Source organism: Methylobacterium sp. Leaf361 (genome assembly GCF_001424445.1).
GTDB lineage: Bacteria > Pseudomonadota > Alphaproteobacteria > Rhizobiales > Beijerinckiaceae > Methylobacterium.
On the sequence record NZ_LMPY01000019.1, the window covers coordinates 1 to 56509 of the forward strand.

The window sequence follows — 56509 nt, forward strand, 5'->3', positions numbered from 1 at the left end:
CCACCCCGCGAGAGATCCCGCCTGCTACAGCGCTGTGAAGGGCGCGCAGGCGGGCTCTCCCGCTACCGGCGAGCTACACCACCTCCAGGGACACGACCCCGAGCACCGTTGCAGCACTCGCGCATCCGCGTGGCACGGCGGCGAGCCGAGTTGGCAGGGCACAGCCGAGGAGGCTGCTTGATGCGCCGAAGGCCGTCACGCCGAGTAGCGACCGGCGAGATAGCAGTGTTGCATGTAGCGCCAAGCCGGAAGCGGACATTGCGCACCTCACGAAATCGCAATGTATTATCTTCGCCCAACGTGTTCTCGTAAAGCACCCGCATTCTGGTGCTCGCCGTGGCGTTTACAATTATCCCGCAGGTTTATTGAGGCCACCGCAGGCTAAGCAAGCGCACAAGCACACATGGGAATTTTGGGCAGAGGCGATGCCAAGGCATGACCGCTTCTCGGAAGGGCCGAAGACTGCTCGCTCGGAGGGTCTGGGTCGGTAGGAGTGCGTCTGCTTTCCCGGCAGGCATTCTCCGAAACAGCCATTCCGCTTTCGGCCAGACGACGTCATGCCGAGTAGATAATGCGTGCAAAACCGGCCGTTCGGCTTCGCGCCCCTTGCAGCCATTCAGCCAGATCGATCAGCCTCTCCATAGCGGACATGGCGGCGGCGATCGATGCAGACACAGATCACATCATCAGCCAGCATCCAGTTGAACTGCATCCCCGACAACCCGAAATCCACATCGGACGGATCAATCCTTACGATTGAACTCTGCCTGGAACTCCGATCAGCATGCCGATCGATCGGGGCGCGTCGCGGCGCGACGGACCGTCGAGCGCGCGGCCTCGATCGCCACCGTGGCGGCGCCGAGCAGCCGCGGCTCCGTCGGTCTGTTGAGGGCGTGGCGGGCGATGCTCGCCGCTAGGTCGTCGACCTCAGCCGCGATGGCGTCCAGACGATCCCGGTCGGTCTCCCGCCGGGCGGTCGAGCGGAGTGCGAGCAGGCGCGTCGTCGCGACCTCGATCCGCTGTCGCCGGATGCGCCCGAGGCGCTGCCGCAGCCAAGCGATGGTCGAGCAGACGCCGCCGCCCAGGATGGCCACGAGATAGATCCAGCTCTCATAGCGCTCGATGAAGGTCTCCTGCTCACGCTCGTAATAGTCGATGGCGCCCGGGTGAATGGGCAGGCGGGCGGTGGTGGCGTCCGCCGTGTCCTCATAGGCCGGATAGGTGAGCGCCTCGGCGGCCGGTACGGTCTCGGCCAAAGCCGCGCGCATCTCGAACAGATGCTGCGTGACCTCGGCTGCGAGGCTGCGCGACAGGCTGGCGCGCGCCATCAACCGGTAGGAGGAGCCGACCGTCGCGACATCCTCGGCCGGCAGGCGTGGGTTGCCACTGAACAGCCCGGCCGGCACCGTGACCGACTGGAGGCGCGGCCAGCGCGCCAGCACCGCGGCGGTGTCTGGCACGCCGACCAGCGCGACCGTGCCGTCCTCGCTCGCCGCGCGGACGAAGCCGACCAAGCGCCGTGCCGCCGGAAGCGTGGGCGTCGTCACAAGCGCCATCGCGTCGATGCGCCCGTCGCCGAATGCGGCCGTCACGTCGGCTTCCTCGAGCGGCACGAGGAGAACGGCCTGCGGCGGAACGGTCCCGTTCGGGGCGTCGGTGAGCGGTTCCAGCCCGTCGCGGGTCAGCAGGTCGCGCAGAAGCGTCCTGTCCGCGTCCCGGCTCGCCAGCATGCCCAGCCGCTTACCCGCCAGATCCGGGATGCTCCCGATGCCGGATCCCGCCGGCGCCGCCGCGAAGGCCGCGAGTTCCCGCAGGATCGCGAGGGTCAACCCGTTCCCGGGCATCGCGACGTCCGGTCGGACCACCGCCAGATCCGCCTTGCCGGTTCTGAGCGCCTCCGCGCTCTCGCGGACCCCCGGGAAGTCCAGGATCCTGAGTTGGACGCCGGTTTTCCTGCGGGCGAGTTCGCCCGCGTAGGCCCGCAGCAAGTCCGGCTCGGTGCCGCCGTTCGGGGCGACCGCAAGGGTCAGGGTCCTGGCGCGGGTGAAATGGACCCCCGCCGCCGCGGTGGCGACGAGCACGAGCACCAATCCGAGGGTGAGCCATGCCTCACGACCGACAGGAAACGCCGCTTTGCGCATGCCTACTCCCGGCCCTCAGCCGCTCGACGTGTCCGTTGCGCTCTGCCGGGCGAGCGGCCCCGGACCGCGATGACGTTCCGTCATGATCGACTGTTGTCCTGGCGCGTGCTGAAGTATCATCGATTCCGGGGGAACGACATGCTGGCGCAACTCGCGATCGGCGCGCTCGGGAGCGTGTGCAGCATCACGATCCACGCCTTCATGATGACCATCATCCTGAAGCTGGTTCGTGTGCACGGCGCCATCCGCGGCTACAGCAGCGTGACCCTCTGGCGCATCATGTCGTCAGCCGTGTGCGTCATTATGGTGGCGCATACTGTTGAAGTTGCGATCTGGGCCGCGATCTACAAAGTGATCCGGATAGCGCCAGCAGGATCCGACTTTCTGTACTTCGCGTTCGTCAATTATACAACGCTCGGCTACGGAGACATCGTTCCAGCCGAACGCTGGCGCCTCCTCGGCCCGGTTGCCGCAATGAACGGGATCCTGCTGTTCGGCTGGTCGACGGCTGTGATCTTCGAGATCCTGCGACGGACCCTCGCCCTCATGGAGAGAGACGCGTTCTGAGGTCAGGTCCCGCTGGTCCAGCATCCGGGCGCCGTCCGGCGTCGATCTTTCAGAGCCGATCCGAAAAACGGATCCGACGCCGTTGCGTCTTCACCCCGCAACACTCTCGCGGACGGTGCTACAGTCAGTTTCGTGCCCTGGCTGGATACGGGGATTCCGATGAGAGATCCCGGCAAGGCGCTTCGAACTGACTGGAACCGTGTGTCACCGGATCTCGGCCACGATGTCGTGGCGGGGCTCACGGCCGCAACCGTCGTCCTGCCGAAGGCGATGGCCTATGCTACGGTGGCCGGGCTGCCGGTGTCGGTCGGGCTCTACACCGCGTTCGTGCCGCCGGTCGTCTACGGATTGCTGGGCTCGTCGCGCGTCCTCAGCGTGAGCTCGACGACGACGCTGGCTATCCTGACCGGGGCCGAGCTCGGCACTGTGGTTCCGGACGGCGATCCGGCGAGACTTGCGGTCGCCGCGGCGACATTGACGGCCCTTGTGGGCGCGCTGCTTCTGGCGGCGCGGCTCCTGAAGCTGGGCTTCATCGCAAGCTTCATCTCCGTGCCGGTGCTCACGGGTTTCAAGACCGGCATCGGTCTCGTGATCCTGCTGGACCAAGCGCCCAAGCTCCTCGGGTTGCATATCGCGAAGCAGTCGTTCTTCGCCGATCTGGCGAGCGTCGTCCGCCACCTCCCCGAGATCTCTCTTCCAACCTTGGCCGTCGGTGGCACGACGCTGGCCATCCTCATCGGCATGGAACGGTTGAAGCCGCACTCGCCGGCGCCCCTGGTCGTGGCCGCCGCCGCGATCGCCGCCTCGTGGGTGCTGGACCTCGGCGCGCGGGGCGTCTCCACAGTCGGGCCGATCCCGCAGGGCCTGCCGTCCCTGACCGTGCCCGATCCCGGCCTCGTCCTCGCGCTCCTGCCGGGCGCGGTCGGGATCGCCCTGATGAGCTTCACGGAGAGCATCGCGGCGGCACGGGCCTTCGTCGGCCCCGGCGATCCGCCCGTCGATGCCAACCGCGAACTGGTCGCGACCGGATCGGCAAACCTGGGCGGAGCCCTGCTCGGCGCCATGCCGGCGGGTGGTGGAACCTCGCAGACGAGTGTCGTTCGCGCCGCCGGCGGCCGGACGCAGGCGACCTCGCTCGCGACCGCCGTCGCCGCGCTCGCCACGATGCTGTTCCTCGCCGGGATCCTCGGCCTCCTGCCGCAGGCGGCCCTCGCGGCGATCGTCGTCGTGTACTCGGCCAGTCTGATCCAGCCGGCGGAGTTCCGCGCCATCTATACGGTCCGATGCATGGAGTTTCGCTGGGCCGTCGCGGCGGCAATCGGCGTCCTCGCCTTCGGGACGCTCCAGGGCATCGTCGTAGCCGTCGTCCTCTCGTTCCTGGGCCTTGCCCTCCAGACGGCTCAGCCCCGTATCTCGATCATCGTCCGTAAGCCCGGGGCCGACGTCCTGCGTCCACAGTCACGCGACCATCCCGAGGATGAGACCTTCGACGGGCTTCTGATCCTCCGTCCGGAGGGCCGTCTGTATTTCGCGAATGCCCAGACCGTAGGGGAGCGGATGCGGGCGCTGATGGAGGAGCACAAGCCGCGCGTCGTCGCTCTCGACCTCAGCCGCGTGTCCGACATCGAGTATTCTGCGCTTCAGATGCTGCAGGAGGGCATACGGTCCGCTGCCGTCAGCGTCTGGCTCGTGGGCTGCAACCCGGACGTGCTCCGGATGGTGCGGCGCGCGGGCCTGGACCGGGAACTCGGCCCGGACCGCCTGTTGTTCAACGCCCGTACGGCCATTGCACGCTACGGGGCGCTCCGGGCTGCCACGGCAACGTCTACGGAACCCTGAGCGGCAGCGCGGCCGGCGCCGGCCGCCCGCTCCTGCGTGACCGCTCCTGCGTGACCGCTCCTGCGTGACCGCTCCGGTGCCTAATAATCGTACCCGACGCGCGTGCGCTGGCGGACATATGGGCCTGGGATACCGAGCGTCGCGACCATCACCGCCCGGGGTGCCGGATCGAACGGCATTGCGGCGGCGCTGAAGGCGATGAACCCGGCCGCAGCCCGAACGTCGTCGGGCCGACGGGGATCCCGAGAGATCAGCTCTGCCTCCCGAGACAAGCGGAGATTGCAGAGCCGGGACGGCAATTCGCCCTCGGGCGTGCACGCATCATGGCGCGCACAGGCGCGATCCAGCGCGTCTACGGGCCGAAGCGGCGCGCGGTTGTCGAGGCCGCAATAGTTGCCGTGCACGAGGAGCCGCGGCGCACTCGTGAAGTCCTGCGCCTGCGCCTGTGCGGACGACAGTCCGGCAGCCGCGAGACATAAGACAGCGATCCTGATGCGCATGACCAACGCCCCATTAAATCACGTGACGGGATGGTGCGGAACGCCGGAAATTGGCGTCCTTGGCTCGCGAACGACGCTCTGCGGCCGCCCTCAATTCGGGCGGCAGACACCGGCATCGGCGTCTCAGTAATGGCGAGGACCGCATCCGCCGGACGTCGTTCCGTGGTAGCCTGCTGCCGCTACGGCACCGACGCCCGCGCGGTGGCCAGCCCGTAGCCATACGGACGATAGCGATAGCCGTAGGCGCCGTATCCGGGACGACCGTAACGGCCATAGGCTCCGCGATAGGCCTAGCCACCGCCGTAACGGCCGACACCACCTCGGTAGGCGTGACAGCCATGGTAACCACCGCGGAAGCCCGCGACCCCACCGCCATGAAAGCCGCCGGCCCGGAAGCCACCTCCGTGAAAGCCGCCGCCGCGAAAGCCGCGCGCCTCAGCAGGGGCGCTGGTGAGGATCAGCGTGGCGGCGGCGGAGGCAGGGATGGTGAAGCGCTTCATGGGATAGCCTCCTCCAAGTTTACGGAACGTCCAGCACAGCTTGGTCGCCAGCCAGAGCGAGAATTATTCGTCAGCCGTTCAACCAGTTCGATTCGAATTGTAGTTTCGGTTCGCCCCATGGGCTTGATTAAAAGGGACAGTCGCGGTTACTCCAGTACATAATCGCTCATTGCGTCAAATTAAATAGTGATCTAAACTCCATTTTGCCCGAACCCAAATCCTGAAACTTTTTTGCCATAAAATAAATATTAGATAAACAATTAACATTGACGGCGCAATATAATAAAATAATATCATGGGAACATATTAATTACTTTCACGTATTGCCGGCATGATGGACTGAGTTGACATCCTGTTGCGCGATCGAGCGGGACAAGTGGCTCTGAATTGCAATGCGTCGCCGCATCGGTGGTTCTTGAGATCGGGCAACCTTTCCAGGTCAGGCAGGAGGGCAGGACGATGCGCACGCCTACTGATTCGACGGTCGGCCGCAGCGCCGCGTCGGCGGCCACCTGGCGACACCTTGGTCGCCGACTGTACGGAGAAGCGAAACGCATCGCCGCGATCTTCGCCTATCTCTGGGTCGTGTTCGGAGTGTTGGTGCTGCACGAGTCGGTGGTGCTATCGCGGCACGGCCTGAGCTCCCACTTCTACGGCCTCGCCTTCGTCAATGCCTGGATCCTGGCCAAGGTGATGCTTGTGGCGGAGGGGCTCGACGCCCGTCCGCACTTCCAGGGCCGACCGTTGGCCCTGCCCATCGCGCTACGGTCTGCCGGTTTTGCCGTGCTTCTCGTCTGCGCCTACGCCCTGGAAGAGACCTTGATCAACCTTTGGAAGGGGCACAGGCTGGTCGAGGCCCTGCCAGCGGTCGGCGGCGGCGTGCGCGGCCTCTCGGTCATGACGGTGATCATGGCCATCGCGCTCGTACCCTACTTTGCGTGGCGGGAGCTTGGCCGCGTGCTCGGCCGCGAAAAGCTGAAGGCGCTGATGCTCTCGAGTCACAAGGTATCACCCGGGACCTGATCGTTACGAGTGGGACGGCCAATTGTCCCGTCCGATCAAGCCGGGCGGGCGTAATCTGCAAGGATGCGCGGGGATTCTCCGGGCGAGGGACGGTCATGTTCCGCTGGTCTCGTTGTCTCTTCATCCTCGCTCTTCTGACCGCAGGATCGCATTCCGCCGCCGCGGAGACCGCGCCCGCTTCAGCGCTGCCCGTCGGCACCGTCGCCGCGCAGAAGAAGGCCATCGACACGGCGCTCGACTTCGTCGGCCGGGTGGAGGCCGTGAGCCGTGTCGAGGTGCGGGCGCGGGTCACGGGTTACCTCGACGCGGTCCTGTTCAAGGAGGGCGAACTCGTTCCGGAGGGAGCGCCGCTTTACCGGATCGAGCCCGACCTCTTCGAGGCCGCCGTCCGTCAAGCGGAGGGGGCGCTGGAGCGCACCCGCGCAGCCAAGACGCTCGCGGCGATCCAACTCCAGCGCGCGCAGGATCTCCTCGACCGCAATTCCGGCACCGTGGTCGCGCGCGACCAGGCGCGCGCCGCCCTCGAACAAGCGCAAGGCGCCGTGCTGGGCGACGAGGCGAGCCTGAAAACGGCGCAGATCAACCTCGGCTACACCAAGATCCTCTCCCCGATCGCCGGCCGGATCGGACGCACCAGCGTCACGAAGGGCAACGTGGTTGGACCGGACAGCGGGGTGCTCACCTCCATCGTGAGCCAGGATCCCATGTACGTCGCCTTCCCGGTCAGCCAGCGCGAGTTCCTCCGGGTGCAGCAGGGTGGTGCCCCGCTGGACCGGAGCAAGATCGCCGTGCGGATCCAGTTCTCCGATGGCACGACGTACGACCAGACCGGCCGGGTCAACTTCGTGAACATCAGCGTCGACCGCACCACCGATACGGTATTGGTACGCGCCAGCATGCCGAACCCCACCGGCGCCCTGCGGGACGGCCAGCTCGTCAAGGTCGCGCTGCAGACCGGAGCGCCGGTGGAGAAGGTGATGGTGCCCCAGGCTGCCCTCATCGCCGACCAGGGCGGCGTCTACGTCTTCGTCGTCGAGGACGGGCGGGCCGTGATCCGGCGGGTCAAGCTGGGCTCCGGCGGCACCGGACCGGATGCCATCGTCGACGAGGGCCTGTCCGGCGGCGAACTGGTCATCGTCGACGGCCTGCAGCGGGTCCGGCCCGGGATCGCCGTTCGGGCGAACCCGATCGGCCAGTCGGCAAGCGGGATCTGAGGCCATGCTGTCCGCGATTTTCGTCGACCGACCGCGCCTGGCGATCGTGATCGCGATCGTCACGTCGATCGCCGGTGCCCTGGCGCTGTTCACCATTCCGGTCGCGCAATACCCCGACATCGTGCCGCCGCAGGTCTCGGTGACGACGACCTATCCCGGCGCCGCCGCCGCGGTGGTGGAATCCACGGTCGCCCAGCCCATCGAGTCGCAGGTCGTGGGCGTCGACAAGATGATCTACATGAAGAGCGTCAGCGGCAACGACGGCAGCTACACGCTCACCGGGTCGTTCGAGCTCGGGACCGATCCCGACATCAACGCCGTCAACGTCAACAACCGGGTCCAGATCGCCCTGGCCAAGCTGCCCGAGGACGTTCGCAAGCAAGGTATCACGGTCAAGAAGAAGTCGTCCGCCCTGCTCGGCGTGCTCGCGGTCTACTCGCCCAAGGGCGCCCAGGACCCGCTCTTCATCTCGAACTACGTCACCATCAATCTGCTCGACCGCATCAAGAGCACGCCCGGCGTCGGCGACGCGACCCTGTGGGGACCGCAGGATTACGCGATGCGGGCCTGGGTCCGGACCGACCAGCTGACCGGGCTCAACCTCACCACGAGCGACGTGATCGACGCGATCAAGGCGCAGAACGTCCAGGCGCCCGTGGGCCGGATCGGTGCCCGGCCAATCTCCAACGCGCAGCAGCTTCAGCTCAGCATCCAGACCCAGGGACGGCTCACCTCGCCCGAGCAGTTCCAGAACATCGTCCTGCGCACGAACCCGGACGGCTCCCTGCTCCGCCTCGGCGACGTCGCCCGGATCGAACTGGGTGCGGCGAGCCTCGATCGTGAGACCCGACTCAACGGCAGCCCCGCGACCGTGGTGGCGATCTACCAATCGCCGGGCGCCAACGCGATCGCCACGCTCAAGGAGGTCAAGGCCCGCGTCGCGGCACTCGCCGCCTCCTTCCCGGAGGGACTGGAATGGAAGGTCACCTACGACCCGACGGCCTTCATCACCGAGACCGTCCACGAGGTGCAGAAGACCCTGATCGAGGCGTTCGTGCTCGTCGTGGTGGTGGTGTTCCTGTTCCTCGGCAGCCTCCGCGCGACGCTCATCCCGACGCTGGCCGTGCCCGTCAGCCTGATCGGCACATTCATCGCCCTGAAGGCGGTGGGGTACTCGGCGAACTCCGTCTCGCTGCTCGCCATGGTGCTCGCCATCGGCATCGTGGTCGACGACGCCATCGTGGTCGTCGAGAACGTCGAGCGGGTCATGGAGGAGCATCCCGACCTCTCCCCGCGCGAGGCCACCAAACAGGCGATGGCCGAGATCACGGCCCCGATCATCGCGATCACCCTGGTCCTGCTGTCGGTCTTCGTGCCGGTCGCGTTCGTGCCCGGCATCTCGGGGGAGCTGTTCCGCCAGTTCGCCGTGGCGGTCGCGGTCTCGATGTTCCTCTCGGCGATCAACGCGCTGACGCTCTCGCCCGCGCTCTGCGGGGTGCTGCTGCGGCCGCACCACGGTCCACGCCGCGGGATCATGGGCTTCATCATGCGCGCGATCGACGGGGTGCGCGACGGCTATGGTGCGGCGGTCGCCCGCATCGTCCGCCTGTCGATCATCGGCGTCGTGCTGTCGCTCGCGGCGGCCTGGGGCACGGTCGAGCTGGCCAAGATCACGCCCACCGGCTTCCTGCCGGAGGACGATCAGGGCGCGTTCTTCGTGGTCGTGCAACTGCCCGAGGGTGCGTCCGTCGACCGGACCTCGGCGGTCGCGGCGCAAGCCGAGGCGATCCTGCGCGAGGAGCACGCGGTCGCGGACACGACCACGGTCGTCGGCCTCAACTTCATCGACAATTACTCGCAGGGCAGCGCCGCCTTCCAGGTGGTGACGCTCAAGCCCTTCGAGGAGCGAAAGGGCGTGGGCGACGGCGCGGCGGCGTTGATCGCGCGGCTCGGCCAGCGCTTCCGCGAGATCCCCGGCGGCACGGTCGTGCCGATCGCGCCGCCGCCGATCATCGGCCTCGGCACGGGCGGCGGCTTCGCCTACGTGCTGGAGGACCTGCGCGGCGGCGACCCGAAGGAGCTCGCGCAAGTCTTGCGCGGGCTCCTCGTCGCGGCGAACCAGGAGCCGAAGCTCGATCGCGTCTTCAGCACCTTCTCGGCGACTAACCCCTCAGTCTACCTCGATATCGACCGCAACAAGGTCCAGATCCTCGGGGTGTCGCTCGACGCCGTGTTCCAGGCACTGCAGGCCTCGCTCGGCGGCTACTACGTCAACGACATCAACCTGTTCGGCCGTGCGTGGCAGGTCCAGGTCCAGGCCGAGGCGACGGACCGCCAGAAGATCGACGACATCTACCGCATCAACGTGCGCAACAAGGACGGCGGGATGGTGCCTTTGCGCAGCCTCGCGGAGGCCCGCATCATCGTCGGACCGCCCGCGCTGATCCGGTACAACAACCTCCGCGCCGTGACGGTGCAGGGCGGCCCCGCGCCGGGCGTCTCTTCGGGCCAAGCGCTCGCCGCCCTGGAGGCCGTCGCCGCGCGCACGCTGCCGGCGGGCTTCGGCGGGGAATGGACCGACACCGCCTTCCAGGAGAAGCGGGCGGAGGGCAAGACCGCGATCATCCTCGCCTTCGCCGTCCTGTTCGCCTTCCTGTTCCTGGTCGGCCTGTACGAGAGTTGGACCATCCCGGTGCCCGTGCTGCTTTCCGTGACGGTCGGCATCGTCGGGGCCTACGCGGCGATGGTCTGGGGCGATCTCACCCTCGATCTCTACGCGCAGATCGGCATGGTCGTGCTGATCGGCCTGGCCGCCAAGAACGGTATCCTCATCGTCGAGTTCGCCAAGGAGCAGCGCGAGAAGGGCGTGCCGCTGCGCGAGGCCGCGACCGAGGGGGCGCGCCTCCGCTTCCGCCCGGTGATGATGACCTCCTTCGCCTTCATCCTCGGGCTTCTCCCGCTCGTGATCGCCACGGGCGCCTCGCAACTCGCCCGGCGCGATGTCGGGACGCCCGTGTTCGGCGGCATGATCGCCGCGTCGTTCCTCGGCATCTTCGTGATCCCGCCGCTCTACGTCGTGTTCCAGGGCCTGCGCGAGCGGGCGTGGCGCCTCCTGAGCGGTGGGACCGGCAAGACGACCGACACGGCCGCGCAACCCAACGCGCCCGCCGGCACGCCGGGGCATCTCCCGGCGGAATAGCGGAGGATTGGCCCCATGGAGGGTACGAATCAGGCACTCGCCGCTGAGGGGCGCGTCGATGACGAGCCACCCGGCGAGCGCAGCCGGCTCAAGCGCAAGGTCTACGAGCGCGAGTTGCGGAAGCTACAGGTGCAGCTCTGCCACCTTCAGGCCTGGGTGAAGGCGACCGGCGCACGGATCATCGTGGTGTTCGAGGGGCGCGACGCGGCTGGCAAGGGCGGAACCATCAAGGCGATCACCGAGCGGGTCAGCCCGCGCGTGTTCCGCGTCGTCGCCCTGCCGGCGCCGTCCGATCGCGAGAAGAGCCAGCTTTTCCTCCAGCGCTACATCGCGCACTTCCCGGCTGCGGGCGAGATCGTGATCTTCGACCGCAGCTGGTACAATCGTGCGGGCGTCGAGGCCGTCATGGGGTTCGCCGGCGAGGCCGAGCAGCGCCGCTTCCTGACCCTCTGTCCGCAAATCGAGCAGTTCATCGCCGGGAGCGGGATCCAGCTCATCAAATTTTGGCTGGAGGTCGGCCGCCAGGAACAGAGGATCCGCTTCGAGGCCCGCATCAGCGATCCGCTGCGGCAGTGGAAGCTGAGCCCGATGGACCTGGAATCTTATCGGCGCTGGTATGATTATTCCCGCGCTCGTGACTCGATGCTTGCGGCAACCGATTCCGACGATCTCCCGTGGTATGTGGTGCGCTCCGACGACAAGCGCAGGGCGCGGCTGAACTGCATCGCGCACCTGCTGCATCTGATCCCCTACCGGGAGCTCAAGCCGGAGCCGGTGGCGCTGCCCAAGCGCTGCAAGAAGAACGCTTACGACGACACGCTGCGCGACCAGCGGTTCGTGCCGGAGCAGTACTGATCCGGCGGCGGGAGCCACCGTTCGCGGACTGCACGGTGTTGCGGCGATAAAGGATCTCGATCGCGGACGCGACGCACTCAGGCCGGCTGGCGGCGGGACGCGGCCTGCAAAGGTGTGTTCACTCCCGTGAAGGCGCAGTCCCGGCTGCGTGCCGCAGCCGGACTTTGCCGTGAATCCTTTTTCGTCCCAGTATCGGAGTTCTCTGTATCGGGACCGAGCCAACTCTGATGGATCGGCCGGCAAGGTTCCTCGGAGAAGTCCTCGCTCGGCCCCGAAAAAGATCAGGGAGCCTCTTACTAGGTTCGGAGCTGTTCCGGTGTCCCGTCCGATCAAGCAGTAATTAGCGGCTCAGATTAACTGGCGTCGGAGGATGCGACTATGTCCCTGTCCGCCAAGTTGCGCAGCGGCTTCTGCTTGACGGAGGCAGCCTTGGCCGAGCGCGTCCACGCGACCGAGAAAGCGCCCTCGACGAGGTTTGTCCCAGTCGACGACGTCAGGGCGATCCAAGTCGATCTCGCCGAACTCAGCGCCGGCTTCGGCAGCCTCGTCGCCGAAGCCGGCCTCGATCCGCAGATAATCGATAGCCGCACGAAGCTTGTCCCGTTCACCGCGGTCGGCCGCCTCATCGCTCTAGCAGCCGATTGCCAGCAGCTCGGGCTCCTCATCGGGGAGCGCGTCACGCTGGCCTCACAGTGGCTCCGCGCTTCGATGCTGTGCAACTGCGACACGGTCGGGGACGCTCTGCAGGCCCTCAAGGCACATCTGTGCGTACAGGACCGGGGCGGCGTGGTCAGGCTGGGCGTCTTCGGCGAGATCGCCGTACCCAGCTACACCCCGTATGAGCTCGAGGTTGTCGGAGCCGCCCTGCATTCCGAGCAGGCCCTGGCCAAGGTGACCAACGTTCTACGGGCGCTCTGCGGGGCCCGATGGGAGCCGCTGGAGGTGCTACTGCCGCGCTCCGCGCCGGATGACAGCACGCCATACGGTGCGTTCTTCCGCGCGCCCGTCCGGTTCGATCAGGAAATGACCGCCCTGATTTTTCTGGCGCCCCTCGTGCAGCAGACGATCGCCGGCGCGGACCCGGCCGTTCGCCGACGGGTGGAGGAGCGGATCCGCCGGATCGAGGTCGCTCAGCCCGCCAAGCTCACCGACGAGCTCCGCCACTATCTCCGTGCTACGGTGATCAAGCAGCGCTGCAAGGCGGAGCGGATAGCGCGCCTGCGGCTGGTGAACCGCCGCACCCTGAGCCGCCGCCTGAGGGCCGAGGGCACGAGCTTCAGGCAGCTCACCGACGAGGCCCAGTTCGCGGTGGCCAAGCAGCTCTTGGCCGACACGAGCATGAACCTGACGCAGATTTCGGCGGCCCTGAACTTCTCCGAGCTTGCCGCCTTCACGCATGCCTTTCGGCGCTGGTCGGGCATGGCGCCCAGCACATGGCGGAAAGAAAAGCGATCGGAGACGAACAGCCCCGTAGACAGTGACATGCCTCAGGCGGGTTAGAGGAGGGACAAGGGATGCGCCAACCCGCTCGCATCTTGGTCTGCGCCCTCATCCTGTTCGCCGGCGCCGCGCGCGCGCAGGAAGCCCGCTCGCTGATCGCGATGCAGGCAGATTCGCACATGCAGATGGCGGCGGCGTCGCTGATCCCGACCCTCCGGGGACGGTGGCTCCACGCCGATCACAAACTCGTCGTGGGGCGCGTGCAGGATGTCAGGGTCTCGCAGGACGGCCATACGCTGATCGCCGTGGTCGGCCGCCGACGATGGCTCGGTGGCGGGGAGATCGGCATCCCGGTCCCAAGGCTGCATCAGCTCGACAATGACCTGACCGTAAGCGGCACGCGCGAAGATATCCGGCAAGCTCCCGTGATCGGGCCATGAGAAAGGCTCCTCAGCTGAGCGCCATGCGTTTTCCAGGACCGCAACCCGGGCGCACGCCGATTGCGGCGGCGCCGGCAAAGCTGACCGCACGACCTTTGTGACGGTTCGACGGGAGTTGATGAGATGACCTTCGCCAGCATCCTGGTTTCCCTTGACCTTGGCGCGGCAGCCGCTACCCGCGTTCGCCTTTCGGCGAATCTCGCGAAGCGCTTCGAGGCCATGCTGACCGGTGTCGCCGCGCGCAAGATTCCAAATCCTGGCCCCGGCTACGACCTGGCTGAGATTCAGACGGCCTACAACGAGGAGCGAGCCAAGCTCGCGAGGGATTTGGAGCGATGCCGGGATCTGTTCGAGCGGAATTCCGGCGCGGATGTCCCGACCAGCTGGTTACAAGCAGAGGCCAACGCGGCAGACTTTCTGGTGCGGCAGGCGCTGGCTGCGGACGTCGTTGTCGTTGGGCGCGAGAGTGATGAAGGCATCGGCGAGATGAGCGCCTTACCCGGCGCGGTCCTGATGGAAGTCGGGCGTCCGGTCCTGATGACTCCGCCCGGCTCGGATGACCTCAGAGCCGAACGGATCGTTGTCGCTTGGAAAGATGCGCCCGAGGCACGCCGCGCGGTCTCGGCTGCGCTGCCGTTCCTCCGCCGCGCGAAGCACGTCTCCGTCGTCAGCGCGGGCGAGGAAGCCCGATCCGATAGTGCCGATCGCGTCGCGGAGTTTCTGGCCCGTCACGGCGCACAGGTCAGCCAGCACCTGTTGGATGCGAACGCTCGGAACGTTGCGGATGAAATCCTGCGCTTCGTAGACCAGGCGGATGCGGATCTCGTGGTCATGGGCGGATATGGACGGTCCAGATTGCGGGAATGGTTGTTCGGCGGCGTGACGCGAGATTTCCTGAAACGTTCGCCGGTCTGCTGCCTCATGAGCCACTGAAGATCCGCGCGCGGTGTGAAGCCGCCAGTGATCGCCCAACGACGGCAGCGGAGGGTCTACGGGGCGCGTGATTGCCATGCGCGCCGCAGGCGCGCGCCGCGATACAGGCGTACCCGCAGGTGCGGGCCAATCAGCCTCTCGAAGGCGTAAGCCACCTGCTTGTACTCCTCTCCGCACGTCGCGGCCCGTTCGGTCGGCAGATAGCCCTTTGCAACAATGTCGGCGTAGCGACGGGGATCGGAGCCGTAGGCGAGGCAGACGAGGCTGTAGAATCTCTGCCACGATAGGCCGTGCACGTTGGCGAAACTGGTCCTGTCGACCGCTTCCTGTCGCCCCAGCGTCACGAAGAAGTACCCGCTCCCGCCGACGAGATCCCGGGCCCGCGCAGGAGCGAGGTGGAGCAGAAGGAGGGCTGCGAGTTGGTCGGCCGCGTCCTCCTCGCGCCCGAAGATCGGGACGCGCAACAGGTGGAACAAGGCATGTCCGGTCTCGTGCACGAGGATCTGGGCGACCGGCCCACGGATCGCCTGATCCTCGGTGACGCCGCCTGCAGAGGCCTCGTGCGGGGCGAGAGCGATGATACCGGCGACCAGCTCGTAGCACATCGTTACGGCGCGGCTGGCGGGATCGTACCAGGCGTTCGCCTCGCCGCCGCACCCCTTCACCCGGAGCGTCAAACGACCGGGGAGCCGGACCAGGCGGACGACCGCTCCGAGCCGCTCCAACACGCGCTGCCGCCGCAGCGTCCGGTAGATCTCGCGATGCGTGGGGTCGGTCGGGTGCACGTAGGTCATGACGACGCGCCCGCGGCCGTGCCGCGCAGGAGCGGCATGGACGGGAGCAACCGATAGAAGGAGGGCGGCCGTCACCAAGACCCCGTGGATCGCCCGGTAGCCGACGTGTTTGATGACGGCGCCGTCCTGTCCCGGACCTCCGAGCCCGGAAACCGCCATCGCCTGAAGGCGCTGTGCCATGCCCATGACGCGCACCCGGTGGTAGAGGACTTTGTGGGCGGTTGGATCGGGTCGAATTGCGGCCTGACGGACGAATCCGAGATGCGGCTCGACGCAGGGTCGCCGGAACGGTCCCGCCAGACGCCGAGCCGCATTCCATTGGCAGCCTAAATTACAGTCGCTTCCATGTTGAACAAGATGGCCAAATGACAAGCTACGAAATCTCGGCAACGAGATCTGTCTCTGTCACGAATGATCAAGCGGATCGTATCTGTGCCGTTATAGATTCTGGCCGTCATAGCTTCCGTCCGGGTTCACACCGCGGCGGGATCTGGTGGGTGTTGCCGCAATATTGGCAGCTGTCATCCGCGCGCCTGGAATCGCTGATGCGAAGGCGAGCGACCGGATAGGGAAACATCCTATGGCCGATTGGCTCGTCAGAACCTTTCAGACCTATCCCGAGCTGGCGATCTTCCTGTCCCTGGCGATCGGGTTTGCAATCGGTCCTCGGAAAATCGCGGGCTTCAGCCTCGGGAATGTCACCGCGACCCTGCTCGCCGCCGTCGCCATCGGGCAGCTCGGGATCGCCATCTCGCCCAACGTCAAGTCGACCTTCTTCATCCTGTTCATCTTCGCGGTTGGCTATGGAGTCGGGCCGCAATTCGTGAGCGGCCTGACCAAAGAGGGCCCGCGGCAGATCGGCTTCTCGCTCGTCGTCCTGGTCCTCTGCCTGCTCTCACCCGTGCTCTGCGCCAAGCTCGCCGGCCTCGATCTCGGCTACGCGGCGGGGATGTACGCCGGCTCGCAGACCATCTCGGCCTCAATCGGCGTCGCATCCGACCAGATCGCGCGGCTCGACATGCCGGCCGACCAGGCCAAGACCTATCTCGATCAGATCCCGATCGGTTACGCGGTCACCTACATCTTCGGGACGATCGGGTCGGCGATCATCCTGGCGCAGCTCGGACCGAAGCTGATCGGCGTCGATCTCGAGAAGGCCTGCAAAGACTACGAGCAGACGATGGGCGGTCAGGTGAGCGAGGGCGGCCTCATCTCGGCGATCCGTCACATCGAGTTGCGGGCCTACCGGGTACCCGACGACGACAGCATCGTCGGCCGTCCGGTGCGGGACATATGGCCGGGGATGCGCGTCTTCGTTGAGCGCGTGCGGCGCGGCGATCAGATCATCGAGGCCGATGGCGAGACCATGCTGCGGCCGGACGACGTCGTGGCCGTCTCCGGACGTCGCGAGCGCCTCGTCGAAACCCTCAATCCCATGCTGGAGGAGGTCCAGGACCGGGAACTCCTCAATGTTCCGGCAGAGGTCGTCGACGTTCTCGTCACGCACCGCACCGTCGCCGGCATGACCCTTGAGGCGCTTGCGAGCCATGAGTGGGCACGCGGCGTCTATCTGCGCAAGATCATGCGCAACATGGTCGAGATCCCCGTGCTGCCGCGGACCGAGATCCTGCGCGGGGACATCCTGACGCTCGCCGGAGGCCGTCGCCACGTCGAAGCGGCGATTGAGCAACTCGGCTACCCGGACCGGACGGTCGAGACGACCGATATCGCCTTCCTCGCCGCCGGTATCGTCCTCGGCGGCCTCGTCGGCGCCCTGAGCTACAAGCTCGGCGGCATCCCGATCAGCCTGTCGACCTCCGGCGGCGCGCTGCTCGCCGGTCTGGTGCTCGGCTGGCTGCGAACCATCCGCCCGGTCTTCGGACGCATCCCGGGACCGGCCCTCTGGCTGCTGAATACGCTGGGCCTCAACATCTTCATCGCCGTCGTCGGCATCAGCGCCGGTCCGGGCTTCGTGGCGGGCGTCCAGGCCGTGGGCTTGAGTCTTCTTCTCTGGGGGGCACTCGCGACCGCCATCCCGATGGTCCTGTCGGTCTACATCGGCCGGTACATCTTCAAGTTTCACCCGGCAATCCTGTTCGGCGCCTGCGCGGGCGTGCGGACCACCACCGCGGCCCTCGGCATGGTCCAGGAAGCCGCCAAGAGCAAGATCCCGGCTCTCGGCTACGGCATGCCCTACGCCATCGGCAACACCGTACTCACCATCTACGGCATGGTGATCGTGCTCATCTTCTCTTGAGACACCCCGAAGCGCCGGAGTATCGTCATGGCAGGTTCGTTCGATCTACAGGACTTCGAGTCGCTCAGCCCGTTCGAGATCAAGGACGAGCTGATCAAGCTGGCCAAGGAGACGTCGCGCCGGACGCAATCGGCCTTCCTCAACGCGGGACGGGGCAATCCGAACTGGGTCGCGACGACGCCGCGCGACGCGTTCTTCCTCCTCGGCCAATTCGCGATGAACGAGAGCCGGCGCGTGATGAGCCACTCCGCCGGGCTCGGCGGCATGCCGCAGGCGGCCGGCAGCGCCGAACGGCTGGCGGCCTGGCTGCAGCAGCGTGCCGATCAGCCCGGCGCGGACTTCCTGACCGCCCTCGTTCCCTACGCGACGAAGACATTCGCCTTCGAGCCGGACGCCTTCGTGCACGAACTCGTCGACTCGATCGTCGGAGACAACTACCCCGTTCCCGACCGGATGCTCGTCCACAACGAGCGCATCGTGCACGAATACCTGATGTGGGCGATGTGCGGGTCGCGCAAGCCGCCCGGCCGGTTCGACATCTACGCGGTCGAGGGCGGCACGGCGGCGATGTGCTACCTGTTCAAGTCGCTCAAGGCCAACCGGCTCCTGATGCCGGGCGATACGATCGCCCTCGGCACGCCGATCTTCACGCCTTATCTCGAGATGACGCATCTTGAGGACTATGCCCTCGACGTGGTTCACATCAAGGCGCCGCAGGAGAACAAATTTCAGTACACGGATGCCGAGATCGACAAGCTGCTCGATCCCAAGGTCAAGGCTTTCTTCGTCGTCAATCCCGGCAACCCGACCGGGATGGCGCTGAGCCCGGAAACGATCGCCAAGATCACCCGGTTGGTCAGGGACAAGCGGCCCGATCTGATGATTCTGACCGACGATGTCTACGGCACGTTCGTGCACGATTTCCGATCGCTGATGGCGGAGCTGCCGCACAACACCATCGGTGTGTACTCGTTCTCGAAGTATTTCGGCTGCACCGGCTGGCGGCTCGGCGCGATCGCGATCCACGAGGACAATATCTTCGACACGGCGATCGCGAAGCTGCCGCCCGAGGTGACCGCGGATCTCGACAAGCGCTACGGACCGCTGACCCTGGAGCCGCGCAAGCTCAGGTTCATCGACCGCATCGTGGCCGACAGCCGCGACATCGCGCTCAACCACACCGCCGGCCTCTCCCTGCCTCAGCAGGTGATGATGAGCCTGTTCTCGCTCGCCGAACTGATGGACGAGAACAAGATCTATCAGGACGCCTGCATGGAGATCGTCAACCGGCGCGCCTGGTCGATGATCGAGGGGCTCGGCCTCCAGCTCACGCCCAACCCGAATTACGATGCCTATTACGGGCTGATCGACTTCGAGTTCTGGGCGCGCAAGAACATCGGCGAGGAAGCCGTGGCCTACCTGAAGCGCAACGTCCATCCGCTAGACCTCGCCTTCCGGCTGGCCGAGGTCCACGGCATCGTGCTGCTCAACGGCGGCGGGTTCGAAGCGCCCGACTGGTCCCTGCGGGTCTCCCTCGCCAACCTGTCCGACGAGGCCTACGCCGATATCGGACGCGGCGTGCGTGCCGTCGCGCGCGGCTATCGGGATGCCTACGAGGCTGCCAAGCGCGCCGCCCCGGCGGAGATCGAGGTCGAGCACGTGCCGGCTAAGTAACCGGCCCGACGTTCCGGTGCCGGGTTCGCGCGGGTCCCGGGCCTGTTGATCGCATCTCCTGTCCGCACCGGCATGGTCGAGGCGCCGACGATGGCTTTCGTTGATGGAGCGGATGCCGCGATCGGCCTCCCGACGGCCCGGCTCCGCTCGTCCCCCGGCAGCCGCCGCGCGCGGCGCGTGCTCGCGGCGGCGCTGCTCTGCCTGGGGGCGCAGGGTGCCGTAGCACGGACGATCTACGTTACGCCCTCAGGATCGGGACCGGGATACGGTGCGGACGGCCGGATGGTCACCCCGCAGACGCAAGCCTTCTCGACTGCGGCGATGCGGGGACTGAGCCCGGGCGACGTCGTCCAACTCCTCGCCGACAATCCGGATCCGGCGGTTGCAGCGTTCTACCGCGAGCGGATCGTCTTGACCGGACTGGGACAGCGGGACGCGCCGCCGGTTCTAATCAGGGGGCTTGGTCAGCGCACGCGACTGGTTGGACGCACGGTCGAGGAGATACGCGGCTGCCCGATGCCCGAGGACGATGTCGAGCAGGCCTGCGGCGGCCTCGCGATGGCCCTTGCGGCCCCCCGGACTCCGGATCTGCTCGGTGCCCTGACCATGCCGGCCTCGACCGGCGAGCGCGAGCGCAGCCGCCGCTCGCGGCTCGCCATACCGATCGGCCGTGCCGGAAGGCTTGCGGAGGCGGCCTGCCTCGATATCGACCGGGGGGACGGCGTCACGATCGAGGATCTGACCTTCGACGGGTGCTGGCTCGCGGCTGTCCGCGCGATCGGCAGCCGCCGCGTCACGCTGCGCCGCTCGCTCGTGATCGGAAGCAGCTACGGTCTCGCGGCGCGTGGCAGCCCGGAGCACCCTGTCGATTCTCTCGTGGTCGAGGACGTGACATGGGTGCAAGACGCGAGCGGCTTCGACGCCGCGGCCCTGACGCGCGATGGGCCGTTCCGCTGCGCCGACGGCCGCGTCAGCCCGCTCGGTTGCCCAGGCCTGCTCTGGCGGAGCATTCCTTGGGGCGTCAGCCATCACGGCGCCTACGATCACTTCAACGGCGCGCTCCTCGGCGCAACCGATGTGCGGGGGCCGATCATCTTTCGCCGCAACACGGTCGTTTCGGCCTACAATGGCGTGCGGCTGAAGGCGGCCGCCTGCGATGACCGCAAGGCTGCGGATCTCTCGCCGGAGACCTGCCCGTTCAATCAGGACATCTGGATCTACGACAACCTGTTCGCCTACGTGCGCGACAACCCCGTCGAACTGGAGACTTGGGCGACGGACGTTCGGATCTACCGCAACCGGATCGTCAATGCCCACGCGTGGTTCTCGTTCGACGACATGGCGGGCGGCCCGATCTACATCTACAGCAATCGCGGCTGGTTCGACGACGTCCCCGCGACCGCCTTGCCGGATCGTTCACCGTTCCCGCCGCCCTGCACACGCCATCCCGTCGACAAACCGGCCGCCGGGGGGGCGTTCGATCCGAAGCTGGACCGCCGGTACGACTTCCCGCGCGCCCGCTGGCTTCCCGTCGGGGTCGAGAGCATCGGTCCGGGCGGTGCCGTCTCCTGGATGGATCCGCTCGATCAGACCTGCGAGGCCAGCCTCCAGGGCCGCGTCGTCAAGCTCGCGCTCCCGCCGCGGGATGCGGAGCCCGGGACCTACCGCTATGCGGAGCGCGGCGCGATCTACCTGTTCAACAACAGCTGGTACCTGCGCTCGCCCGTGACCGCGATCGGCGCGGCCGCCTATGTCAGGCATTGGAACAACGCCCTGCTGTTCTGCGAGGACGGCGTGCCCGGCTACGATAAGGAAGTGTGCCGGCCGAGACCCGAGACGTTCGATGTGAGCACCTGCGGACGCGGCGTGGTCGGCGGGGACGGCCTCGCCCGTTATCTCGGCGAGACCGGAACGCTGCCGTTCTTCGACTGCTTCCGGTGGCTGCCCGTCGACGAGTCCGGACGCGATCTCCCGGCGCTCGCGAGCGTCTTCGATTACGATGTCAGCAGCAACGGCTTTCCGATTGCGCTCCAGCGCGAGCACCGGATCGAGTCCCACGGACGTGCCGGCAATCCGGGCTTCACGGCACCCGAGCGCGGCGACTTCCGGCTCGTCCCGGGCGCGCTGGCGGCAACGTCGGGATGCACGGTGACGGAGATTTCAAATCATGATCTCGTCTGCGCGGAAACGACAGGAGGACAGGCATTCGCCGGTGCATTCGGCCCTGACGGCCACCTCTATGCGGGACCCGCTTCAGCGCGATTTCGAATGCCGGAATAGGTTGCGCCTGTAGGGTTCGGCGCACCCCGGTCCTGCCTGTACGCGGGCTGACCGACGCGTGGTTCTATGCCTGATGAAGTCAGGCGTATTGCCTAGGCGCGGCGCCCTATCCTCCGCTTGAGGCGCCGTTCGGAAATCGGCAGGTCTCTATCAGGCGAGGCGGCGCACGAACGTGGCCTCTGCCGCCGGTCGAACACGCGAGTGAGCGTCAAGGCTCCCAGCAGGACTTCTTAGACCCCGCTGGCCCGGATTGCCGGGCCGTTCCGGAACGGGCGTGCTTCCGGCGAGCCTCCTGGGTGACGCACGCAGCGGTCGGGTCCAGATGTCACGCGGGACTGGTTCGAGCCACGCCGGAACTGAACTCGCATCGTGCCTCATCGAAATGACGCGACGGGAGGCGGCAACATGTTCAAGACGTTGGCGGCATGTCTGATGTTGCTGATCCTGGTCGCCCCATCTCCTGTTCTCGGGCGGGGGAAATTCCCTATTTCACATCAAGCGGCGGAGATCGAGTCCCTGGTCAACAAGGCCTCCGACGTTCTAGTGGAACGGGGCAGCGAAGCCTTTGCGGACTTCAGGACGAAAGGCAGCTCTTGGCGATACGCGGATGTCTACCTGTTCGTGGTCGACATGAACGGCATCGTGCTGTTCAACGCCGCTCGCCCGGACCGCGAAGAACGGGACTTCCTCGACGACCGCGATGCTGACGGAAAGCGGTTCCACAGAGACTTCATCGAAGTCGTTAAGACGTTCGGCTCCGGCTGGGTCGATTACATGTTCCCCAAGCCCGGACAGTCCCATGCCCACGTGAAGTGGAGCTACATCTGCGCGACGCGCGTCGACGGCGTCGATGCACTCGTGGGGGCGGGTGTCTATGTCGATTGACGCCGCCATCGTCCCCGACGGAACGGCGAGGACAGGAGATGAGCTCATCGGCGCAGCCGCAAGGTTTTCAAAGGTCTAATATGATCTCGTAAGTGATGCCTCGTCGATGACATCCCGGGCGGCTGCCAAGCGGCGGCAGGAGCCTGTCCCCTTTCACAACTGACCTTATCCGATGCAGACGGGCCGCTTTCGGCCACCTTCGGTCATCTGAAGGCGATCAAATCTCCGGCAAGCAGATGTTCCGAAACGCTGAGTATGATCGCGGTCGAATCTACGGCGGCGAAATTTGGGAAAAAGGGCTGCCTTAGCATTTAGGTGGGCGCGAGTGCGGCGGCCAAACTTGATAAGCAGTTGCAGGGCAATGCTCTGAAGAATGATGCGAGGGACCCGCGCCGAAGCGGCGTCACGGCAGGAAGGCTCAGGGTCATTTTGAAGATTGCAAGCAACAGGCTGAGGTTACGCAACTTGCTGGATTGCCGACTTGCAGGCGCCTCATGGCATTGCCTCAGGTCGAAACGCCGCGATCGAGGCGGCTTTTGTCTTGCGGGGCAAGCAATTTCAGCGCGGCGGCCGCGGCTGCTGTGCTGAAGGGCCGTCCATCCCCAAGTGCAGCGCGCATGAGCTCCTTTCTAATGTTCGCCTGCAGAGCGATCCGTCCCAGATCGATGTCGGTGCCGAAGAGTTGTGTGACTTGCTCCCTATCCATTCCAAGCGCCGCGCTGATCTGCCTGTCATCAGCTCCGAATGCTGCCAAGGCGAGTGCGCATCGCCGTTGGCGGCCGACCGCAGTACGCGGCAGACGCTCAAGCAATTCGACGAGCTCGAGAATGGGTTCGGGTGCAATAATCGCCGCCCGCTTCCTACCCGCGCCTGGGCGTTTACCGCCGTGCTGACCCGCCATCACAACCTCCCACTTGAATTACGAAATCGGACCACTGAAAAATAAAATCCGCGAGTGAGAACCGGAGCGGTCCGAACCCCTGATCGGCTGAAGATTTGCCCCTACCCCTCCTCTTCAGCATGGGAGGGGTCATTCGGCCGCCTGCTGGGTCAGCGCCGACGCGGTCGCGATCCGAGCGAAGGCGTCGGGCGCGGCGTGGTGGCCATGGCCGGGGCTGGTGACCATGGCAGCTGCTACGGCCTGAGCGGCTTCCCTGCACCATGCTGCCATGGCTGAGGCGTAGGCCACGGCGGCGTCTCCGGCTCTCTGGGCCGTGGGGACGTCAACCGCGTGCACGGGGACGCGACAGAGCAGGGTCGCCAGGATCTGACTCGGATCATCCCTGGTCACGCGGCCACCTGATCAAGGCCACGTCCGGCGGCGAGCTCGTCGACGATCAGGCTGATGTCCGCATCGGTCATTCCGACGTTGGTTGCCCGGGCGAGGATATTGAGCGGGACCGCGTGATCGGGTGCTCCATGCCGGCTACCCGGTGAAGGTCATTCTCATTTTCGCTTTTGGACATAGCTTCTCTCCATCCTCGATAGCGCGAGGTCGCACAGCCGCAGCTGTGGCCGATCTCTGGTGTTGGCGGTGAAGCTCGGAGCGTGGCCGGCGCGCTGTCCGCGGGCCCACACCCAGCCAAGATATTTAGAGTCCCCACAATTTAGGGGTGGAGGATTTGCCGTTTTCCACCCTCAGATTAGGGGTGGTAGAGGGGGTGCCAGCTTCGGTTTTAGGGGTGGAAGAGGTTAGATTTCAGGGGTGGTCGAAAATTCGCCGTCAGCCAATCAGATCGCCAAATTTCGTCTTGGCTTCTCCAGGATGGTGTTTTCATCTCGAGCTTGCTCGCGAACCGCCGTCACTGATTGCCGTGCTGCGGTAGCAGTCTTCCTCGCCTCGGCAAGCGACTCGAACCGCCGCCAGCTTTCCACTGCCGGATGTCCATCGTGGGTCGGCAGCCAACAGAGTCGGTAACGGGCAGCGCGACCTTTAAAGCCGCCCCAAGCCTTATGGCCCGGATCCGTGCGCTGAATGAGCCCGACCGCAATAGCTTCCTCCAAAGCAGGCAGCACCGATGCGGACCCTATTCCGTACGTCTCGAAGTCCGACCAAGGCACCGGCAAATCGCCATTCTGAGATCCCCCATGCAGCATGTGCTCGAGCGCGACCCGGCAAACCACCTTCTGCGCGCCTCCTGAAAGCGCTCGCCAGGCAAAGCTCTCCAAAATAGCTTGTGTGAGCCAGATCCAGGGCTCATTCTTTGGCGGCGAATTGGCCTTTTGGGATCTGGGGTCCGCCAGCTTGCCAGTTGAGCGGCCGGTCGCGTCGACCCGCCGGCGCATGACATGTGCAGTCATGCTGCTCCCCCAGGCGCGAGGAGCATCGTCCAGCAGGCCGTGCGGATATTGCCCTCGATCGCCGTTAGCTCAGCCCTGATCCCGTCCTCTGCAACGCCGCGCCGCTGAAGCGTCTCGCGCTGGATCTTGAGCTGCCGGGCGAGGTGTGCCTCCGCCTTCGTCGTGGTTGAAGCGGTGGCCATGTGTGCGGCGTGCCGGCGAATGAATCGCCGATCCCGCACCCGCGGGAAGGGGAGGATGAGCGCGCTCATGCTGCGGCCGTCCGGCGGGCCGCCGAAGCCTGTGATCTCTCCCAGATCAGCAGCTGCGACAACGGGTAGAGCTTGCGCCGGTTGATCACCATCGGTGTCGGGAACCCCAATGCGATGTCGCGGTCCCAGCGATTCAGCGTTGCGGCCGAAATTCGATATCTGGCCCGAACCTCAGCGCTATTCAGCCAGTTCTCTGTGTCGCTCATCGGTCGCCCCTGTTTGCTTGCGAGCGTCCGTTTCAATGCGCGCGAATTCCGACACGTGGAATTGCGAGGAAAATTCAAAAAAGTGATTCACGCCAGCCAGGGGACTTCCTCATGCAGTTCACGCATCGGATCCGTCCGCCACCTCTCGCACGCAGAGCGGAGAGAGCCGAGTTCAGGCGGTTGAATCTTCGCAACTTCGTGGATCAGCCCAAGAAACCGAAATGTCGGGCCGTCTGGCGTGGCTGCTACTACATTTCCTGCCATTTCCCAAAATTTAAAGAGCCTCGGCCAAAGCATATTGGCATCGAAATTTCGATTGGCCTCGTGCATGGTGGGTAACATATAATGATAGCTAAAAGATTTATCTTTAGTCGCAAGTAACGTCGCGTTCATGTCAATATTTTTCAGCATGCCGAGCATATCGTGCACACTCACTTCATCGTCAATCCACAGGGGCCGGCGGTGAAATACTTTCGCCATTTCGGGAGAAAAGATCTCAAGTTTGCCAATCTCATTGCCAATGCTATTAGATATCTCGAAATCTGATAATAATAAATGTAGCTTTCGTGCAGCATCGGCAATTTGCAATAATTTTCGCTTTGCTTTGACTCTTTTCGGCGTTCGGTTTTTAGCGGCGATCATCAAATGATGAAAGATGATCGTCTGAACAATGGCTAAAACAGCAGCTTCGATTTCCTCTGTGCACTTTAAACCCAATGCCTCAGCAAGCTGGCGTCGCTGATCAGCAGAGAAAGCCTCCAGCATTTCATTCTCAGGAGCCATCACGCGCGCCTTTCCAGCTGGACAACCTTGGCGCTTCCGGAAATCAACCCGTCGAGATGAGCGGCCCAGAGCTCCATTGCCCGACGTCGCTCCTCACCATAGTCGTGGCGCTGATAGACGCCTACGATTCCCGAGTGCGTGCCGGAGGTGTGGTTGAGGGCCTTCTCGACGACATGCACCGGCACGCCTAGGCGTGCGCATCCGCTGGCGAAGGTCCTGCGGAGGTCGTGGAGCCGCCAGGGCGCCGTTTCGTCGACGTCCGGTAGCGTTGCAGCCGCCAAGGCTTGAAGGCGCTCTGTGGCCTTGCTGACGCCAGAAAACGCGGTCGTGCCCGTCGTCGTGAAAAGCAGGCGAGGGCGCTGCCCGACCCGCGGCAGGCCCCGCAGGATCTCGACCGCGTTAGGCGCGAGCGGCACAACGTGCGCTCGATCGTTCTTCGCCCTGGTCCTAGGGATTGTCCACGTCGCGGCGTCGAGGTCGAATTCCCGCCACTCCGCCTCGAGCACCTCGGATCGACGCTGACCCGTCAAGATCAGCAATTGTGCAACAGGGCCGAATGGGTAGCCGATTTGCTCGGCCGCCTTCCATGCTGCGACCACCTCGCTGTCGGTCAGCACGCGGTCGCGTGACACCTCAGGGGAGGGCGGCTTGAGGCCGAGCATTGGCGAGACCTCCAGGATCCCGCGCTCGACTGACCAAGCAAAGAACCGCCGCAGGGCTGCGAACAGCCGGTTCGCGTGAATGGTGGCGCCGCGTGCCACCACCGCATCAAGGGCGTAAAGCACGTCTTTCCGACCGATCGTACGAATATCTCGATCTTGCCACCGGTCCGTGGCGTCGAGTGTGCGGGTCAGGAACGATTCAGTTTCGCGCCAGCTCCGATTTCGTGGCTTGGCGTAACGCTCGATATAGTCCGCCGCGACCGCGCCGAATCGTGTCGACTCTGCTGCCGAGGGTTCGGCCTTTGCTGCACGCTTCTCGCCGGCTGGGTCCCGCCCTTCAGCGACAGCCCGCAAGGCGGCTCGTGCAGCCTCGCGGGCCTCAGTTAGCGGCACCCGGGGGTAGGGGCCAATTGTGAGCTTCTTTGGCTTGCCGTTAGCCCGGTATCTGACCGCCCAGGACTTCCCGCCGCCTGGCTGCACGACAAGGTAGAGGCCCGGCAACGCGCCGTCTGGCAGCTCACGCCGTTTGCTCGGATCGGGCCTCGCCGCTTCGACAGACTTCAGTGTCAGGACAGCCAACGCGCACCCCCGGACGGCGTTACCCGAGCCGGGATCCGGCTGCGGGGTATCACTCGGGTAACGGAAACTGCGTGCCCGGAGGTGTTACCCCATGATTGATGATTGAGCGATCATCGCGCGTCAAGCCGTTCTGCGTCAGCTGCTTGCTGAGCGGAGGATGCACGGATTTGAGCGGTGTCAGAACGGGCTCGAACGGACTTTTAATCTGTAGGTCCTGGGTTCGAGTCCCAGCGCGCTCACCACATCCTCGATCCTCACTTTTGACATCCGGCACGGTTCGCGCTCTGCCCACACGAAAATCGGAACCCCTGGTTGCGCTTTGGGTTGGGGTCCCAACGCAACTGCGAAGGAGTCACCGATGCGGAAGCTCGCACTCATCTCCGCCGTCACCCTGTCCCTCGGCGCGCTCGGCGCCACCGGCGCACAGGCGCAGGGTTATGGCTACGGCTACGGCGGCCACCACGGCTACGGCTACGGCCGCGGCTACGATCGCGGCTACGGCCACCGGCGCGATTTCGGCTACCGCCGTCACCGCGGCTTGTCGACCGGGGCCGCCATCGGTCTCGGTATCGCGGGCGCGGCCGCCGGCGCCGCCGCGGCGGGCGCCTTCGACCGGGGCCCGGGCTATTACGGCCGCGGTTACTGAGCCGCCGCGCACCGGAGGGAGCAGAGCCCCGCCGCCACCGCGGCGGGGCTCTCGCTTTTAGAAGCGGCCGGGTTCAGCGCAGCCAGCGCCGGATCCGCTCCCGGAGCGTCGGGCGGACGGCCCGCCGCGCGCGCGACGCCGCGAAGCGATCGATGCGGATCCGGTCGTTCGGAACCTGCCGCAGGAACCGCTCGGCGATCTCGAAGATGACGATGTCGGGTCGGACATCCTCGACGTAGGCCCAGTCGATGTTCGCCGACCAGATCGCGTGCACCTCGGCGAAGGTCTCCGCCAGCATCGCCGTGAGCCGGGCGCCCGGGCTGTAGATGTAGGAATCGCCGAACAGCACCACGCGGCGCCGATCCGGCGCTTCCGGGTTCCTCAGGACGACGCGGGATCCGACGAACAATCCGCGCGGCCGCACCGCCCGGCCGGATTCCCGCACGGCCACCAGGGCGTTCGAGTCGATCCGAGCCGCGCGGCGCGCGAAATCGTAGGCGACGTACGCCTCGTCGACCGGCGGGACGAGCTTCTCGCCGAGGTCGAAGGTGAAGCGCTCGGTCGCGCCGGTCCCCGCGAAGACGTGCGCCGCCACCGGCGCGTCCAGGGCCTCGCAGAGCGCGCGGTACGCCGTCAGGTAGCCGCGGTAGGTCCAATGCGTGTCCGTCCGCAGGTAGACGGGCTCCTCGGCCCGCGCCGCCAGCAGCGGTGCCTGCAGGTCGACCATCGGGGCCCCGCTGTCCCCGGCGACCAGCCGGGCGAGCCGAACCCCGGGCGGATCGTCGAGCCCCGGGAAGGGGCGGCCGAGCAGGTCCGGATAGATCGCGAGCTTGTCGGGGACGACGGTGTGCACGTGCCGGATCCCGAAGTCGTCGAGGCGCCGCGCGCGCCGCCCGATGAGCCGCGTCCAGCGCTTCAGGATCCGCCGCGAGGTCGCGGTGTCGCCGTAGAAGGCTTCGACCTCGCGGGCGCGTCCGACCCAGTACAGCCAGCCATCGTGTCCGACGGCCACGCCGTTGCCGCTCGTCTTCAAAGCTTCCGGCCTCCCGCCGCCCGCGACAATCCCCGTCGATGACGCTGGGCTCCCGCCTCGACGGATCCGCGCGGGATTGCAACCCCTTCGTCCCCGGGAGCGGCGAGAGCGCGCCGGCGGCTTTCCCGGCGCGCCGCCGCTTTCGCCCGCGTATCCGCGCCGCGGTGAAACTTTATAGCTGCGCCGCGGGTACTCCCGTCGGGCGCATCACACGGCGCGGCGTTGCGAAGAAGGGTCGACCCATGTCCGCGCTTGTCACGTTCGTCGGCTGCGGCCTGGTCCTGTCCGGGTTCGCGGCCGAGAAGTTCGCCGAGCGTCGCTGGCTCGCGGCGAGCCGGCCCGCACCCCTCGACACCCTCGCGGTCCTGGCGCTGGCGCTGCCGGCCGTCGGGCTCACGCTGATGGCGACGCTCGCGGTCTGAGCCCGCAGGGTCGACCTCTCACACGGCCTCGCCGCAGAACAGGACGCCGACCGTCCGCTCCTTCCGCCAGACGAGCTGGACCGCGTAGCGCATCTCGGCGCTCGCCAGCACGAGGTCGAACACGTCCTCCAGCAGCACCGCCTGCGAACCCAGGAACTCCAGCATCGCGCCGCGATCGGAGATGTTCATGACCTGGCAGGGATAGCGCGCGCCGTCCCGTTGCTGGGCGAAGGCCAGCAAGGCGGTGGGTCTCCGCTCGGTCGCCCGGCGTTCCGCGACGGCGGCAGGGGTGCTGGCGTTGCGGGACACGGCCGAAGTTCCTGCCCTGGTCGGCCGGTATGGCGCGATATCAGTAAAAATGCGCCGGATTCGCTAACATGTTATTGATGATCGACATCCGAGCGTCAGAATAGCAAGTCGCGCCCTGTCTATCGGACCGGTCTCCGGTAATCACCGCCGGTCTCGTCTCGGCGGCCCTTCGCCGGCCTTGATGAACCGGCCGATCAGGAGGCCGAGCGGGATCGACACCAGGAACCAATTGCGCAGGAATCGCAGGGCGGTCATCGGCTCGCTCCCATGGCGCGGCGGGTGCCGCATCCGCGGGCGCCCGTGGCCGGCGTCGCCGATGCGATGCTGTAACCTATCTGGTCCCGCGGGCGGGTTCTGCCAGTGCGATCCTGGGCGAGGCCGCGCCGAGAGGATATCCGGAGACGATCATGCGCATCCGCCCCGGTACCGCCCTGATGGCGTGCTTCGCGATCGGCGTTCCGACGGTCGCGGCCGCCGAGGCGCCCGGACAGCCGCCGCGCGCCGCGCCGGCGACGGATCCGGCGTCCGCACCGCAGCCGTGGCCGCCGAATTTCTCCCGCAGCGTGCAGGGGACCGGGGTGATGGGCCTCGATGGCGGCCACGTCTTCCTCTGGAACCGGCCCCAAGGCTTCGATCCGGTCTCGACGCTGCGGGTCGACCGGCACGTGCCGGAGGGGTCGGGCGAGGCCACCCACACCTACAAGGCGCTCTGGGCGCTCGGATCCACCGGCCCGCACAACGCCGGCTACGAGTGGACAATCACGGGCGAGCTGCACAACCGCGCCCTCGCGAGCACCGGCGCGCAGAACGTCGCGGTCAACGGCACGATCTTCAAGGAGCCCAACGGGCTGGGGCCGGTCGGGCCCTCCTGGGCCGGCAATTTCAACTGTGTCGACATGACCGACGAGGCCGATCCGGTCGCCTCCTGCATCGGCGCCGAGATCGACGTCTCGGCGCAGTCGCCGACCACCGACCGCAATCGCCAGCGGGTCGGACTTCAGATCTCCACTGGTGGCGTTCCGGGCGCCCATACCGGCTACGGGATCCTGATGGGCAACCTCACCGGCTCCATCACCGACCGGGCGATCTCGTTCCAGGGGGAGGGGACCTACGGCATCGGCATCGACGCCGCCGCCGCGCGCTTCACCGGCGTCCCGATGCTGCTCGCGGCCGGGCAGGCGATCGGGCTCGACGGCAACCGCGAGGGCGGCTTCTCCCGCAGCATCGGCTTCGACGGGCGCGATCTGGTCTACGGCACGCCGGCCGGGCCGGTCATGCGCGTGAGCGACAGAGGGCAGATCGAGGCCGCCTCGCTCCGCGAGAGCCTGCCGCGGCCGCCCGCGAGCAGCCGCGCGCCCTGCACCCCCGGCGACCACGCCTGGGACGAGGCCTACGAGTACCGCTGCGTCGCGCCCGACCGCTGGAAGCGCGCGGTGCTCAGCGACTGGTGAGCGCCGCCGCCGGCCGTCAGCGGTCCAGGATGCGCACCACCGCGCGGGTGTCGGGATCGACGACCACGATCTTGTCGCCCGGCGCCACGAAGTAGCCGAAGCGGCGCAGACGCGGGTTCGGGGCCTCCGTGAAGGGCGCGAGCCGCACGTCGGGCGGCACGATGCTGCCGGGCCGCAGCGGGATCGATCCGACGATCGGGCCCGGACCCACCGGCCGGCGCACGATGTAATCGCGCACCACCACGTCGTCGTCGGGGCCGAACTCGTCGGGCGTGACGATCACCGCCTGCGCGAGGGCAGAGCCGGTGAACAGCGCGGCGAATCCGAGGGCTGCGGCGAGGCTGGCGCGGGTCGACATGGCGGGCTCCCGTGGGGCCCCGGCGGAGTGCCCGGGCCGCCGGAAACATCGGGGTCGGCGTTCGGGTTCCCGGACGGGCCGGTCAGCGGCCGATCTGCCCGGCCTCCGCGAGGGGAACCGGCGACCAGCGGGTCAGCTGGACGTACCCGTCGAGGGCCGCCACCACGACGTGGCGGCGGTGGCGGTGCACCACCGCTCCGGGCGTGTGCGCGTGGCGCTCCTGCCACCCCTGCGCCTCCGCCACGTAGACCCGGGCATCGCCGAGCCGCGCGATCGTCTCGACCGTGCCGAAGGCCCGCACCCGGCGCAGGACCGTCTCGACGTCCTGCCGGAAGTCGAGCGTCCGGTCGGCGTCGGTCGCGCGCGGCCAGTAGGAGCCGTCGCCCTGCGGCTCGGAGCGCCGCCAGCGGTTGGGCAGGTCGCGGCCGAGGGGGCCCGCGGCGAGGCGGCGCGCCGCCATCTGGCACTTGGCGAGCAGCGTCTCGTGGCTCTCGCGGGGACTCAGGGCGAAGATCTCCTGCGCCAGGATATCGCCGGTGTCGAACCCGTCGGCGAGCACGTGCGCGGTGACGCCCCAGGTCTCGTAGCGGTCGAGGACCGCCCGGAACAGCGGGTAGGGGCCGCGGCCCGTCGGGAGCGGGGAGGGGTGGAAGTTGAGGCCGTAGGCGGCGCGGCCCTTCCAGCCCTTGATGAGCCAGGGATAGCCCGCGACCACGAGTGCCCAGTCGCGCCCGTGCTCGGCCTGGAGCACCTCGATGTCCCGCTCGCGGATCCGCGAGAGCTGGATCGGCAGCCGGAGGGACCGGGCGCGGGCGACGACGACCTCGTTGTGGTCGTAGACCCCGTCGCAGGGGCGCGTGAACAGCTTCACCGGCGTCCAGCCGGCGTCCAGCAGACCCTCGAAGACCCCGCCGAGGAAGTCGATGCCGGCGAACGCGAACTTCATGCTTGCCGCCTGCGACCTTGTGCACGTGGAGGGCGCGGGTCCGCCGCCTGCCCGGCCGCGTCCCCGGGCCTACCTTGATTGGGCCGGCGGCGGTGGCAAGGGGGAACGGCGTGGTTCGGGTGATCTTCGACGGCGGGACAGGAGGGTTCGGCCGCGCCGCGGATGGCGGCCGCTCCGCCCCGGACGGGAAGGTCTGAGGCATGGCCGGGAAACGCCGCGCCGCGCCGTCCGGAACCCTGCGCTTCGTCCTCGGCGATCAGCTGACCCGCCGGGTGTCGAGCCTCGTCGACCTCGACGCCGAGCGCGACGTCGTCCTGATCGTCGAGGTCCGCGACGAGGCGACGTATGTCCGCCACCACAAGCAGAAGATCGCCTTCCTGCTCGCCGCCATGCGCCACTTCGCGGCCGAGCTGGAGGCGGAGGGCATCACGGTCGCGTACGTGCGCCTGACCGACGCGGGCAACACCGGCAGCTTCACCGGCGAGCTGGAGCGCGCCGTGGCGCGCCACCGGCCGGAGCGGGTCGTGGTGACCGAGCCGGGCGAGTGGCGCGTCTGGGAGATGATGCAGGATTGGCGCGAGACCCTGGCGGTCCCGGTCGAGATCCGGGCCGACAACCGCTTCCTGTGCCCGCGGGAGGATTTCGCCCGCTGGGCGGAGGGCCGGCATCACCTGCGGATGGAGACCTTCTACCGGGGCATGCGGCGCCGGACCGGCCTCCTGATGGACGACGGCGAGCCCGCGGGCGGCCGCTGGAACTACGACCCCGAGAACCGCAAGCGCCTGCCCAGGGGGCATCGTCCGCCGGACCGGATCGGCTTCCAGCCCGATTCCGTCACGCGCGCGGTCATCGCCCTCGTGGAGGCCGAGTTCGGAGACCATTTCGGCGATCTCACCGGCTTCTCCTGGCCGGTGACCCGGGCCGACGCCCTCGCGGCGCTCCGGCACTTCCTCGCCGACGCCCTGCCGACCTTCGGCGATTATCAGGACGCGATGAAGACCGGCGCGCCGTTCCTGTACCACGCGCTCCTGTCGCCCGCCCTCAACGCCGGGCTGCTCACCGCCGAGGAGGTGTGCTGGGCCGCCGAGCGCGCCTACCGCGACGGCGCGGCGCCGCTCCACTGCGTCGAGGGCTTCATCCGGCAGATCCTCGGCTGGCGGGAATACGTGCGCGGCCTCTACTGGGCCCGGATGCCCGCCTACCGCGACAGCAACGCCCTCGGCGCGGGTCGCGACCTGCCGTGGTTCTACTGGTCCGGCGAGACGACGCTGAACTGCGTCGCGCAGGTCGTCGCCGAGACGCGCGCCCACGCCTATGCCCACCACATCCAGCGCCTGATGGTGACCGGCAACTTCGCCCTCATCGCCGGCCTCGACCCGGCTCAGGTTGAGGAATGGTACCTGATCGTGTTCGCGGACGCCTACGAGTGGGTCGAGCTTCCCAACGTCCACGGCATGGTGCTGTGGGCCGACGGCGGCGTCATGGGCTCCAAGCCCTACGCGGCCTCGGGCGCCTATATCGACCGGATGTCCGATTACTGCGCGTCCTGCGCGTACGACGTGAAGGTCAAGGCCGGGCCGGAGGCGTGCCCGTTCAACTATCTCTACTGGAACTTCCTCATCGAGAACGAGGACCGGCTGGCGGGCAATCAGCGGATGGCCATGCCGTACCGGACGCTCCGCGGGCTGGGCGACAGGCGCCGCGCCGAGATCCGCCGCGACGCGGCCGCGTTCCTCGACGCCCTCGAGGCCCGGCCGGGCGCCGATCAGAGAGGCGACCAGACCGACAGGCTCAGGTAGGGGCAGGCGCGACCCCGGCCGCTCTCGGACTGGAGGCCCGCCGACGCGCGGAAGCTGTACCGGCCGAGGGCGAAGTCGGTCCCGTGCAGCCCGACGCTCCACTTCGCGTAGCCGGTCCTGTCCGTGTAGAGGGCGGCCTCGGGACCCAGATAGGTCTCCCAGAGCCGGTAGCCCCAGGCGAGGCGCGCCCACAGGCTGTCGCGGGCCGACCCAGCGACGGCGCTCGCCTGGAGCAGCGTCGCCTCGCTCGGGCGTGCCCAGACCTCGCCGTGGAGCCGGAGCCCGAAGCGCGTCGGCAGGGCGTCGAAGAGCGGCCCCGCGATCAGCATCTCCCGCGCGATCTCGGGCCCGGCAAAGGTCGCGACCGCGCCCCAGTCGAAGACCCACTGGTACCCGGCCAGGGCGGCGGCGGCGACCGTGTAGCGCGTGCGGGGGCCGTCCAGACCGGTCTCCGCGCGCCGCCCGCCACCGACGCTCGCCAGCGCGGTGAACCCGTCCTGCGCGAGGGAGGTGAGGCCGGCCTTCGCCCCGACGGTCAGGAAGGTGTCGCCGCCGGCGTCGAGGCTGCCGAACAGCAGCGTGTCGATCTCGCTGCCGCCGGCGGGGTGCGAGACGGCCGCCTGTCCCGCGAGCAGAACCGCGAGAACGGGCGCGCGTCCAGCGATCTTCGGGCGAGGGCGCTGGTTCGGCACAGTCGAGCCTCCGACGTTTACGGAGGACGGTAAGAGAAAATTAACCGCGATTCATCGCGATCCGCTCGCGATCCCCCGGAATTGTCGGATTCGCGCGCCGATCTTCGGGTTGCAGGGACGACGTTGCTTCGGAAAGGTGAGTTGGCGCGCGCGCTGTGCTTGCCGGGACTTCGCGGGCCGTCCGCCGCGCGTCCGCCCGCGGGACGCCATCGCGCTGTCGCGAATCTGCCGTGCTTGGCGTGCCAGATGTTCTCGGCTAGAGCCCCCGCGGGAAAGCGAAGGTTGGCAGATCCTTGACCTCCGGTGCACGAACGTCGGACGTCCTCACCGTGCTGGCGAGCCAGGAGGGCGAGCGCCTCACCGTGGGCGACATCGTCGCGGTCCTGCGGGACCGTGCCTTCGCGCTGCTCGTGGTCCTGCTCGGGCTGCCGAACTGCCTGCCCATGCCGCCGCCGATCCCGCTGATCTGCGGCCTGCTCCTGCTCCTCGTGGCGATCCAGATCGCCGCCGGGATGTCGGCGCCGTGGCTGCCGCGGATGCTCCTCGGCCGCTCGATCGCCCTGACGGATGTCCGGCGCGCCGTCACCCGCGCGGTGCCGATCCTGCGCCGCCTGGAGCGCTGGTCGCGCCCCCGCGTCAGCGTGTTCGAGACCGCGCTCGGCATGCGCGGCATGGGGATCGTCCTGCTCGCCCTGGCGCTGGCGCTGATCGTGGCCGCGCCCATCGTCGGGCAGATCCCGCTGGGTCTCGCCGTCTGCCTGGTCGGGCTCGGTCTCGTCGAGCGCGACGGTCTGGTCGTGCTGGGCGGTCTCGTGATCGGGATGTTCGGCGTCGCCATCAACGCCGGCTTCGCCTACGCGGTGATCGCCGGGATCATCGGCCTGCTGAACCTCTGAGGGCGCGCCTCAGAGGCGGTAACGGATCTGATCGGTCCAGAAGCGCTCCAGGCGGGTGAGGGCCTGGTTCAGGCGAATGAAATCCTCCTCCGAGATCCCGCCGATCGGCGTGATCGTCCGGGCATGCTTGTCGTAGAGCCCCTGGATGATCTCGTGGACCTGGCGGCCCTTGTCGGTCAGGCTGATCCGGACGGAGCGCCGGTCGGTCTTCGAGCGGGCGTGGTGGAGATAGCCGGCCTCGACAAGCTTCTTCACGTTGTACGAGACGTTGGAGCCCAGGTAGTAGCCCTTGGTCCGCAGCTCGCTCGCGGTCAGCTCCTTGTCGCCGATGTTGTACAGGAGCAGCGCCTGGACGCTGTTGACGTCCTCGCGGCCGCGGCGCTCGAACTCGTCCTTGATCACGTCGAGCAGCCGGCGATGCAGCCGCTCCACGAGGTGCAGCGCCTCGAGGTAGGAGCCCTTGGTGGAGGCGGCTTCCTCGGGGGCCTCGATCTGCGCGACTCGGGCGTTCTGGGTCTTCATCTCTGCCTCGCCATCCGATGATCCGGCACCCGTTGGATGCGGCGCCGTTGATGATGGCTAAGCTAGGGCTCGGGAATGAAAGGCGATTTAAGCGACAGGATGAATTCGCGATTTACTCTTCGCGGTAAAGACAAACTGAATGAAGACAAGAACGGTTCGTTCACCGTGCTTCCTGCGCGGCCAGCCAGGACAGCAGGAAGTACAACGTCACGACACAGCCTCCGAATACGAGCAGCGGCACCGATAACGGCAAGAGTTGCGGTGTCAGGACAGCGAGCGTCATCGCCGACGTGACGGCGAGCAACCAGATCACGCCGCCCCAGGCGCTCGTCAGCCACAATCCGATCGCCGCCGCGGCGTCGATCACCGCGAAGTAGACGATCGCGGACTGCCGGCCGAACGGCTCGGCCTCGAAGGGGCGCACGCCCGGCAGGACGTCGAGGATGGTCGCCCAGGCGAAGACGCTCTTCAGCAGCCAGACGAGGGCCGTGAGCCGCATGAACCAGATCAGCACTGTGTCCCACGTGCCGGACGCGGGGCCCTGGGCCCGCTCGATGCGGTCGCTCGGGATGCCGCCCGGCCGCGGCGTCCTGCGCCGGATCGGAAAGTAGCTGGGCACTATCGAGCGCTCGCGGATGGTGGGGGCCGGTTCATGGCGAAGGGCCGGGATCCTGATCGATCGGGCGGGGGTCGCCGGGTTGAAGCGGTTCCGCCGTCCGGCGTCAACGGTCGGGTTTCGTTGCGCCGGCCCGGTGTGGTAGTCGATGGCCTCCGGCGCACGGGCGCCCCGCGATCCGCGGCGTGGTCCGCGCGAACGGTAGCGAAGCCGCATGTCAGACACCCTGCCAGAGCCGCGCCCTCTCGCCGTGGAGGCCGCCCGCGAGGGCGCCCGCGTGGAGGGTCTGAAGATCACCCAGCGCCCGCGCCGGAACCGGAAGGCCGACTGGTCGCGCCGCCTCGTCCGCGAGCACACCCTGACGGTCGACGACCTGATCTGGCCGATGTTCGTGATCGACGGCGAGGGCCGCCGCGAGCCGGTCGCCTCGATGCCGGGCGTCGAGCGCCTCTCGGTGGACGAGATCGTCCGCGACGCGGAGCGCGCCGCGAAGCTCGGCATCCCGGCGGTGTCATTCTTCCCCTACACGGAGGTGTCGCTGCGCGACCCGACCGGCTCGGAGGCGCTGAACGCCAACAACCTCGTCTGCCGGGCGGTCCGCGCCGTGAAGCGAGCCGTGCCCGAGATCGGGATCATGACCGACGTGGCGCTCGATCCCTACACGAGCCACGGCCACGACGGCCTGATGCGGGACGGTGCGATCCTCAACGACGAGACGGTCGCGGTCCTCGTCGAGCAGAGCCTGATCCAGGCCGAGGCCGGGACAGACATCATCGCGCCCTCCGACATGATGGACGGGCGCGTCGGCGCGATCCGCGCGGGCCTCGACAAGGCCGGCTTCCTCGACGTGCAGATCATGGCCTACGCGGCGAAATACGCCAGCGCCTTCTACGGGCCGTTCCGGGACGCGATCGGCACCAAGGCGGCCCTGGTCGGCGACAAGCGCACCTACCAGATGGATCCCGGTAACTCGGCCGAGGCCCTGCGCGAGGTCCGGCTCGACCTCGACGAGGGCGCGGATTCGGTGATGGTGAAGCCGGGCCTGCCCTATCTCGACATCATCCGCCGGGTGCGGGACGAGTTCCAGGTGCCGACCTTCGCCTACCAAGTGTCGGGCGAGTACGCGATGATCGAGGCGGCCGCCCGCAACGGCTGGCTCGACGGCGACCGCGCGATGGTCGAGGCGCTCCTCGCCTTCAAGCGGGCCGGCGCCGACGGCGTCCTCACCTATCACGCGCCGCGGGTCGCGGAGCGCCTGCGCAACCATCCGTGAAGCGCGGGCACCGCTGGCTCCTCGGGGCCGCGGTCGTGGTCGGCTTCCTCGGGGGGCTCGTCGCCTGCCAGGACACCCTGCGCCGGGATCGCGTCGCGACCTGCCGCCGGGCGCTCCCGGCAGTCGCGCCGCAGGACGGGATCCGGCTCCTGCGCGCGGCGCCGGGGCCGTCGGCGAATTCGGTGCGGGTCGACTACGCCGACGGGAACCGGCAGCACTGGCTGACCTGCCGCTTCGATGCCGGCACGACCCTGGTCGCCCTCGCCACCGAGGCGAGCACCCTGTCGGGCCCGTCCCTCTACATGCTCAAGCGCTTCTACCTCGACACGCCCGACGCCGCGGCCGGAGACCCGGCCGGGCGCTGAGGCGCGCCCACGCCCGCGTCTCCTCGCGGATCCCCTTGCGGCATCCGGGGCGCGCACCCACCTTCACGTCCGCAGCCTCGCTTGCAGGACGCGACACCATGCAGAACCCACAACCCGGATACGCGCAGCGCTTCGAAGCGCCCGGCTACGCCACCGCGTTGCCGATCCCGTTCGTGCGGGCGAGCCTGGGTGGCCGGACGGTCGCCTATCTCCTCGACATCCTGTTCATCTTCGGCTTCACGGCCCTGCTGACCCTCGCGATCACCGTGATCGGGGTGGTCACCTTCGGCCTCGGCTGGACGCTGTTCGCGGTCCTTCCGGCGAGCGGCATCATCTACAGCGCGATCACGGTGGGCGGCCCGAAGCAGAGCACGATCGGCCAGCGGATGATGGGCCTGCGGACCGTCGCGCCCGAGAGCGGCGCGCGGGTCGACGTCATCACGGCCGCGGTCCACGCGCTGCTGTTCTACGTGGCGATCTCGACCTTCCTGCTCTGGTGCGTCGACATCGCGTTCGGGCTCATGCGCTCCGACCGCCGCCTCGGGCACGACCTGCTCCTCGGCCTCGCCGTCGTCCACGCGCGCTGAGCCGCGATTCCGCTGATGAAAATCTGACGGTGCGACCGGCCGGGCCATTGAGCCCCGGCCGGTCGCCTGTAAACTGTCACGCCGGCGCCGCGAGGATGAACCCGGCGCAGGGTCTGTGAGAAGCGTGACTAGCCACCCGCGCGACACACCGCAATTCTACCTCACCGCCCCCTCGCCGTGCCCCTACCTGCCGGGGCAGGAGGAGCGGAAGGTCTTCACCCACCTGGTCGGACGGCGCGCCCGCGACCTGAACGAGATCCTGACGCAGGGCGGCTTCCGCCGCTCGCAGACCATCGCGTACCGGCCGGCCTGCGAGACGTGCCGGGCCTGCGTCTCGGTCCGCGTGGTGGTCGACGAGTTCGAGCCGAGCGCCAGCCAGCGGCGCATCCTGGCGCGCAGCGCCGACTGGGTCGGCACGCCGGAGCCGAACCGGCCCGCCTCCGAGCAGTACGCCCTGTTCCGCCGCTACCTCGACGCCCGGCACGGCGACGGCGGCATGGTCGACATGACCGTGCTCGACTACGCCATGATGGTCGAGGACAGCCACGTCGACACGCACCTCGTGTCGTATCGCCGGCACGGGCCCGACACGGCGATCACCGGCCGCGGCTCCGGGCCGCCGCTCGCGTTCTGCCTGACGGACGTCCTCTCCGACGGCCTGTCGATGGTCTACTCGTTCTACGATCCCTCGGAGGCCGCGCGCTCGCCCGGGACCTTCATGATCCTCGACCATATCCGCCGTGCCCGCCAGCTCGGCCTGCCGTATCTCTATCTCGGCTACTGGGTCGAGGGCTCGCGCAAGATGGACTACAAGTCCCGCTTCCGGCCGCAGGAACGGCTGATGGGCCAGGGCTGGGTGCGGATCGACTGAGCCCGGTGCGGCGCGCGTTTCACGTCGGTTGCCGTCCCGGCATGCCCGATGCGCATTGAGCGGCCGGCCCGGCGCATGCTACCGGCCACGCACGCAATCCGGACCGTGCCGAGGCCCCCATGATCCCCCGCTATAGCCGCCCCGCGATGACGGCGATCTGGTCGCCCGAGAGCCGCTTCCGGATCTGGTTCGAGATCGAGGCCCACGCCACCACGGCGCTCGCCGAGATCGGTGTCGTGCCGAAGGCGGCGGCCGAGACGATCTGGACCAAGGGCAAGGACGCGGTCTTCGACGTCGCCCGCATCGACGCGATCGAGGCGGTGACGAAGCACGACGTCATCGCCTTCCTGACCCACCTCGCCGAGATCGTCGGTCCCGAGGCGCGCTTCGTCCACCAGGGCATGACCTCCTCGGACGTGCTCGACACCTGCCTCAACGTGCAATTGGTGCGGGCGGCCGATATCCTGATCGCCGACGTCGACTCGCTGCTCTCCGCCCTGAAGACCCGGGCCCTGGAGCACAAGCTCACCCCGACCATCGGCCGGTCGCACGGCATCCACGCCGAGCCGGTCACCTTCGGTCTGAAGCTCGCCCAGGCCTACGCCGAGTTCGAGCGCAACCGCCGCCGCCTCGTCGCGGCCCGCGAGGAGGTCGCCACCTGCGCGATCTCGGGCGCGGTCGGCACGTTCGCCAACATCGACCCGCGGGTGGAGCAGTACGTCGCCGAGAAGATGGGCCTGACCGCCGAGCCGGTCTCGACCCAGGTGATCCCGCGCGACCGGCACGCCATGTTCTTCGCGACCCTCGGCGTCGTCGCCTCGTCGCTGGAGCGGCTGGCGATCGAGATCCGGCACCTCCAGCGCACCGAGGTCCTCGAGGCGGAGGAGTTCTTCTCCGAGGGTCAGAAGGGCTCCTCGGCGATGCCGCACAAGCGCAACCCGGTCCTCACCGAGAACATCACGGGCCTCGCCCGGATGGTGCGCGGCTACGTCACCCCGGCCCTGGAGAACGTCGCCCTCTGGCACGAGCGCGACATCTCCCACTCGTCGGTGGAGCGGATGATCGGCCCCGACGCGACCGTCACCTTGGACTTCGCACTGGCGCGGATGACCGGGGTGATGGAGAAGCTGCTGGTCTACCCGGCCAACATGCAGAAGAACCTCGACCGGCTCGGCGGCCTGATCCACTCGCAGCGCGTGCTGCTGGCGCTGACTCAGGCCGGGGTCTCCCGCGAGGATTCCTACCGGCTGGTCCAGCGCAACGCGATGCCGGTCTGGCGCGGCGAGGGCGATTTCCTGGCGCTGCTCAAGGCGGACCCGGAGGTCGCCGCGGCGCTCCCGGCCGAGCAGATCGAGGCGTGCTTCGATCTCGGCTACCACTTCAAGCACGTGGACACGATCTTCGGGCGGGTCTTCGGCGACCGCTGAGACTCCGCACGATTCCTGCTTCGACCCGCGCTCGCGGGCCCGCGTTTCCGGGCCCGCGCCGAACACAGGACAGCTCTCCGTGACCGCTCCCCGCATCGTCTACCTCAACGGCCAGTTCCTCCCCTACGAGGAGGCGCGCGTGCCGATCATGGACCGCGGCTTCCTGTTCGCGGACGGCATCTACGAGGTCTCGGCGATCATCGACGGCAAGCTCGTCGACAACGCCGCGCACCTCGCGCGCCTCGACCGCTCGCTCGGCGAGATCGGCATCCCCAACCCGCACGACGCGGCGGGCTGGGAGCGCCTGCAGACCGAGCTCGTCGCCCGCAACGGCGTCACCGAGGGGCTCGTCTACATGCAGGTGACCCGCGGGGTGGCCGAGCGCGACTTCGCCTTCCCGAAGGCCGGCACCGAGCCGACCGTGGTGATGTTCACGCAGGCCAAGACCGTGCTCGCCAACCCGCTCGCCGAGAGCGGCGCCCGGGTGATCACCGTCGAGGACCTGCGCTGGAAGCGGCGGGACATCAAGTCGGTGGCCCTGCTGGCGCAGGTGCTCGCCAAGCAGCAGGCGGCCGAGGCCGGCGTCGCCGAGGCCTGGATGGTCGAGGACGGCGCGGTCACCGAGGGCTCCTCCTCGACCGCGTTCATCATCAGCCGCGACCGCGTGCTCGTGACCCGGCCGCTCTCCACGGCGCTCCTGCCAGGCATCACCCGGGCCTCGGTGTTGCGCCTCGCGCAGGAGGCCGACCTGCGCATCGAGGAGCGGCTGATCCCGGTGGACGAGGTCTACGCGGCCCAGGAGGCCTTCTACACCAGCGCCTCCGCCTTCGTGATGCCGGTCGTCGAGATCGACGGGCGGTCAATCGGCGAGGGGCGGCCGGGCGCGCTGACCCGGCGCCTGCGCGAGCTCTACATCGAGGCCGCCCGCCAGGGTTGAGGCCGCCGGATCCGGTCCACAGGACGGGACGTCGGACCCGATCGCGGACAGGAACGGATCCCGTCTCCGACTGTTCCTCCCCGAATTCGTGTCTCGAACCGGGGAGGCCCTCGTGCCGAACAAGACCCTGCTCGCCGCCCTCGCGACGACCTTGGCGGCGACCGTCGCGGCAGTACCCGCCGGCGCCCAGTCGACCAGTCCGGCCCCGGCGCCGCCCGAGCGCGTTCGCCCGAACGCGGACGCTCCGCCGCAGGACCAGTCGCTCAGCGACAAGCTCCAGAAGAACGACGGCGTGATCAAGCCGCCGGATTCCGGCACGACCGGCACCGTGGTGAAGCCCGACCAGTCCGGCTCCATGCCGGTGATCAAGCCGCACGAACTGCCCGGTCGGGATCCCGGCACCGAGGCCAAGTAAGCCGGTCGTGACCGGCTCCGGCCGACCGCCATGCGGTCCGAACATGCGGCCCCTTGCTTGATTTCGTTGCTCGGATCGCGGAAACGGCTCACGACGTACGTCGCCTGCACCCGTGGGCGGCGCCGTCCCGGTTTCCGTCGCGGGTAAGCAGGCAGGCATGGCCAACGTCGTCGTTGTGGGCGCCCAGTGGGGCGACGAGGGCAAGGGCAAGATCGTCGACTGGCTCTCCGAGCAGGCCGACATCGTGGTCCGTTTCCAGGGCGGCCATAACGCCGGCCACACGCTCGTCATCGACGGCGTGACCTACAAGCTGGCGCTGCTGCCGTCGGGCGTCGTCCGCGGCGGCAAGCTCTCGGTCATCGGCAACGGTGTCGTGGTCGATCCCTGGCACCTGATCGACGAGATCGAGCGGATCAAGGCGCAGGGCGTGGACGTCTCGCCGTCTTCCCTGCGGATCGCCGACAACGCGACGCTGATCCTGCCGCTCCACCGCGAGCTGGATCATTTCCGCGAGACGGCCAATGCCGGACTGAAGATCGGCACGACCAAGCGCGGCATCGGGCCGGCCTACGAGGACAAGGTCGGCCGCCGCGCGATCCGGGTCGTCGACCTCGCCGACCCCGACGCGCTGCCGGCCAAGATCGAGCGCGTGCTGACCCACCACAACGCCCTGCGGCGCGGCCTCGGGATCGACGAGGTGAATGCCGAGGCGCTGCTGACCGAGCTGAAGGCGATCGCGCCGAAGATCCTGCCCTTCGCCGACACCGTGTGGTCGCTGCTCGACGAGGAGCGCCGGGCCGGCAAGCGCATCCTGTTCGAGGGCGCGCAGGGCGCGCTGCTCGACGTCGACCACGGCACTTACCCGTTCGTGACCTCCTCCAATATCGTGGCCGCGCAGGCGGCGACGGGCTCAGGCCTCGGCCCGGGCGCGATCGGCTACGTCCTGGGCATCGCCAAGGCGTACACGACTCGGGTCGGCGAGGGACCGTTCCCCACCGAGCTGTTCGACGAGATCGGCGAGACCATCGGCAGCCGCGGGCGCGAGTTCGGTGTCAATACCGGGCGCAAGCGCCGCTGCGGCTGGTTCGACGCCGTGCTGGTGCGCCAGACGGTCCGGACCTCCGGCATCCACGGCATCGCGCTGACCAAGCTCGACATCCTCGACGGGTTCGAGGAGATCCGCGTCTGCACCGGCTACCTGCTGGACGGCCAGCCCATCGACCATCTTCCGGCGAGCCAGGCCGCCCAGGCCCGGATCGAGCCGGTCTACGAGGTGATCCCGGGCTGGTCGGAGACGACCGCGGGGGCCCGCTCCTGGGCGGATCTGCCCGCGCAGGCGATCAAGTACGTCCGCCGGATCGAGGAGCTGATCGGCGCGCCGGTGGCGCTGCTGTCGACCTCGCCCGAGCGCGACGACACGATCCTCATGCACAACCCGTTCGAGGATTGACGCTTCACGCGCTATCCCGTTGACGACGCGCGTTTTCCGCGGCCCTGCCTGTATCCAGTCCGCGCGGGCTTGATCTAGAACGGGCTGGCGGCCGGGCGGTCCGTATCGCGATCCGCCCGCCGTCTCGAAGGCAACCGGCGCGCGGGCCCTGATCCCGCGCGGCGGGATACGACAAACCGGCCGACGGCCGCGACCGGACCTGTCGGGCGGGCGCGGACCTCGGTCCCCGGCCTCCGACCGGCTTTGCCGGACGGCGGCCGAAGGGGCGGACCAGAGTATCATGGCCGATTACTACCCGCTTCTGGCGCGCGCGCTCGACGCGCTGCCGGACCGAACGCCCGCCCTGCGCAAGGCGGTCTACGACCGCGCGCGCAACGCCCTGATCAGCCAGCTGCGCTCCCTCGATCCGCCGCTGTCGGAGGCCGATATCGATCTCGAGCGCCGGGCGCTCGACGCCGCGATCGAGCGGCTCGAGGTCGATCACGGCGGCCTCCCGGCCCCCGCCAACGATGCCGCGCAGGCGCCCGGGACGCCCGCTCCGGCCCCGGTTTCGGCGCCGCCACCAGCACCGGCCGTCCCCGCACCCGCCGCGCCAGAACCCGCCGTCCCCGAGCCGATCGTCCCCGCGGCGACGGAGCCGGAGATCCCGGAGCCGTCCCCGCCGGAGCCGGGATCCGGTCCCGCGCTGGCGCCCATCCTCCCGTCGGCGAAGCCGCCGTTCGCGGTGGCGGCCCGCGACGGGGATCGGGAGGCCGCGGACGGGCCGCGCGAGGCACCGATCCCGATCGCGCCGCCCCGTCCGGGCACGCCGCAGACGGCCGCGCCCGACACGGCCCCGCCGGTCGCCGAGACGTCCGGCGCTGGGACGTTTGCCGCCGAGGCGCCCGCCGTCGACGACCCTGACGCCGAGGCGGCCGAGGGCGCGGGCGGGCGTCAGCGTCCGCGGATCGAGGTGGTCCCCCCGCGCACCGGTCGGTCGCGCGTGCTGCGCAACGTCTTCGTGGGCGGTGTCCTGGCTGTGGTGATCGGCCTGATCGCCGTCGCGGCCTTCCTGCTGCGCGACCGGCCGCAGAACCTGCCGTCGAACGGCACGGAGACCGCGGACACGCAGCAGCCGGAAGGCGAGACCAAGTTCGGCGACCGGGTCGGCGGCGACGCCGCCCCGGCCCCCAAGGCCCCGACGCGCGTCGAGAACGGCGCGCCGGCACGGGCCGCGGCCACGCCCGCGCCGGCCGACGCGGGCGTCGCGGTCGCGCAGAGGGCGGAACTCGTCGAGGAGGCGACGGGGGCCGAGGGCGGTCAGCCGACCGTGACGCCGGGGCGGGTGACGTGGCGGCTCGAGACCGTCAACGGGGATCAGGGGCAGCCGGTCCAGAACGCCGTCGTCGCCACCGTGACCATCCCGGATGCCGGCCTGACGCTGGTGATGACCATCCAGCGCAATCTCGACGCGACCCTGCCGGCCTCCCACACGGTGAGCTTGGCCTTCAGCCAGAGCGGCAGCAACGCCGCGTCCAGAACCGTCCAAGATGTCGGGTTGCTCCAGGCCAAGGACGAGCAGAGCGCCCGCGGCTCGCCGGTCTCGGGCTTGCCGGTTCGGGTCCGCGACAACCTGTTCCTGATCGGCCTGTCGTCGCTGCAGAACGACGTCGAGCGCAACACCGACCTGCTCCTCCACCGGAACTGGTTCGACATCGCGCTGCGCTACACGTCCGGCCGCCGGGCGGTGCTGACCTTCGAGAAGGGCGCCGCCGGCGCCCAGGTGATGCAGAACGCCTTCGACGCCTGGCAGTGATCGGTCGACGGCGCCCGCCGTCCGAGCCCTGACCCGAACCGGCGGGCCCGGCGCGTCGCGCGCCGGGCGCGCGGCTCAGCGGGCCTCGATGCCGGTCCGGGGCAGCTCGCGGCTCGCGATGTTGCGCTTGACCGCTTCTTGCACCTTCTCGAAGGCGCGGACCTCGATCTGCCGGACGCGTTCGCGAGACACGCCGAACTCGCCGGAGAGGTCCTCCAGGGTGATCGGGTCCTCGGCGAGGCGCCGGGCCTCGAAGATGCGGCGCTCGCGCGGATTGAGCACACCGAGAGCGTCCTTGAGCGCGGAGAGGCGGTTCTGACCCTCCTGCTCCCGCGCCAGCACGGTCTCCTGGCTCGGGCTGTTGTCCACGAGCCAGTCCTGCCACTCGCCCTCGCCCTCCTCGCGCAGGGGCGCGTTGAGCGACGTGTCGCCGGACAGGCGCCGGTTCATGTCGATCACGTCCTGTTCGGGCACGCCGAGACGGGTGGCGATCTGCTTCACCTGATCGGGCTTGAGGTCACCCTCGTCGAGGGCCGAGATCTTGCCCTTCGCCTTGCGCAGGTTGAAGAACAGCTTCTTCTGGTTCGCGGTCGTGCCCATCTTCACGAGCGACCACGAGCGCAGGATGTATTCCTGGATCGCCGCCTTGATCCACCACATCGCGTAGGTGGCCAGACGGAAGCCCTTGTCGGGATCGAAGCGCTTGACCGCCTGCATGAGGCCGACATTGCCCTCCGACACGACTTCGCCGATCGGCAGGCCGTAGCCGCGGTAGCCCATGGCGATCTTGGCGACGAGGCGCAGGTGCGACGTCACGAGGCGATGCGCGGCCTCGCGATCGCCGGCGTCGCGCCAGGCCTTCGCCAGCGTGAACTCTTCCGACGGCTCCAGCATCGGGAACTTGCGAATCTCGTCGAGGTAGCGCGAGAGGCCACCTTCGTTGGCGAGCACGGGCAGCGTACCGGCCATGGCATTCTCCTGGACCTTATGTCCCCCTGTCGGGCGGACGCGACGGACAACAGTGCCGTCCACTCGGGCCGCTCTTGAGCCGACCCTGCCGGCCCCCCATCTCGTACGGGACGCCGGGGAGCCGGTCGCGGTCGATGACACCCACGTCGTCAACAACGCGCCACCGGCGATTTTGGTCGTACCATGTCACGATGTGACGCGGTACGGCGTGATCTTTCGCACGCCGCGACGCGGCGGTTACGGGCGCGGCGGCCCGTCCTCTTCCGCCCTCAGGGCCTGCACCAGCGCGGCCATATCGGGCGGTAGCGGGCTCTCGAACCGCAGCGTCGCGCCGGTCCGCGGGTGGCTGAAGCCGAGCAGTTCCGCGTGGAGTGCCTGGCGCCCGAGCGCCGCGAGGGCGGCGCGGGCCTCCGGCGTCAGGCGGGCCGCCTTTGTCCGGAAGGCGCCGCCGTAGACCGTGTCCCCGAGCAGGGGGTGTCCGCGATGGGTGAGATGCACGCGGATCTGGTGGGTGCGGCCCGTCTCCAGGCGGCAGCGCACGAGGGCGGCCTCGCGATACGCCTCGGCCACCGCGTAGTGGGTCACGGCGTGGCGCCCGCTCGCGTCCGAGACGACGGCGATCTTCTCCCGGTGGAAGCGCGACCGCGCGAGGCTGGCCTGGATCGTCCCGGCCCGCGGCTGGGGCAGGCCCCAGACCACGGCGGCGTAGGCGCGTTCCAGCGGTCCGGACCGGCCGTGATCGGCGAACTGGGCGGTGAGGCCCTGGTGGGCCACGTCGTTCTTGGCGACGACGATCAGGCCGCTCGTGTCCTTGTCGAGGCGGTGGACGATGCCGGGCCGGCGGACGCCGCCGATGCCCGACAGGCTGGCCCCGCAATGGGCGATCAGGGCGTTGACCAGCGTGCCGCTCTCGTGGCCCGGGGCGGGATGGACCACGAGGCCGGCGGGCTTGTCGATGACGATCAGGTCGTCGTCCTCGTGGACGATCGGCAGATCCGCGGCCTCGGCCACCGGCTCCGCCGGGGCTGCCGGGGGCACCGTGAGCACGATGCGCGCGCCCGCGGCGACCTTGGCGGCCGGGTCGAGCGCCGGGAGACCGTCCCGCTGAACCTGGCCGGTGCGGATCAGATCCTGCAGCCGGGCCCGGGACAGATCCGGGAACAGCGCGACCAGCGCCCGGTCGAGCCGCACGCCTCCCTCGGCCACGATCCCGGCCCGCTCGTCCTGCACGTTGTCCACCACGACCGCTATCCGCCCCCGATCTGACCCGCCGCGGCGGATTTCCTGACGAAGGCACTTGCTCCCCCGCCGAGTGGTGGCTATAGCAGCCCCGCGCCGCCGGAAAGCTCCCATCGTCTAGCGGTCTAGGACGTCGCCCTCTCACGGCGAAAACAGGGGTTCGATTCCCCTTGGGAGCGCCAGCGCGCTGGCAGTCACCAGAATCTGCGAACTTTCTCCAAGAAACCTGATCGCGCGGAAAGCCCGGCTCGTTCCGTGGGCGCTCCGCGCCCTCGAGGCACGCGCGTCGTCCAGCCGCTGAGCTTCTTTACAGGCGATGGTTTGCGCCGGCCCAGTCGCGACCTCCCGGGGGCTGGGAAGCTCCGGCGGGACGGGGCCGGGTGTCCCGCCTCACCAGAACCAGATGGCGCGTCCGGCCACCGCGTAGATGACGAACCAGAGGCCGATGGCGAGGGCGACAGACGCCACGACAAGGGCCGGATGAGGCCTCCTGCGGGTGCGGCCGGTACGAGCGGGGGCGATCTGATCCATGAGCGAGGCGGAAGCATCTCCGGCCGAACGCATGCCCGAAGGCTGCTCGCCCTGGGCGCTCGGGGCCCCGTGGATGCGGTCGGCGACAACGGTGCCTTACGACCAACATCCGCCGTCGCTGTCCTCATCAAAAGATGCCTTCGCGCCGATCGGATTGCCGGCTCAGCGCGTCGTGCGAATCTCCGATCGATCGCTGCCGAGCGTCGCAGCCTGTGATCGGCGGGGATATCGGGGATGGAACGCGATCCCCCCGACATAGGATGTTGCGCGGCGCAACCCATTAACACGGCGCGACTTTCCGCCGGGCATGATCGCACGATGCCTCAGCCTGCGAGTTCGCGATGCATTTCAGGATCCAAGCCACCGGACAGCATCTCTGGACCTGGGTGCTCCTCGACGAGACCGAGATGACGGTGGCCGAATCCGACCGGTCGTTTCCCTCCCGGACGCAGGCCTCGGCGGCGGCTCTGGCCTTCGCGAAGCTGGTCGCGCGCGCCAGCCGCTCGCTGAACGGGGGCGCGTCGAGCGGCCTGCTGTAGGTGATCGCGTCCGCTGCAACTCCGCTGCGGGTTCTCGCGCCGCGGCCGCAGTCGATCAGCGCCAGCGCTCCTTCATGCAAGCGAGCAGATGGACGGTCCGCATGCATCCCTCGCGATCCGACTGGGTGCGCGCGTTGCCCATGCAGGCATCCATTCCCAGGCGCAACAATTGACGATCGACGTCCGTCGTGCGGGCGCAGGAGAAGATCGGCTGAAAGCCCTCGAACCGGCTGACCTGCCAGAAGATCGCGACGAACGCCGTCAAGCAGAAGCCGAAGACCATTAGTCGGCTGTCGTAGAACCAGTGCCTACGCTCTCGGTTGTCGACGCCGCGCACGCGCATCCCTGTCCTCATCGCGCAGTCGTATGCCATCGTATCACGGACGGCTCCGCCCTGGCACAGGCGGGCCCCGCCACGCGGCGCGTGGCGTCGCGCGGGAAACACTCGGGAAACGGGATCTGGACTATGCGCCGCGGTCACCTCATCGCCCTGTGCCTCGCGCTGAATGCAGCTCGCGCATGGGCCCTGGATGCGCGAACGGTTCCTCCCACGCACGAACCGGAGCGGCCTCGTCCTGCCGAGAATGGCAGACAGTGGCGCAATTCGAGCGACGCGCGATCCGAGGCGAATGCGGCGGCGACCCTGCCGAGCGGCAACGTCGTGAGTCTCGACCAGCTGGCGGACCCGGTCGACAGCCCGCTCGTCGCCAAGTTCAGGGCCGTCCTGGCGACATACGATGATTTTGCCGCCCACGGTGATGGCAAGGCGTGGACAGAGTCCGCGGACGTGTGTCCCGCCATCAACGCCGCGTCGGCCTTCCTCGACGCCCGCGGAGGCGGGACCCTGGTCCTGCCTCCCGGCGTCGCCCGATGCGCGACGTCGCTGCGCGCGCCCAACATGTCCCGCATCAAGATCATCGGCCAGGGCGCAGGCGCCTTCTCCATCGCGGGAACCGAGCTGAAATGGGTCGGAGCGCTCGGTGTCGCGATGCTCGATCTTCGGAGCATGACACCCCAGACACCGGTGACCGCCGTGACGCTCTCGGACCTGACGCTGAACGGGAATGGACGAGCGAAGACCGGACTGCTCGTGCGCGGGCTGAAGAACTCCAGGATCGACATCATGGTGCGGGACACGACCGGTCCGGGCGTCGATATCGATGTCGACGAGGCTCGTGGTCCCCTCGCCAAGGGCCTCCTCACGGGATCCGTCTGGGCGGCGTTCACACCCGGTTCCGGCGGCCGGAGCGGGACCTACTCCGGTGTTCCCCTGGTCAGCGCCGGCATCGACACAGGAGAGGGCGCCAAAGCGACGATCACGGTCAAGGACGGGTCCGTGTCCACCATCGATGTTACGGAAGGTGGATCGAATTACGTGTTGGGCGATGTCCTGACTGTCCGGCCTTCCGACATCGGTGGGACGCGGGACGTAGCCATCACCGTTGCCAACTCCGGCAACGCCGCGTCCTCGTTCCTCGATACGTCGCAGAACGAGTGGAAGCTGCGCGTGACGCAGCAGGGCAGAGCGAGCCTGCGCGCGCAGGGCGTCCGTATCGGCCCTGGATCGCCTTGGCTCGACACCAACTCGAGTCAGTGGATCAACGTTCTGACGCTGACCCAAGAGGGAACAGGGTTCGAGATCGGCAACGCCGATACCAACGAGTTCATCTTCATCCGCGCCGATCGCGAAGGACGGACCGGGATCGGGATCGACCTGAAGGCCGGAGCCTGGACGTCGCCGTCCGCCGCGCGGGCCAATCGCTTCGGTACGATCTCCGCCACGGGCGGCCTGGTCGCGCGCGGGGGCGCTCGGCCGAGCGTCAGAAATGTCGTGGCCAAGTACAATACCGAGAGCGGTGAGGCGCCGCCGAAATGGGAAGATGGTGCGGGCGTCAATATTACCGATGACAGCGGCCAACCCATCGGGAATACGGGCTTTACGACGAACCTCGCGCGAACCGTCTACACGCCCGTCGTCGCCCGCGGTGGTACAGCCGCCGCGACTGTTTCGGCAACGGCCGATTACCGCCGATTCGGTCGCGAGATCCTCGGCATCCGGCTCGACGTCAAGGTGGTCGGCGGCTCGGGCTACATCACCGCATCGCTTCCTTGCCTGCCGTTCAAGGATACGGTCCTGACAGGATTCGACCGGGCGACCGGTCGATCCGTGCAGGGACGGATCGGTTTCGCCGATCCGAAAATCTACATCTACAGCATGGACGGGACGGTGCCGGCGACCGCCAATGCCCAGCCTCTGCTCACCGGCGATCTGGAATGCAAGGATTGACGCCCAAGCCAGCTTCCATGATCGCGGTCTGAAGTCGGCCGCAAAGCTCCTTTCCTGCGAGCGGGGAAGACCCGTCGATCAGATCCGACGCCCCGGAGGCAGGACAGCCCGGGCCAGTTCCTGGCCATCCGCACTGCGGCGAAGCACGATGGTCTGCTCCACGTCTTTGCGCAGCGGTGGAAAGAACGCGTATGTGAAGCCGTGATGCGCGTTGCCGATACCCGCCTCGCGTAGATCCGGACGAAATTTGCCCGCGATGACCGTATTCACGGTTGATTGATTGACGACGATGGCGATCACGGTCGGTGAGTGAGGGGTGGAGGGCGTGAAGGCCCAGCCGCGGATCCGGCTGTGGTCGGCCTCGTCGATGAAGCCCTGCAGCGATACGGGATCATGCCCTCCCGGCGACGCGGGCGTGCCGTGAGCCGGTGCAGATCCGGTCTGTGTCACCGCACCCATCGACAAGGCGGCGCGGGCGAAACCGCTTCGTCCTTCGGCAAGACCGTTCTGCAGAAAGTGGAGCAGCGGATTCTGTTCCGCGACAGCAACGTCCGGGTTCGCGGCCAGATAGCCTGTCGTGCTGAAACCTGGGCTCGGGTCACGCCCTTCCTTCCAGCCATGTTCGAGGAAGTGTTTCAGCGGATCCAGGCCGGCTTCGCGAACATCGGGGTTGCGATCAAGGTAGTAGGCCGGGTCGAAGCCGGGGAGCGGGTTGCCGAACAGGGGGCGGCGCTGATTGGATGAGAGGGGCAATCGGAACTTCATGGGCCATCCGAGCACGTCAGGGCTCGTGCTCGGTCTACCATTGCGGGTGAGGCCGCAAGCCCGGCGAACCGATTTCGAGGTGGCACGAAAGTCCCAGCGTCAGATGTGTCGCTGGCTCGCGGCGCGAGATCGATCTTGGGCCCCGCAGCTTCCGCGGGCTTCCGCGCTACGTCGATAGCTCCGCGTGTCGGTGGCTCGCTCCAGCCGCGAGCGTTGACCGTTCGCGGGGGACCGGATCCGATCCTCGCCATGCGCGATGGAGTGGAGGCGCGGTATTGCGAAGCGTCCGCCGCAGCCCATCGCGCATCGAGGCTGGTGGGTGCCGAGCCATCACCGGATCGAGACGTGATCTACGCGCCTGTCCGCGGTGCGTTTTCCGGTTGACGTCTGGCTACGATATGGAAGCCGAGTTCCGGATTGGCGTGTGCGTCCCAGTCGTAGGCGCGGGGATTGCCCGAGCCACGCGGATAGTCGCGAAGCTGGAACGGGCTCTGGACCGGGTCAAGTCCTGACGCCGCGAAGGCGGTCTCCCACCAAGTGCGATCGCGGATCGTCGCGTGAAACTCGTGACCCGCCGCGTCGCAATCCGCGAAGGTCGCGATGGAGGCCACCACGACTCCGCCCGGTCTCAGGTGCTGGTGCATCGAATGCAGCAGTGTGGGCAGGTCCGTTTCCGGTATGTGCTCGAACAATTCCCAGGCCGTCACCAGATCGAACTGCTGGACCGCGCCGGCGCCGTCCTCGACGCGAAACGGGAAACGTACGTCGGCAGTGAACAGCCGGTCCGGAATGGTGCGCCACTCGGCGCGCTGCTTTTTCCGCGACCAGTCCGAGCCCTCGATCCCGATCGAGAAATGTCCGCGCCGTGTGAAATCCCAGACGAGCCCTCCGCCGGCCGAACCGATATCGAGGTGACGCAAGGGGAAACCGAAATGGGTTTCGCACGCCGCGACGAAGCGGGGCGAGCGCGTGTTGTCAGCGGCTGTGCCTCGCGGAAACAGATGGTCAGGCGTGTCGCCGGCAAGCGGGTTCGCTGTCGCGACACGCAAGTCGACTGTTTCGACCGCGCTTCCTCTGATCAAAGTCTCCAAGATATCTCGCTGCCGATCCTCGCATTCGAGGACGAATCGATCGAATCGAGCCTTAAAGTTATTCCAATTGATCGAGTCATAGTAGCAGTGTGTCTGCAGCGCCGAGATGCGTCCCAAGAGATCGTCGAGCTTGGCGTCGATGGCCGCGACCCGATCGGAGAGTGGGAGGTCGGGCTGCTCGATAGTCGTCGCGCGAGCCGCGTCGCTGTTGTCCACCAACCCACTCCGTTAACGCGCACGAGCCCAACAGAACGACAGGCGTGATCGCGCATCTCCACTGTTCAGAGATATCCTAAGCCAAGCGGAGAGAGAAATACATTCATGTCAGGATTTCGGCGGAGCCGCCTGTGGACGAATCGCTGTATAATTGAGAAATTTCGCGCAGAAGTTAGTGTTTCAGATCGGATTCTTATATTATGAGATTGCTGATAACAACTCCGGGTTGATTTATGGCCGGGTTGCGCGGGGATGCTGTCATTGTGATTGGGCGCGCCGGATGGCCGACGGCATGGGACATCGGCGACGCATCCATTACGGGTCCGGGCGGCGGCGCCGGTGAGTTCCGATAGGCTTTCGATCAGACTGCGCGGTGCGTGGCGCGCGAGGTCCCGTCAGTCGACACGTGCAGGCTCACGAGATTGTGCCTCTCCGCGTGCGCCAGATCTCGCGATCCGAGCGCTCGACCGCGTTCCGATCGCTGGATGGACCATCGACCAGCTACCGCGCGAGACGGATTTCGGCGCCCTGTGTTCGCTCTTCACGCGGGATACTCGATCCGTCGGTCGCTCGAGTAGCGTTAATTTCAGCCCGTCCCGTCGAACGCGCACCGATTGTCAGGACGTTCTTGCGGACCGGAGTTTTGCCGTATACCCCACATCGGAGAGCCAACGCGCGATCGAGGGCCGGGGGGATGCCGCTGGTTGTCATCTTAGCCGCCCTGTGCGGCGGACTGGCTGTGCTTGCCTTTGGCTGGCAAACGTTCGGCTTCTACACGGTAATACTCGCGTCCTGTGTCGCCAGTGCAGCCGCCGTACTGGTGGGTGGCGGACTCGCGCTCCTGAAGGTCGCGAGGTCCCGGACTTCGCAGGATCCGGCGAAGATCTTCGACATCGACAGGCTCACGAGCGGCGACCGCAGCGACTTTCGGCTCGTTCCGCGGCGCCTCTACTTCGACATCGAGCACGGTCGCGAGATCATCAAGGACGAGATCGGCATCGAGGCAACGAGCATCGACCAGGCGCTCGACGACGCCCGGAGCGTGATCCGGGACATGGTCCAGGAGCTCGCCGACGAGGGCTACGCGGAGGACTGGGTGCTGGTCGTGCGCGATGCCAGAGGGGCTTCGGTCGCGCGCCTGCCCATCGAGCGGACGCCCGCGCAGACACGGCCCGACCGCCGCTCCGCCTGATCGATCGGGGGCCGCGTTCGCGTCCCCGCGATTGCTGGCTCGCGACGATGGCCCAGCATCCTGCGCTCGCCACCGGCGTCGCGCGTGTGTCAGCGCTCGCCCAGCTCGTGAAGCAGGCGGTCGCGGGCGCGGCTGACCCGGCTCTTCACCGTGCCCGCCGGGCACCCGATCACGGAGGCCGCAGCCTCGTAGGCAAGACCGTCGACGGCCACGAGGATCAGCGCCTCGCGATAGGCCGGGTCGAGCCGGTCGATCGCGGCCCGGACCTCCTGCAGACCCATGCTGTGCTCCTGGGCGGCCGGTTCGGAGAGGGTGATGGCGTGCGCGCCGTCGGGATCGGGGACCTCGAAGCGTCGCTTGCGTCGTCCGTTGATGAAGCCGTTGCGCAAGATCGTGAACAGCCAGGCCACCAGGCTCGTGCCGGGCTGGAAGCGCTGCCGGTGCTCCCACGCCTTGAGCAGCGTGAACTGCACGAGATCGTCGGCCTCGACGCCGTCGAACGTCAGCGACAGGGCGTAGCGGCGCAGGCGCGGCACCAGGGCGATCAGATCGTCCTTGAAAGCACCGGGAACCTGCCGTTCGGACTCGGCGGCATCCAGGGCCGCGGACAGGCGGCCCAGCACGCCGGCCAGCCGTGAGCTCATCTCGATCGGTGCAACTTCTGAATAGTACTGGCGCAGCCGATGACCGAGTTGCGCCTGGATATACGAGATGACGGGATCGGACGCGCCGGCCGGATCGCGCTCTTCGACAGCGGGCTTCACGGTGAAGCTCTGGGCTCGATGGGGTGGAGACAGCGTCGCGACGGGCACGACATCTCGCGGGAGGGCTGCGAACTTATCTCTGGTTGATCTCGACGACGTCAATGATGCAGGTATACCAGTGAAAATCGCGGATCGGGCGGAACCTGCTTGCGCGCAACCCGTTTGTGCCCCGCTGCGAGGGGCGCGGCGTCGAGGCGGCGGGGACCGGACGGATCGTGACGGCGGGTGTCGACAGGCATGAGCTCCGGCAGATCATCGCCGGCCTGAGCGAGGGCGTGATCCTGGTCGAGCCCGACCAGACCATCGCCTACGCCAACGCGGCCGCCCGGCCTGAGCGAGGGCGTGATCCTGGTCGAGCCCGACCAGACCATCGCCTACGCCAACGCGGCCGCCCTGGCGATGCACGGTGCCGAGAGCCTCGACGAGCTCGGCCCCACCGTCGACGCCTATCGCGACCGCTTCTGCCTCCGCTACCGCAACAATCACGAGCCGGAGAACTACCCGATCGAGCGCGTGATCGCCGGCGAGACCTTCCACGACGTGGTGGTCGAGGTCACGCGGACAGACCGGCCCGGTGTCGAGTTCGTTCACTCCCTCAGAGGCTTGGTCGCCACGGACCGCGACGGCAACCCGAGCTGCCTCGCGCTGATCCTGAAGGACGTCTCCGACCAGTTCGAGGCCGAGGAGCGGTTCGAGCGCACCTTCAACGCCAACGGGAGCCGCTTCGTGATCGTCGCCGGGCAGCCGATCGAGATGGGCGACGAGCCCTGCATGCTGTTCACC

The 56509-nt window shown here is 67.7% G+C and carries 53 protein-coding genes, 2 tRNA genes and 2 pseudogenes (1 of these 57 cut by a window edge); 33 read left to right on the forward strand and 24 right to left on the reverse strand.

The window, feature by feature from the left end:
* Positions 1–779: 779 nt before the first annotated feature.
* On the reverse strand, positions 780–2141 hold the full coding sequence (locus ASG32_RS14560) for a TAXI family TRAP transporter solute-binding subunit (RefSeq protein ID WP_056527325.1): 1362 nt from the start codon (positions 2139–2141) through the stop codon (positions 780–782).
* Between the two features lie 69 nt (positions 2142–2210).
* Here ASG32_RS14560 and ASG32_RS14565 point away from each other — a divergent pair, with 69 nt between their 5' ends.
* Entirely contained in the window at positions 2211–2708 is a 498-nt protein-coding gene (locus ASG32_RS14565) for a potassium channel family protein (protein WP_348271892.1), read from the forward strand.
* Positions 2709–2867: 159 nt separating this feature from the next.
* Entirely contained in the window at positions 2868–4547 is a 1680-nt protein-coding gene (locus ASG32_RS14570; RefSeq protein WP_082557879.1) for a SulP family inorganic anion transporter, read from the forward strand.
* 80 nt (positions 4548–4627) lie between these two features.
* Here the strand turns inward: ASG32_RS14570 and ASG32_RS14575 are convergent, their stop codons facing one another.
* Positions 4628–5047, reverse strand: a complete 420-nt coding sequence (locus ASG32_RS14575; RefSeq protein WP_244491950.1) for a hypothetical protein — start codon at positions 5045–5047, stop codon at positions 4628–4630.
* 123 nt (positions 5048–5170) lie between these two features.
* Positions 5171–5547: pseudogene (locus ASG32_RS32545) on the reverse strand (hypothetical protein).
* Between the two features lie 459 nt (positions 5548–6006).
* Between ASG32_RS32545 and ASG32_RS14580 the strand changes: the two are divergent.
* From ASG32_RS14580 to ASG32_RS14610, 7 genes are all read left to right on the forward strand, one after another.
* Entirely contained in the window at positions 6007–6570 is a 564-nt protein-coding gene (locus ASG32_RS14580) for a hypothetical protein (RefSeq protein ID WP_056527451.1), read from the forward strand.
* A 95-nt stretch (positions 6571–6665) separates the two neighbouring features.
* Positions 6666–7784 carry an efflux RND transporter periplasmic adaptor subunit gene (locus ASG32_RS14585; RefSeq protein WP_056527334.1) on the forward strand — a complete coding sequence of 373 codons (1119 nt, stop codon included), beginning with the start codon at positions 6666–6668 and terminating at the stop codon, positions 7782–7784.
* A gap of 4 nt (positions 7785–7788) precedes the next feature.
* Positions 7789–10983 carry a multidrug efflux RND transporter permease subunit gene (locus tag ASG32_RS14590; RefSeq protein WP_056527336.1) on the forward strand — a complete coding sequence of 1065 codons (3195 nt, stop codon included), beginning with the start codon at positions 7789–7791 and terminating at the stop codon, positions 10981–10983.
* Positions 10984–10998: 15 nt separating this feature from the next.
* Positions 10999–11838 carry a polyphosphate kinase 2 gene (gene ppk2 / locus ASG32_RS14595; RefSeq protein WP_056527339.1) on the forward strand — a complete coding sequence of 280 codons (840 nt, stop codon included), beginning with the start codon at positions 10999–11001 and terminating at the stop codon, positions 11836–11838.
* Positions 11839–12216: 378 nt separating this feature from the next.
* A complete protein-coding gene (locus ASG32_RS14600; RefSeq protein WP_056527342.1) occupies positions 12217–13338 on the forward strand; it encodes an AraC family transcriptional regulator in 1122 nt (373 codons plus the stop codon).
* A 14-nt stretch (positions 13339–13352) separates the two neighbouring features.
* Positions 13353–13718 carry a hypothetical protein gene (locus ASG32_RS14605; protein WP_056527345.1) on the forward strand — a complete coding sequence of 122 codons (366 nt, stop codon included), beginning with the start codon at positions 13353–13355 and terminating at the stop codon, positions 13716–13718.
* Between the two features lie 123 nt (positions 13719–13841).
* A complete protein-coding gene (locus ASG32_RS14610; protein ID WP_056527348.1) occupies positions 13842–14651 on the forward strand; it encodes a universal stress protein in 810 nt (269 codons plus the stop codon).
* A 56-nt stretch (positions 14652–14707) separates the two neighbouring features.
* Here ASG32_RS14610 and ASG32_RS14615 read toward each other — a convergent pair whose 3' ends face one another.
* Complete coding sequence (locus ASG32_RS14615) at positions 14708–15631, reverse strand: DUF4344 domain-containing metallopeptidase (protein ID WP_199866121.1); 924 nt, start codon at positions 15629–15631, stop codon at positions 14708–14710.
* Positions 15632–16025: 394 nt separating this feature from the next.
* Here ASG32_RS14615 and aspT point away from each other — a divergent pair, with 394 nt between their 5' ends.
* From aspT to ASG32_RS14635, 4 genes are all read left to right on the forward strand, one after another.
* Positions 16026–17702 (forward strand): aspartate-alanine antiporter, encoded by a 1677-nt coding sequence (gene aspT / locus ASG32_RS14620; protein ID WP_056527351.1) that lies wholly within the window; start codon positions 16026–16028, stop codon positions 17700–17702.
* A 27-nt stretch (positions 17703–17729) separates the two neighbouring features.
* Positions 17730–19376: a bifunctional aspartate transaminase/aspartate 4-decarboxylase gene (locus tag ASG32_RS14625; protein WP_056527354.1), complete on the forward strand. Its 1647-nt coding sequence runs from the start codon at positions 17730–17732 to the stop codon at positions 19374–19376.
* Between the two features lie 90 nt (positions 19377–19466).
* Positions 19467–21656 carry a hypothetical protein gene (locus tag ASG32_RS14630; RefSeq protein WP_244491951.1) on the forward strand — a complete coding sequence of 730 codons (2190 nt, stop codon included), beginning with the start codon at positions 19467–19469 and terminating at the stop codon, positions 21654–21656.
* Between the two features lie 405 nt (positions 21657–22061).
* The gene (locus ASG32_RS14635; protein ID WP_056527357.1) at positions 22062–22541 is read left to right on the forward strand and encodes a cache domain-containing protein; all 480 of its coding nucleotides are present in this window, start codon (positions 22062–22064) and stop codon (positions 22539–22541) included.
* 505 nt (positions 22542–23046) lie between these two features.
* Here the strand turns inward: ASG32_RS14635 and ASG32_RS33890 are convergent.
* From ASG32_RS33890 to ASG32_RS32555, 6 genes are all read right to left on the reverse strand, one after another.
* The gene (locus ASG32_RS33890; protein ID WP_157861972.1) at positions 23047–23442 is read right to left on the reverse strand and encodes a hypothetical protein; all 396 of its coding nucleotides are present in this window, start codon (positions 23440–23442) and stop codon (positions 23047–23049) included.
* A gap of 830 nt (positions 23443–24272) precedes the next feature.
* Positions 24273–24842, reverse strand: a complete 570-nt coding sequence (locus tag ASG32_RS33895) for a hypothetical protein (RefSeq protein ID WP_157861973.1) — start codon at positions 24840–24842, stop codon at positions 24273–24275.
* Positions 24839–25093 carry a DUF6074 family protein gene (locus ASG32_RS14645; RefSeq protein WP_056527364.1) on the reverse strand — a complete coding sequence of 85 codons (255 nt, stop codon included), beginning with the start codon at positions 25091–25093 and terminating at the stop codon, positions 24839–24841. Before ASG32_RS14645 ends, ASG32_RS33895 begins: the two co-directional genes overlap by 4 nt.
* Complete coding sequence (locus tag ASG32_RS32550; protein ID WP_082557880.1) at positions 25090–25299, reverse strand: hypothetical protein; 210 nt, start codon at positions 25297–25299, stop codon at positions 25090–25092. Before ASG32_RS32550 ends, ASG32_RS14645 begins: the two co-directional genes overlap by 4 nt.
* Positions 25300–25386: 87 nt before the next feature.
* Positions 25387–26085 (reverse strand): hypothetical protein, encoded by a 699-nt coding sequence (locus ASG32_RS33900; RefSeq protein WP_157861974.1) that lies wholly within the window; start codon positions 26083–26085, stop codon positions 25387–25389.
* Positions 26082–27323 carry a site-specific integrase gene (locus ASG32_RS32555; RefSeq protein ID WP_082557881.1) on the reverse strand — a complete coding sequence of 414 codons (1242 nt, stop codon included), beginning with the start codon at positions 27321–27323 and terminating at the stop codon, positions 26082–26084. The genes ASG32_RS33900 and ASG32_RS32555 overlap by 4 nt, the downstream gene beginning before the upstream one ends.
* Positions 27324–27492: 169 nt before the next feature.
* Here ASG32_RS32555 and ASG32_RS14655 point away from each other — a divergent pair.
* Positions 27493–27565: transfer RNA gene (locus ASG32_RS14655), tRNA-Ser, on the forward strand.
* Positions 27566–27681: 116 nt separating this feature from the next.
* Positions 27682–27969: a hypothetical protein gene (locus ASG32_RS14660; protein WP_012322505.1), complete on the forward strand. Its 288-nt coding sequence runs from the start codon at positions 27682–27684 to the stop codon at positions 27967–27969.
* Between the two features lie 73 nt (positions 27970–28042).
* Here the strand turns inward: ASG32_RS14660 and ASG32_RS14665 are convergent, their stop codons facing one another.
* On the reverse strand, positions 28043–28981 hold the full coding sequence (locus ASG32_RS14665; protein WP_244491953.1) for a hypothetical protein: 939 nt from the start codon (positions 28979–28981) through the stop codon (positions 28043–28045).
* Between the two features lie 263 nt (positions 28982–29244).
* On the opposite strand from ASG32_RS14665, the gene ASG32_RS14670 reads away from it, so the two are divergent.
* Positions 29245–29424: a hypothetical protein gene (locus ASG32_RS14670; RefSeq protein WP_020092863.1), complete on the forward strand. Its 180-nt coding sequence runs from the start codon at positions 29245–29247 to the stop codon at positions 29422–29424.
* An 18-nt stretch (positions 29425–29442) separates the two neighbouring features.
* Here the strand turns inward: ASG32_RS14670 and ASG32_RS14675 are convergent, their stop codons facing one another.
* On the reverse strand, positions 29443–29733 hold the full coding sequence (locus ASG32_RS14675) for a PilZ domain-containing protein (RefSeq protein WP_020092862.1): 291 nt from the start codon (positions 29731–29733) through the stop codon (positions 29443–29445).
* 407 nt (positions 29734–30140) lie between these two features.
* Here ASG32_RS14675 and ASG32_RS14680 point away from each other — a divergent pair, with 407 nt between their 5' ends.
* The gene (locus ASG32_RS14680; RefSeq protein WP_056527373.1) at positions 30141–31184 is read left to right on the forward strand and encodes a hypothetical protein; all 1044 of its coding nucleotides are present in this window, start codon (positions 30141–30143) and stop codon (positions 31182–31184) included.
* A 16-nt stretch (positions 31185–31200) separates the two neighbouring features.
* Here ASG32_RS14680 and ASG32_RS14685 read toward each other — a convergent pair whose 3' ends face one another.
* Positions 31201–31542 (reverse strand): hypothetical protein, encoded by a 342-nt coding sequence (locus ASG32_RS14685; RefSeq protein WP_020092859.1) that lies wholly within the window; start codon positions 31540–31542, stop codon positions 31201–31203.
* Between the two features lie 82 nt (positions 31543–31624).
* Entirely contained in the window at positions 31625–32488 is an 864-nt protein-coding gene (locus ASG32_RS14690) for a formyltransferase family protein (RefSeq protein WP_056527375.1), read from the reverse strand.
* Positions 32489–32688: 200 nt separating this feature from the next.
* Here ASG32_RS14690 and ASG32_RS14695 point away from each other — a divergent pair, with 200 nt between their 5' ends.
* The gene (locus ASG32_RS14695; protein WP_056527377.1) at positions 32689–34287 is read left to right on the forward strand and encodes a cryptochrome/photolyase family protein; all 1599 of its coding nucleotides are present in this window, start codon (positions 32689–32691) and stop codon (positions 34285–34287) included.
* On the opposite strand, the gene bcsS is transcribed toward ASG32_RS14695, so the two are convergent.
* On the reverse strand, positions 34254–34979 hold the full coding sequence (gene bcsS / locus ASG32_RS14700) for a cellulose biosynthesis protein BcsS (RefSeq protein ID WP_056527380.1): 726 nt from the start codon (positions 34977–34979) through the stop codon (positions 34254–34256). The genes ASG32_RS14695 and bcsS overlap by 34 nt on opposite strands.
* Before the next feature lie 293 nt (positions 34980–35272).
* Between bcsS and ASG32_RS14705 the strand changes: the two genes are divergently transcribed.
* Complete coding sequence (locus ASG32_RS14705) at positions 35273–35875, forward strand: exopolysaccharide biosynthesis protein (RefSeq protein WP_267965786.1); 603 nt, start codon at positions 35273–35275, stop codon at positions 35873–35875.
* 9 nt (positions 35876–35884) lie between these two features.
* On the opposite strand, the gene ASG32_RS14710 is transcribed toward ASG32_RS14705, so the two are convergent.
* Positions 35885–36397: a winged helix DNA-binding protein gene (locus ASG32_RS14710; RefSeq protein ID WP_056527383.1), complete on the reverse strand. Its 513-nt coding sequence runs from the start codon at positions 36395–36397 to the stop codon at positions 35885–35887.
* A 160-nt stretch (positions 36398–36557) separates the two neighbouring features.
* Complete coding sequence (locus ASG32_RS35810) at positions 36558–36968, reverse strand: DUF6163 family protein (protein ID WP_042672025.1); 411 nt, start codon at positions 36966–36968, stop codon at positions 36558–36560.
* 259 nt (positions 36969–37227) lie between these two features.
* On the opposite strand from ASG32_RS35810, the gene hemB reads away from it, so the two are divergent.
* The 9 genes from hemB to ASG32_RS14760 all read left to right on the forward strand — a co-directional run bounded on the left by hemB (position 37228) and on the right by ASG32_RS14760 (position 46133).
* A complete protein-coding gene (gene hemB / locus ASG32_RS14720; protein ID WP_026604877.1) occupies positions 37228–38286 on the forward strand; it encodes a porphobilinogen synthase in 1059 nt (352 codons plus the stop codon).
* Entirely contained in the window at positions 38283–38651 is a 369-nt protein-coding gene (locus tag ASG32_RS14725; protein WP_020092850.1) for a hypothetical protein, read from the forward strand. Before hemB ends, ASG32_RS14725 begins: the two co-directional genes overlap by 4 nt.
* A 98-nt stretch (positions 38652–38749) precedes the next feature.
* A complete protein-coding gene (locus ASG32_RS14730) occupies positions 38750–39238 on the forward strand; it encodes an RDD family protein (protein WP_042672022.1) in 489 nt (162 codons plus the stop codon).
* Between the two features lie 124 nt (positions 39239–39362).
* Positions 39363–40109, forward strand: coding sequence for an arginyltransferase (locus ASG32_RS14735; RefSeq protein WP_056527387.1), 747 nt, complete (start codon positions 39363–39365; stop codon positions 40107–40109).
* A gap of 119 nt (positions 40110–40228) precedes the next feature.
* Positions 40229–41536: an adenylosuccinate lyase gene (gene purB / locus ASG32_RS14740; RefSeq protein ID WP_026604876.1), complete on the forward strand. Its 1308-nt coding sequence runs from the start codon at positions 40229–40231 to the stop codon at positions 41534–41536.
* A 79-nt stretch (positions 41537–41615) separates the two neighbouring features.
* Complete coding sequence (locus tag ASG32_RS14745; protein ID WP_056527390.1) at positions 41616–42473, forward strand: D-amino-acid transaminase; 858 nt, start codon at positions 41616–41618, stop codon at positions 42471–42473.
* A 112-nt stretch (positions 42474–42585) separates the two neighbouring features.
* Positions 42586–42888 (forward strand): hypothetical protein, encoded by a 303-nt coding sequence (locus tag ASG32_RS14750; protein WP_056527393.1) that lies wholly within the window; start codon positions 42586–42588, stop codon positions 42886–42888.
* Between the two features lie 157 nt (positions 42889–43045).
* On the forward strand, positions 43046–44338 hold the full coding sequence (locus tag ASG32_RS14755; RefSeq protein ID WP_020092844.1) for an adenylosuccinate synthase: 1293 nt from the start codon (positions 43046–43048) through the stop codon (positions 44336–44338).
* Between the two features lie 280 nt (positions 44339–44618).
* Positions 44619–46133: a hypothetical protein gene (locus ASG32_RS14760; RefSeq protein ID WP_056527396.1), complete on the forward strand. Its 1515-nt coding sequence runs from the start codon at positions 44619–44621 to the stop codon at positions 46131–46133.
* 75 nt (positions 46134–46208) lie between these two features.
* On the opposite strand, the gene rpoH is transcribed toward ASG32_RS14760, so the two are convergent.
* Both rpoH and ASG32_RS14770 read right to left on the reverse strand, forming a co-directional pair.
* Complete coding sequence (gene rpoH / locus ASG32_RS14765; protein WP_042672026.1) at positions 46209–47102, reverse strand: RNA polymerase sigma factor RpoH; 894 nt, start codon at positions 47100–47102, stop codon at positions 46209–46211.
* 237 nt (positions 47103–47339) lie between these two features.
* Positions 47340–48344 (reverse strand): RluA family pseudouridine synthase, encoded by a 1005-nt coding sequence (locus tag ASG32_RS14770; RefSeq protein WP_199866122.1) that lies wholly within the window; start codon positions 48342–48344, stop codon positions 47340–47342.
* A gap of 103 nt (positions 48345–48447) precedes the next feature.
* On the opposite strand from ASG32_RS14770, the gene ASG32_RS14775 reads away from it, so the two are divergent.
* Positions 48448–48523: transfer RNA gene (locus tag ASG32_RS14775), tRNA-Glu, on the forward strand.
* Positions 48524–48731: 208 nt separating this feature from the next.
* Here the strand turns inward: ASG32_RS14775 and ASG32_RS34695 are convergent.
* Positions 48732–48872, reverse strand: coding sequence for a hypothetical protein (locus ASG32_RS34695; protein ID WP_020096364.1), 141 nt, complete (start codon positions 48870–48872; stop codon positions 48732–48734).
* Between the two features lie 341 nt (positions 48873–49213).
* Between ASG32_RS34695 and ASG32_RS14780 the strand changes: the two genes are divergently transcribed.
* Positions 49214–49411, forward strand: a complete 198-nt coding sequence (locus ASG32_RS14780) for a hypothetical protein (protein ID WP_020096365.1) — start codon at positions 49214–49216, stop codon at positions 49409–49411.
* A gap of 55 nt (positions 49412–49466) precedes the next feature.
* On the opposite strand, the gene ASG32_RS14785 is transcribed toward ASG32_RS14780, so the two are convergent.
* Positions 49467–49694, reverse strand: coding sequence for a hypothetical protein (locus ASG32_RS14785; RefSeq protein WP_244491959.1), 228 nt, complete (start codon positions 49692–49694; stop codon positions 49467–49469).
* 183 nt (positions 49695–49877) lie between these two features.
* Here ASG32_RS14785 and ASG32_RS14790 point away from each other — a divergent pair, with 183 nt between their 5' ends.
* On the forward strand, positions 49878–51698 hold the full coding sequence (locus ASG32_RS14790; protein WP_157861975.1) for a hypothetical protein: 1821 nt from the start codon (positions 49878–49880) through the stop codon (positions 51696–51698).
* A gap of 78 nt (positions 51699–51776) precedes the next feature.
* Here the strand turns inward: ASG32_RS14790 and ASG32_RS35815 are convergent, their stop codons facing one another.
* Together ASG32_RS35815 and ASG32_RS14795 are read right to left on the reverse strand one after the other, a co-directional pair.
* On the reverse strand, positions 51777–52463 hold the full coding sequence (locus ASG32_RS35815) for a hypothetical protein (RefSeq protein WP_199866123.1): 687 nt from the start codon (positions 52461–52463) through the stop codon (positions 51777–51779).
* Positions 52464–52813: 350 nt separating this feature from the next.
* Positions 52814–53770, reverse strand: coding sequence for a class I SAM-dependent methyltransferase (locus ASG32_RS14795; RefSeq protein WP_056527401.1), 957 nt, complete (start codon positions 53768–53770; stop codon positions 52814–52816).
* A 694-nt stretch (positions 53771–54464) separates the two neighbouring features.
* Here ASG32_RS14795 and ASG32_RS32565 point away from each other — a divergent pair.
* On the forward strand, positions 54465–54962 hold the full coding sequence (locus tag ASG32_RS32565; RefSeq protein WP_082557884.1) for a hypothetical protein: 498 nt from the start codon (positions 54465–54467) through the stop codon (positions 54960–54962).
* An 89-nt stretch (positions 54963–55051) separates the two neighbouring features.
* Here ASG32_RS32565 and ASG32_RS14805 read toward each other — a convergent pair whose 3' ends face one another.
* The gene (locus tag ASG32_RS14805; protein WP_244491961.1) at positions 55052–55828 is read right to left on the reverse strand and encodes a sigma-70 family RNA polymerase sigma factor; all 777 of its coding nucleotides are present in this window, start codon (positions 55826–55828) and stop codon (positions 55052–55054) included.
* A gap of 113 nt (positions 55829–55941) precedes the next feature.
* Between ASG32_RS14805 and ASG32_RS14810 the strand changes: the two are divergent.
* A pseudogene (locus tag ASG32_RS14810) lies at positions 55942–56509 on the forward strand (PAS domain S-box protein); it runs 738 nt beyond the window's last position.

What these genes read in the sequence shown, in the direction of transcription:
- ASG32_RS14635 (WP_056527357.1), top strand. Translation starts at nt 22,062, where the DNA reads ATGTTCAAGACGTTGGCGGCATGTCTGATGTTGCTGATCCTGGTCGCC.
- ASG32_RS14615 (WP_199866121.1), bottom strand. Translation starts at nt 15,631, where the DNA reads ATGGGCATGGCACAGCGCCTTCAGGCGATGGCGGTTTCCGGGCTCGGA.
- ASG32_RS14575 (WP_244491950.1), bottom strand. Translation starts at nt 5,047, where the DNA reads ATGCGCATCAGGATCGCTGTCTTATGTCTCGCGGCTGCCGGACTGTCG.
- ASG32_RS14660 (WP_012322505.1), top strand. Translation starts at nt 27,682, where the DNA reads ATGCGGAAGCTCGCACTCATCTCCGCCGTCACCCTGTCCCTCGGCGCG.
- ASG32_RS14780 (WP_020096365.1), top strand. Translation starts at nt 49,214, where the DNA reads ATGCATTTCAGGATCCAAGCCACCGGACAGCATCTCTGGACCTGGGTG.
- ASG32_RS14610 (WP_056527348.1), top strand. Translation starts at nt 13,842, where the DNA reads ATGACCTTCGCCAGCATCCTGGTTTCCCTTGACCTTGGCGCGGCAGCC.
- ASG32_RS14600 (WP_056527342.1), top strand. Translation starts at nt 12,217, where the DNA reads ATGTCCCTGTCCGCCAAGTTGCGCAGCGGCTTCTGCTTGACGGAGGCA.
- ASG32_RS14695 (WP_056527377.1), top strand. Translation starts at nt 32,689, where the DNA reads ATGGCCGGGAAACGCCGCGCCGCGCCGTCCGGAACCCTGCGCTTCGTC.
- ASG32_RS14785 (WP_244491959.1), bottom strand. Translation starts at nt 49,694, where the DNA reads ATGGTCTTCGGCTTCTGCTTGACGGCGTTCGTCGCGATCTTCTGGCAG.
- ASG32_RS32565 (WP_082557884.1), top strand. Translation starts at nt 54,465, where the DNA reads ATGCCGCTGGTTGTCATCTTAGCCGCCCTGTGCGGCGGACTGGCTGTG.
- ASG32_RS14685 (WP_020092859.1), bottom strand. Translation starts at nt 31,542, where the DNA reads ATGTCGACCCGCGCCAGCCTCGCCGCAGCCCTCGGATTCGCCGCGCTG.
- ASG32_RS14590 (WP_056527336.1), top strand. Translation starts at nt 7,789, where the DNA reads ATGCTGTCCGCGATTTTCGTCGACCGACCGCGCCTGGCGATCGTGATC.
- aspT (WP_056527351.1), top strand. Translation starts at nt 16,026, where the DNA reads ATGGCCGATTGGCTCGTCAGAACCTTTCAGACCTATCCCGAGCTGGCG.
- ASG32_RS33895 (WP_157861973.1), bottom strand. Translation starts at nt 24,842, where the DNA reads ATGACTGCACATGTCATGCGCCGGCGGGTCGACGCGACCGGCCGCTCA.
- ASG32_RS14710 (WP_056527383.1), bottom strand. Translation starts at nt 36,397, where the DNA reads ATGAAGACCCAGAACGCCCGAGTCGCGCAGATCGAGGCCCCCGAGGAA.
- ASG32_RS14585 (WP_056527334.1), top strand. Translation starts at nt 6,666, where the DNA reads ATGTTCCGCTGGTCTCGTTGTCTCTTCATCCTCGCTCTTCTGACCGCA.
- ASG32_RS14565 (WP_348271892.1), top strand. Translation starts at nt 2,211, where the DNA reads ATGACGTTCCGTCATGATCGACTGTTGTCCTGGCGCGTGCTGAAGTAT.
- ASG32_RS14580 (WP_056527451.1), top strand. Translation starts at nt 6,007, where the DNA reads ATGCGCACGCCTACTGATTCGACGGTCGGCCGCAGCGCCGCGTCGGCG.
- ASG32_RS34695 (WP_020096364.1), bottom strand. Translation starts at nt 48,872, where the DNA reads ATGGATCAGATCGCCCCCGCTCGTACCGGCCGCACCCGCAGGAGGCCT.
- ASG32_RS14755 (WP_020092844.1), top strand. Translation starts at nt 43,046, where the DNA reads ATGGCCAACGTCGTCGTTGTGGGCGCCCAGTGGGGCGACGAGGGCAAG.
- ASG32_RS32550 (WP_082557880.1), bottom strand. Translation starts at nt 25,299, where the DNA reads ATGAGCGACACAGAGAACTGGCTGAATAGCGCTGAGGTTCGGGCCAGA.
- hemB (WP_026604877.1), top strand. Translation starts at nt 37,228, where the DNA reads ATGTCAGACACCCTGCCAGAGCCGCGCCCTCTCGCCGTGGAGGCCGCC.
- ASG32_RS14645 (WP_056527364.1), bottom strand. Translation starts at nt 25,093, where the DNA reads ATGAGCGCGCTCATCCTCCCCTTCCCGCGGGTGCGGGATCGGCGATTC.
- ASG32_RS35815 (WP_199866123.1), bottom strand. Translation starts at nt 52,463, where the DNA reads ATGAAGTTCCGATTGCCCCTCTCATCCAATCAGCGCCGCCCCCTGTTC.
- ASG32_RS14680 (WP_056527373.1), top strand. Translation starts at nt 30,141, where the DNA reads ATGCGCATCCGCCCCGGTACCGCCCTGATGGCGTGCTTCGCGATCGGC.
- ASG32_RS14690 (WP_056527375.1), bottom strand. Translation starts at nt 32,488, where the DNA reads ATGAAGTTCGCGTTCGCCGGCATCGACTTCCTCGGCGGGGTCTTCGAG.
- rpoH (WP_042672026.1), bottom strand. Translation starts at nt 47,102, where the DNA reads ATGGCCGGTACGCTGCCCGTGCTCGCCAACGAAGGTGGCCTCTCGCGC.
- ASG32_RS14605 (WP_056527345.1), top strand. Translation starts at nt 13,353, where the DNA reads ATGCGCCAACCCGCTCGCATCTTGGTCTGCGCCCTCATCCTGTTCGCC.
- ASG32_RS14760 (WP_056527396.1), top strand. Translation starts at nt 44,619, where the DNA reads ATGGCCGATTACTACCCGCTTCTGGCGCGCGCGCTCGACGCGCTGCCG.
- ASG32_RS14570 (WP_082557879.1), top strand. Translation starts at nt 2,868, where the DNA reads ATGAGAGATCCCGGCAAGGCGCTTCGAACTGACTGGAACCGTGTGTCA.
- ASG32_RS14730 (WP_042672022.1), top strand. Translation starts at nt 38,750, where the DNA reads ATGCAGAACCCACAACCCGGATACGCGCAGCGCTTCGAAGCGCCCGGC.
- ASG32_RS14625 (WP_056527354.1), top strand. Translation starts at nt 17,730, where the DNA reads ATGGCAGGTTCGTTCGATCTACAGGACTTCGAGTCGCTCAGCCCGTTC.
- ASG32_RS14790 (WP_157861975.1), top strand. Translation starts at nt 49,878, where the DNA reads ATGCGCCGCGGTCACCTCATCGCCCTGTGCCTCGCGCTGAATGCAGCT.
- ASG32_RS14560 (WP_056527325.1), bottom strand. Translation starts at nt 2,141, where the DNA reads ATGCGCAAAGCGGCGTTTCCTGTCGGTCGTGAGGCATGGCTCACCCTC.
- ppk2 (WP_056527339.1), top strand. Translation starts at nt 10,999, where the DNA reads ATGGAGGGTACGAATCAGGCACTCGCCGCTGAGGGGCGCGTCGATGAC.
- ASG32_RS14630 (WP_244491951.1), top strand. Translation starts at nt 19,467, where the DNA reads ATGGCTTTCGTTGATGGAGCGGATGCCGCGATCGGCCTCCCGACGGCC.
- purB (WP_026604876.1), top strand. Translation starts at nt 40,229, where the DNA reads ATGATCCCCCGCTATAGCCGCCCCGCGATGACGGCGATCTGGTCGCCC.
- ASG32_RS14670 (WP_020092863.1), top strand. Translation starts at nt 29,245, where the DNA reads ATGTCCGCGCTTGTCACGTTCGTCGGCTGCGGCCTGGTCCTGTCCGGG.
- ASG32_RS33890 (WP_157861972.1), bottom strand. Translation starts at nt 23,442, where the DNA reads ATGGCGGGTCAGCACGGCGGTAAACGCCCAGGCGCGGGTAGGAAGCGG.